Annotated in this window: 48 protein-coding genes (1 of these 48 running past the window's edge); 28 read left to right on the plus strand and 20 right to left on the minus strand. The window is 42.4% G+C overall.

Going from position 1 to position 57,671, the window contains the following annotated elements; genetic code table 11:
- The 7 genes from LC605_RS07590 to LC605_RS07620 form a co-directional block, all read left to right on the plus strand.
- A partial coding sequence (locus LC605_RS07590; protein WP_229546951.1) for a pentapeptide repeat-containing protein occupies window positions 1–335 on the plus strand: 335 nt, incomplete at its 5' end.
- A 318-nt stretch (window positions 336–653) separates the two neighbouring features.
- The gene (locus LC605_RS07595; RefSeq protein ID WP_229546953.1) at window positions 654–2,129 is read left to right on the plus strand and encodes a pentapeptide repeat-containing protein; all 1,476 of its coding nucleotides are present in this window, start codon (window positions 654–656) and stop codon (window positions 2,127–2,129) included.
- Between the two features lie 153 nt (window positions 2,130–2,282).
- A complete protein-coding gene (locus tag LC605_RS07600; protein WP_229546954.1) occupies window positions 2,283–3,812 on the plus strand; it encodes a YifB family Mg chelatase-like AAA ATPase in 1,530 nt (509 codons plus the stop codon).
- 260 nt (window positions 3,813–4,072) lie between these two features.
- Window positions 4,073–5,089 carry a YihY/virulence factor BrkB family protein gene (locus LC605_RS07605; RefSeq protein ID WP_229546955.1) on the plus strand — a complete coding sequence of 339 codons (1,017 nt, stop codon included), beginning with the start codon at window positions 4,073–4,075 and terminating at the stop codon, window positions 5,087–5,089.
- A 197-nt stretch (window positions 5,090–5,286) separates the two neighbouring features.
- Entirely contained in the window at window positions 5,287–5,844 is a 558-nt protein-coding gene (locus LC605_RS07610) for a DUF421 domain-containing protein (RefSeq protein ID WP_229546956.1), read from the plus strand.
- Between the two features lie 40 nt (window positions 5,845–5,884).
- Window positions 5,885–7,180 carry an adenylosuccinate lyase gene (gene purB, locus LC605_RS07615; RefSeq protein ID WP_229546957.1) on the plus strand — a complete coding sequence of 432 codons (1,296 nt, stop codon included), beginning with the start codon at window positions 5,885–5,887 and terminating at the stop codon, window positions 7,178–7,180.
- A 552-nt stretch (window positions 7,181–7,732) separates the two neighbouring features.
- Window positions 7,733–8,263: a DUF4126 domain-containing protein gene (locus LC605_RS07620; protein WP_229546958.1), complete on the plus strand. Its 531-nt coding sequence runs from the start codon at window positions 7,733–7,735 to the stop codon at window positions 8,261–8,263.
- 722 nt (window positions 8,264–8,985) lie between these two features.
- Here LC605_RS07620 and hemH read toward each other — a convergent pair.
- Window positions 8,986–10,152: a ferrochelatase gene (gene hemH / locus LC605_RS07625; RefSeq protein ID WP_229546960.1), complete on the minus strand. Its 1,167-nt coding sequence runs from the start codon at window positions 10,150–10,152 to the stop codon at window positions 8,986–8,988.
- 93 nt (window positions 10,153–10,245) lie between these two features.
- On the opposite strand from hemH, the gene LC605_RS07630 reads away from it, so the two are divergent.
- The 8 genes from LC605_RS07630 (at window position 10,246) to LC605_RS07665 (ending at window position 14,366) form a co-directional block, all read left to right on the plus strand.
- Entirely contained in the window at window positions 10,246–10,869 is a 624-nt protein-coding gene (locus LC605_RS07630; RefSeq protein WP_229546961.1) for a class I SAM-dependent methyltransferase, read from the plus strand.
- A gap of 232 nt (window positions 10,870–11,101) precedes the next feature.
- Window positions 11,102–11,620, plus strand: a complete 519-nt coding sequence (locus tag LC605_RS07635; RefSeq protein WP_229546962.1) for a DUF29 family protein — start codon at window positions 11,102–11,104, stop codon at window positions 11,618–11,620.
- Window positions 11,621–11,623: 3 nt separating this feature from the next.
- Window positions 11,624–12,166, plus strand: coding sequence for a DUF29 family protein (locus LC605_RS07640; protein WP_229546963.1), 543 nt, complete (start codon window positions 11,624–11,626; stop codon window positions 12,164–12,166).
- A 3-nt stretch (window positions 12,167–12,169) separates the two neighbouring features.
- Entirely contained in the window at window positions 12,170–12,685 is a 516-nt protein-coding gene (locus tag LC605_RS07645) for a DUF29 family protein (RefSeq protein ID WP_229546964.1), read from the plus strand.
- Between the two features lie 83 nt (window positions 12,686–12,768).
- Entirely contained in the window at window positions 12,769–12,960 is a 192-nt protein-coding gene (locus tag LC605_RS07650) for a hypothetical protein (RefSeq protein WP_229546965.1), read from the plus strand.
- Window positions 12,951–13,235, plus strand: coding sequence for a type II toxin-antitoxin system RelE/ParE family toxin (locus LC605_RS07655; RefSeq protein ID WP_229546966.1), 285 nt, complete (start codon window positions 12,951–12,953; stop codon window positions 13,233–13,235). Before LC605_RS07650 ends, LC605_RS07655 begins: the two co-directional genes overlap by 10 nt.
- A gap of 158 nt (window positions 13,236–13,393) precedes the next feature.
- Complete coding sequence (locus tag LC605_RS07660) at window positions 13,394–14,224, plus strand: dienelactone hydrolase family protein (protein ID WP_229547002.1); 831 nt, start codon at window positions 13,394–13,396, stop codon at window positions 14,222–14,224.
- Complete coding sequence (locus LC605_RS07665) at window positions 14,214–14,366, plus strand: hypothetical protein (protein WP_229546967.1); 153 nt, start codon at window positions 14,214–14,216, stop codon at window positions 14,364–14,366. The genes LC605_RS07660 and LC605_RS07665 overlap by 11 nt, the downstream gene beginning before the upstream one ends.
- A 68-nt stretch (window positions 14,367–14,434) precedes the next feature.
- On the opposite strand, the gene LC605_RS07670 is transcribed toward LC605_RS07665, so the two are convergent.
- Window positions 14,435–17,554: an MFS transporter gene (locus LC605_RS07670; protein ID WP_229546968.1), complete on the minus strand. Its 3,120-nt coding sequence runs from the start codon at window positions 17,552–17,554 to the stop codon at window positions 14,435–14,437.
- A gap of 957 nt (window positions 17,555–18,511) precedes the next feature.
- Between LC605_RS07670 and LC605_RS07675 the strand changes: the two genes are divergently transcribed.
- Window positions 18,512–19,141, plus strand: coding sequence for a type I restriction endonuclease (locus tag LC605_RS07675; protein ID WP_229546969.1), 630 nt, complete (start codon window positions 18,512–18,514; stop codon window positions 19,139–19,141).
- 451 nt (window positions 19,142–19,592) lie between these two features.
- On the opposite strand, the gene LC605_RS07680 is transcribed toward LC605_RS07675, so the two are convergent.
- A complete protein-coding gene (locus LC605_RS07680; protein WP_229546971.1) occupies window positions 19,593–20,189 on the minus strand; it encodes a calcium-binding protein in 597 nt (198 codons plus the stop codon).
- A 46-nt stretch (window positions 20,190–20,235) separates the two neighbouring features.
- Between LC605_RS07680 and LC605_RS07685 the strand changes: the two genes are divergently transcribed.
- Window positions 20,236–20,406: a hypothetical protein gene (locus LC605_RS07685; RefSeq protein WP_229546972.1), complete on the plus strand. Its 171-nt coding sequence runs from the start codon at window positions 20,236–20,238 to the stop codon at window positions 20,404–20,406.
- 329 nt (window positions 20,407–20,735) lie between these two features.
- Here the strand turns inward: LC605_RS07685 and LC605_RS07690 are convergent, their stop codons facing one another.
- Complete coding sequence (locus LC605_RS07690; protein ID WP_229546973.1) at window positions 20,736–22,463, minus strand: ShlB/FhaC/HecB family hemolysin secretion/activation protein; 1,728 nt, start codon at window positions 22,461–22,463, stop codon at window positions 20,736–20,738.
- A 433-nt stretch (window positions 22,464–22,896) separates the two neighbouring features.
- Between LC605_RS07690 and LC605_RS07695 the strand changes: the two genes are divergently transcribed.
- Window positions 22,897–25,722 (plus strand): CHAT domain-containing protein, encoded by a 2,826-nt coding sequence (locus tag LC605_RS07695; protein WP_229546974.1) that lies wholly within the window; start codon window positions 22,897–22,899, stop codon window positions 25,720–25,722.
- Window positions 25,723–26,182: 460 nt separating this feature from the next.
- On the opposite strand, the gene LC605_RS07700 is transcribed toward LC605_RS07695, so the two are convergent.
- From LC605_RS07700 to LC605_RS07750, 11 genes are all read right to left on the minus strand, one after another.
- A complete protein-coding gene (locus LC605_RS07700) occupies window positions 26,183–29,557 on the minus strand; it encodes a filamentous hemagglutinin N-terminal domain-containing protein (protein ID WP_229546975.1) in 3,375 nt (1,124 codons plus the stop codon).
- 20 nt (window positions 29,558–29,577) lie between these two features.
- The gene (locus LC605_RS07705) at window positions 29,578–30,309 is read right to left on the minus strand and encodes a DUF928 domain-containing protein (protein ID WP_229546976.1); all 732 of its coding nucleotides are present in this window, start codon (window positions 30,307–30,309) and stop codon (window positions 29,578–29,580) included.
- A gap of 822 nt (window positions 30,310–31,131) precedes the next feature.
- Window positions 31,132–33,033: a CHASE2 domain-containing protein gene (locus LC605_RS07710; protein ID WP_229546977.1), complete on the minus strand. Its 1,902-nt coding sequence runs from the start codon at window positions 33,031–33,033 to the stop codon at window positions 31,132–31,134.
- Window positions 33,034–33,047: 14 nt separating this feature from the next.
- Window positions 33,048–33,749, minus strand: coding sequence for a response regulator transcription factor (locus LC605_RS07715; RefSeq protein ID WP_229547003.1), 702 nt, complete (start codon window positions 33,747–33,749; stop codon window positions 33,048–33,050).
- A gap of 368 nt (window positions 33,750–34,117) precedes the next feature.
- Entirely contained in the window at window positions 34,118–34,942 is an 825-nt protein-coding gene (locus tag LC605_RS07720) for a hypothetical protein (protein WP_229546978.1), read from the minus strand.
- Between the two features lie 12 nt (window positions 34,943–34,954).
- A complete protein-coding gene (locus tag LC605_RS07725; protein ID WP_229546979.1) occupies window positions 34,955–35,875 on the minus strand; it encodes a DUF692 family multinuclear iron-containing protein in 921 nt (306 codons plus the stop codon).
- 116 nt (window positions 35,876–35,991) lie between these two features.
- The gene (locus LC605_RS07730) at window positions 35,992–36,198 is read right to left on the minus strand and encodes a hypothetical protein (protein ID WP_229546980.1); all 207 of its coding nucleotides are present in this window, start codon (window positions 36,196–36,198) and stop codon (window positions 35,992–35,994) included.
- A 111-nt stretch (window positions 36,199–36,309) separates the two neighbouring features.
- Entirely contained in the window at window positions 36,310–36,807 is a 498-nt protein-coding gene (locus tag LC605_RS07735) for a hypothetical protein (RefSeq protein ID WP_229546981.1), read from the minus strand.
- A gap of 496 nt (window positions 36,808–37,303) precedes the next feature.
- Entirely contained in the window at window positions 37,304–38,212 is a 909-nt protein-coding gene (locus tag LC605_RS07740) for a nucleotidyl transferase AbiEii/AbiGii toxin family protein (protein WP_229546982.1), read from the minus strand.
- 232 nt (window positions 38,213–38,444) lie between these two features.
- Window positions 38,445–38,582: a hypothetical protein gene (locus LC605_RS07745; protein ID WP_229546983.1), complete on the minus strand. Its 138-nt coding sequence runs from the start codon at window positions 38,580–38,582 to the stop codon at window positions 38,445–38,447.
- Between the two features lie 85 nt (window positions 38,583–38,667).
- Entirely contained in the window at window positions 38,668–40,527 is a 1,860-nt protein-coding gene (locus LC605_RS07750) for a tetratricopeptide repeat protein (protein WP_229546984.1), read from the minus strand.
- Window positions 40,528–40,642: 115 nt separating this feature from the next.
- Between LC605_RS07750 and LC605_RS07755 the strand changes: the two genes are divergently transcribed.
- The 9 genes from LC605_RS07755 to LC605_RS07795 all read left to right on the plus strand — a co-directional run bounded on the left by LC605_RS07755 (window position 40,643) and on the right by LC605_RS07795 (window position 50,728).
- The gene (locus LC605_RS07755) at window positions 40,643–41,659 is read left to right on the plus strand and encodes a zinc-dependent alcohol dehydrogenase family protein (protein ID WP_229546985.1); all 1,017 of its coding nucleotides are present in this window, start codon (window positions 40,643–40,645) and stop codon (window positions 41,657–41,659) included.
- 242 nt (window positions 41,660–41,901) lie between these two features.
- Window positions 41,902–42,252 (plus strand): histidine triad nucleotide-binding protein, encoded by a 351-nt coding sequence (locus LC605_RS07760; RefSeq protein ID WP_229546986.1) that lies wholly within the window; start codon window positions 41,902–41,904, stop codon window positions 42,250–42,252.
- A 136-nt stretch (window positions 42,253–42,388) separates the two neighbouring features.
- Window positions 42,389–42,898 carry a hypothetical protein gene (locus LC605_RS07765; protein WP_229546987.1) on the plus strand — a complete coding sequence of 170 codons (510 nt, stop codon included), beginning with the start codon at window positions 42,389–42,391 and terminating at the stop codon, window positions 42,896–42,898.
- Between the two features lie 53 nt (window positions 42,899–42,951).
- Window positions 42,952–43,839 (plus strand): hypothetical protein, encoded by an 888-nt coding sequence (locus LC605_RS07770; protein ID WP_229546988.1) that lies wholly within the window; start codon window positions 42,952–42,954, stop codon window positions 43,837–43,839.
- A 625-nt stretch (window positions 43,840–44,464) separates the two neighbouring features.
- Window positions 44,465–45,520 (plus strand): magnesium-protoporphyrin IX monomethyl ester (oxidative) cyclase, encoded by a 1,056-nt coding sequence (gene acsF / locus LC605_RS07775; protein WP_229546989.1) that lies wholly within the window; start codon window positions 44,465–44,467, stop codon window positions 45,518–45,520.
- A gap of 432 nt (window positions 45,521–45,952) precedes the next feature.
- A complete protein-coding gene (locus tag LC605_RS07780; protein WP_229546990.1) occupies window positions 45,953–47,443 on the plus strand; it encodes an ABC transporter permease subunit in 1,491 nt (496 codons plus the stop codon).
- Window positions 47,436–48,170 carry an amino acid ABC transporter ATP-binding protein gene (locus tag LC605_RS07785; protein WP_229546991.1) on the plus strand — a complete coding sequence of 245 codons (735 nt, stop codon included), beginning with the start codon at window positions 47,436–47,438 and terminating at the stop codon, window positions 48,168–48,170. Before LC605_RS07780 ends, LC605_RS07785 begins: the two co-directional genes overlap by 8 nt.
- 495 nt (window positions 48,171–48,665) lie before the next feature.
- Window positions 48,666–49,433, plus strand: a complete 768-nt coding sequence (locus LC605_RS07790; protein WP_229546992.1) for a DUF1350 family protein — start codon at window positions 48,666–48,668, stop codon at window positions 49,431–49,433.
- A 158-nt stretch (window positions 49,434–49,591) separates the two neighbouring features.
- On the plus strand, window positions 49,592–50,728 hold the full coding sequence (locus LC605_RS07795; RefSeq protein ID WP_229546993.1) for a PP2C family protein-serine/threonine phosphatase: 1,137 nt from the start codon (window positions 49,592–49,594) through the stop codon (window positions 50,726–50,728).
- Here the strand turns inward: LC605_RS07795 and LC605_RS07800 are convergent, their stop codons facing one another.
- A complete protein-coding gene (locus tag LC605_RS07800; RefSeq protein WP_229546995.1) occupies window positions 50,729–51,055 on the minus strand; it encodes an STAS domain-containing protein in 327 nt (108 codons plus the stop codon).
- Window positions 51,056–51,864: 809 nt separating this feature from the next.
- Here LC605_RS07800 and LC605_RS07805 point away from each other — a divergent pair.
- Window positions 51,865–53,751, plus strand: coding sequence for an ABC transporter ATP-binding protein (locus LC605_RS07805; protein ID WP_229546997.1), 1,887 nt, complete (start codon window positions 51,865–51,867; stop codon window positions 53,749–53,751).
- A gap of 823 nt (window positions 53,752–54,574) precedes the next feature.
- On the opposite strand, the gene ureG is transcribed toward LC605_RS07805, so the two are convergent.
- The 4 genes from ureG to LC605_RS07825 form a co-directional block, all read right to left on the minus strand.
- A complete protein-coding gene (ureG, locus tag LC605_RS07810; RefSeq protein ID WP_100901384.1) occupies window positions 54,575–55,171 on the minus strand; it encodes an urease accessory protein UreG in 597 nt (198 codons plus the stop codon).
- Window positions 55,172–55,430: 259 nt separating this feature from the next.
- Window positions 55,431–56,123 (minus strand): urease accessory protein UreF, encoded by a 693-nt coding sequence (locus LC605_RS07815; RefSeq protein ID WP_229546998.1) that lies wholly within the window; start codon window positions 56,121–56,123, stop codon window positions 55,431–55,433.
- Window positions 56,098–56,544: an urease accessory protein UreE gene (gene ureE, locus LC605_RS07820; RefSeq protein ID WP_229546999.1), complete on the minus strand. Its 447-nt coding sequence runs from the start codon at window positions 56,542–56,544 to the stop codon at window positions 56,098–56,100. Before ureE ends, LC605_RS07815 begins: the two co-directional genes overlap by 26 nt.
- A 365-nt stretch (window positions 56,545–56,909) precedes the next feature.
- Window positions 56,910–57,671, minus strand: the 3' portion of a protein-coding gene (locus LC605_RS07825) for a ChaB family protein (protein ID WP_229547000.1). The gene runs 6 nt beyond the window's last position; the window shows 762 of its 768 coding nt (coding positions 7–768); the start codon falls outside the window, past its right edge — the gene reads right to left on this strand; it ends in the stop codon at window positions 56,910–56,912.

Raw genomic sequence — 57,671 nt, forward strand, 5'->3', positions numbered from 1 at the left:
AACTTGATTTGAGCTACACGGACATGAGAGGAGTAAACTTGAATGGGGCGAACTTAGAGCAGACAAATTTTTATCAAGCTAATCTTGCTGGGGCAAATCTCAGAGAAGCTAATCTAGCAGGGACAATACTTAGTGCAGTGAACTTAGAAGGAGCTAACTTATATCTAGCCAACCTAGAAGGAGCAATCCTCAGTGCAGCCAACCTAAAAAGAGCTAACCTTTCTGGAGCTAACCTGCGTCGTGCAAGTTTATATCTAGCTGAGTTGCATGGGGCAATTCTCAATGATGCCATACTCGATGGGGCAAACCTCAGAGAAACCAAATTCTCTGAGTAAAGCACTAAGGGACTTCCAAATAAAAAAATACTCAAAAAACTCTCTCCTCCTCATTTCTCTGTGTTCTCTGTGGCTCTGTGGTTCGTTTACTTGGGTAATTTATTTCTTGGAAGTCCCTAATATGATTTGCAATGGGTGGTTTATTTCTGCTATGACATAGGTTCAAGCCCCAGGATTTATCCTGGGGCATTAATTGCGAATGGGCGAAAAAGCGAATTGCGAATTGTGTTGACAACTATTATAATTTTCTGCTAAATGCTATACTACTTTTCCCCAACATCTACGTAATAATTCTAGGTTGTAAGGAAAATCTTTACCATGTCTTCTAAAAAGACAGATGCTGTGTTGAATTGGTTGATAACTATAACAGTTATATTTGGCTTCTCCTTGACTGTAATTTTTTTCGTATTGTCTAGTATAAAACAATTGTCAATTCAGGAAAAAATTCAGTATAGAAACCAAGCATTAACAACTACTGCAATAGTTTTTCTAGCATCGGCTGCAATATTTAATACTTATTATACAGCAAGGCGTGCCCAAGCGATGCAGAAAAATGCGATCGCAGCTGAGAAAAATATCGAAATTGGTCTTCAAAATGCTAAACTCAATCAAGACAGGTTGATTGCAGAGCGCTTTATGGGCGCAATTGGCCAGCTTGGGCATAAAAAAGTTGAAACCCGAACAGGCGCAATTTATGCATTAGAAAGGGTTGCTCAGGATTTTCCTAAAGAACACTGGACAATTATGGAAATTCTCACTGCCTTTGTGCGAGAGAATGCACCTATCCAGCAGGTAAAACGGGAACAACAAAAGCCGGAATATCTTGGAGCAATTTCTTCAAGTAGGCGTAGAAGTGAGTCGCGTCGGACACAGCAGTTGGAGCAAAACCTTCATGAAGAATTGCCAAAAATACGCACTGATATTCAAGCAGCTCTAAGTGTTATCGGCAGGCGTAATTTACTCGAAGACCCAAAAGATCAAAAACTTGATTTACGTAACACTGATATTAGACTAGCAGATCTGCTAAAAGCTAACCTGCAACAAGCTGACCTACGTGGGGCTGACTTGAGTGGGGCTGACTTACGTGGGGCTGACTTGAGCGAAGCAGACCTTAGTGGCGCTAAACTCATTAGGTCTATTCTCTATGAAACCAAATTAGAAAAAGCTAGCTTGTGTGGAGCGAACCTTTGTTGGGCTAACCTCAATCGTACCAACTTCTCTGGGGCAAACCTGCGGTCAGCCAACCTATCTGGAGCAAGTCTGCGTGCAGCTAATCTCCAAGGGGCGAACCTCTATAAAGCTAACTTGCAACAAGCAACCTTAAAAGTTGCCAACCTCTCAGGGGCAAAATTGTTTTTAGCTAACTTGCAAGGAGCAAAATTGGGTAAAGCCAACCTGCAACAAACGGGTTTGATTGGTGCTAATCTGTGCGGGGCTAACTTAAATGGTGCTAATCTTTCAGGGGCTAACTTGAACGCAGCCAAACTTCATCAAACAGAAGTCTATTTTGCCAACCTTTCAGAAGCCAGCTTAACGGAAGCTGACCTGTATCAGGCGAACCTGATCGGAGCAAACTTACATCGGGCAACTTTTTATCAAGCTAACCTGACTCAGGCGAACCTGATGGGAGCTAACTTTTGCGAGACTAACCTCAATGATGTCAAACTAGAAGGGACAATTTTGACAGGAGCGAAAAACTTAGAGTTGCAGCAGATTAAAGAGGCACTTGGCGATCGCACCACTCGTCTACCTGATTATATCGAAGCACCGATAGATTGGCGTCAGTCTGGTTAAGTTATCGCAGCATCATTAGTTATTTGGGCGTATTCTACCGTTTTCACATTGTTCACTAGCCTTAATTCCAAAAAATTGTCTATGTAGTTTTACTAATGCCAATCTACCAATTCATCTGCTAGAGATATCTATTGGAATACTCTTATAGAAGCAATGCTTGCCAGAGTCTGGAGTGCATCAATTGTAGGCATCGATGCCGTCAAAGTAGGCGTAGAAGTCGATGTGTCAGGGGGATTACCGGGAATTGTTGTCTTAGGACTACCAGATTCAGCGATTCAAGAATCCAGAGAAAGAGTCAAAGCAACGCTAAAAAATGCAGGTTTCGCCTTTCCCATGCGGAAAATTGTGATCAATTTAACTCCGGCAGATTTACGCAAAGAAGGCCCCTGTTTCGATTTGCCGATTAGTGTGGGAATTTTGGCGGCTTCTGAGCAAGTTAGCGCTGATTTGTTGGGAGATTATCTATTTTTGGGCGAAGTCTCTTTAGATGGCAGTTTGCGCCCCGTGGCTGGTGTATTACCCATTGCAGCAGCAGCCCAAAACATGGGAATTGCAGGTTTAGTTCTCCCTGCTGATAATGCTCAAGAAGCAGCAGTGGTTGAAGATTTAGCTGTTTACGGCTGCAAACATCTATCTGAGGTGGTGGATTTTTTAAATAATCCGGGACGTTACAAACCTGTGCAGATAGATGGCACAACGGAGATCGCAACAGTATCTTACCCTGGCGCAGATTTGCATGAGGTGAAAGGACAAGCTCATGGGCGTCGTGCTTTAGAAATTGCGGCGGCTGGTGGGCATAATCTCATTTTTGTTGGGCCGCCTGGTAGTGGGAAGACCATGTTAGCACGGCGCTTGCCGGGAATTTTACCGCCCCTGAGTTTTGCCGAATCTTTGGAAGTGACTCGCATTCATTCGGTAGCTGGTTTATTGAAAAATCGTGGTTCATTAGTACGCGATCGCCCTTTTCGCAGTCCCCACCACTCTGCATCGGGGCCTTCTCTGGTGGGTGGTGGTAGCTTCCCTCGTCCTGGAGAGATATCATTATCTCACAGAGGTGTGCTTTTCTTGGATGAATTAACAGAATTTAAACGAGATGTTTTAGAATTTCTGCGCCAACCTTTAGAAGATGGTTACGTGACAATTTCCCGCACCAAACTATCGGTAACGTTTCCCGCGCAGTTTACTTTGGTAGCGAGTACCAATCCCTGTCCATGCGGTTACTATGGCGATACCATCCAACAATGTACCTGTTCTCCCCGCCAACGTGAACAATATTGGTCAAAACTTTCTGGGCCGTTGATGGATCGAATTGATTTACAAGTTGCAGTGAATCGCTTGAAACCAGAAGAAATTACCCAACAACCTACAGGAGAAGCATCAACATCAGTACGCCAACGAGTTCAACAAGCAAGCGATCGCGCAATTACCCGCTTCCAACAAGAAGCAAATCTGCGTTGCAATGCCCATATGCAAAGTCGTCATCTCCAGAAATGGTGCAAGTTAGATGATCCTAGTCGCAATTTATTAGAAGCAGCCATTAGAAAATTAGGTTTATCGGCAAGAGCAAGCGATCGCATTCTCAAAGTAGCACGGACTATTGCAGATTTAGCCGCAGAAGATGAGCTAAAGACCAATCATGTAGCAGAAGCGATTCAGTATCGCACAATCGATAGAATGCAGTGAAAGGGCGGTTATTTTTTTCTTAGTCCATGCAGGTGGACTTCGTTAGGCAAAGAAAGGGTCGAAAGGCTTTAGTTTTGCTCCCCAACGCTACAAGGGAAGGGGTTGGGGGTTAGGTTTGAGACAAAGTTGCACACCGCGTTAAAATTCTAAATTCCTCCTCAAGAACACTGCACGAACACCCTTGGGAGGATGCCTCTACTTATGAAATAAGTATCCAATATATCAGGAAGTAAGCGCCATCCCTTAAGGAGACTGATTGGATGAATTTGCAGGCGATTTGGAAATTATTACAAGAGACATTCAAAGAATGGAATGAGGATAAAGCCTCAAGGTTAGCGGCAGCGTTAGCTTATTACACGATTTTTTCGATTGCACCATTGCTAATTATTGTAATTGCGATCGCAGGCGCAGTATTTGGAGAAGAAGCGGCAAGGGGTCAAATCGTCGGACAAATTCAAGGCTTAGTCGGTAAAGATGGCGCCCAATTCATCCAAACAGCGATCACAAATGCTAATAAACCACAAACAGGAGCGATCGCTTCTATAGTTAGCGTTGTAGTTCTGCTATTGGGTGCTACAGGCTTATTTACTGAGTTGCAAGATGCGATGAACACGATTTGGGAAGTTAAACCCAAACCTGGACGTGGCATAAATAACGTGATTCGCCTACGCTTTTTGTCCTTTGCAATGGTGATCGGGATTGGCTTTCTACTTTTAGTCTCTTTGGTAATTAGTACGGCATTAACAACATTAGTAACATACTTTAGCAACTTGTTACCAGGGGTCGATTTCATCTGGCAGATTCTCAATTTCATCCTCTCTTTTACCATCACTACATTCCTGTTCGGACTAATTTTTAAAGTTCTACCAGATGTCAAAATTGCTTGGAGTGATGTCTTAATTGGAGCGGCTCTCACCTCAGTTTTGTTTTCTATTGGTAGATTTTTATTAGGACAATATCTAGGTAATGGCAGTTTTGGATCAACCTATGGTGCTGCTGGGTCGTTGGTGGTAATTTTGGCTTGGGTTAACTATGCTGCACAGATTCTTTTCTTTGGTGCTGAATTTACCCAAGTTTATTCTCGAAGATATGGAAGCGGGATAGTCCCAACCAAAAATGCCATACCTTTATCTAAAAATACAAATGATAATGACAAAGCCCCAACAGGACAAATATCCACTAACAAAAAGCCATATTCTCGCTTTATTAATCGCTTCTTTCAGTATTTTAGAAAGCCCAAACGCTTAAAAAAAAGAAGAAAAAATCAGCGATTTTAATCCTTGATTGCTGGAAATTTATTGTTTATGTCATTTGTCATTTGTCATTTGTCATTTGTTACGAACTTGTGCCGAGCGACTTGTACTGAGCGTAGTCGAAGTAAGTCGAGGTATTACGAATTATTTTAACGGGGTGGGGTTCTTCGGGTTTTATACTGGATTTTTTCCAGAATTCTATTCAAAAAGGAAGAAAATCAGTGTTAGTAGAAAAATGGTTTTTTATCGATTGGCGAGCAATTTTTGTTCCTAGTATTAGCATCTTTGAGTTGATTATTCGCGGGTCGCTAGTCTACTTAGCGCTGTTCTCAGTCTTACGCCTGCTTCCTAGCCGACAATTAGGAACACTAGGAATTACTGATTTACTTGTAGTTGTGCTATTTGCTGAAGCTGCTCAAAATGCTATGGCAAGTAATTACACATCGATTACTGAAGGCGCTATCCTGGTCGGAACAGTGATTTTTTGGAGTTACTTACTGAACTGGTTGGGCTACAAACTTCCCCAGTTCCAACGTTTCCTGAATCCGCCACCCTTGCTACTGGTAAAAAATGGTCAGATGATTCAGCGCCATCTGCAACGAGAGTTAATTACAGATGATGAGTTGATGAGCAAGTTACGTCAGCAAGGTGTGGAATTTTTGGCTGATGTGAAGTTGGCATATATGGAGGCTGACGGGACGATTAGCATCATCACGTCGGATTCAAAAACTGCTTCCGTCCCTGAGCAAAAAGTTGTGTTAAAAAGCGATCCACATTAATTAAACTGTAAAATATGACGGTTGTATTCTGTGCCAAACTGTGATTGAGCGTTATACTTTGCCCGAAATGGCTAATCTGTGGAGTGAAGCCTATAAACTAAAAACTTGGCTGCAAGTCGAAATTGCTGTTTGTGAGGCTCAAGCTGAACTTGGTTACATTCCATCTCAGGCGGTTGAGGAAATTAAAGCCAAGGCAGATTTTGACCCCGATAGGGTACTGGAAATTGAAGCTGTAGTTCGCCACGATGTTATCGCTTTTTTGACAAATGTCAACGAATATGTGGGTGATGCTGGACGCTATATTCACCTGGGTTTAACTAGTTCAGATATTTTGGATACAGCTTTAGCACTGCAATTGGTTACCAGCCTTGATATATTATTGCAACGTCTGGAAAATTTGATTGAGGTAATTCGCCAAAAAGCACGAGAACATCGTCATACAGTGATGGCTGGCCGATCGCATGGTATTCACGCTGAACCAATTACTTTTGGTTTCAAACTAGCTGGTTGGTTAGCAGAAGTGTTGCGACACCAAGAACGTTTGAGAATACTCCGCAAAACCATCGCCGTAGGTAAGATTTCCGGTGCAGTGGGAACCTATGCCAATGTTGAACCGCGTGTAGAAGCGATCGCCTGCCAAAAACTCGGACTCCAACCCGATACGGCATCAACCCAAGTTATTTCCCGCGATCGCCACGCCGACTACGTGCAACAATTAGCTTTGGTAGCGGCATCCATCGAACGCTTTGCTGTAGAAATTCGCAATCTGCAAAAAACAGACGTTTTGGAAGTTGAAGAATTCTTTTCCAAAGGTCAAAAAGGTTCCTCAGCAATGCCACACAAGCGCAATCCCATCCGTTCGGAACGGCTGACAGGAATGGCACGACTGGTCAGAAGTCATGCTGGTGCAGCTTTAGAAAACGTTGCCCTATGGCATGAGCGGGACATTTCCCACAGTTCTGTAGAACGGGTAATTTTGCCAGATGCTTGCACTTTGACGCATTTTATGCTAATAGAAATAACCGACTTGGTGAAAAACCTGTTGGTCTATCCTGATAACATGAAACGGAATCTCAATTGTTATGGCGGCGTTGTGTTCAGCCAAAAAGTGCTACTGGCTTTGATAGACAAGGGAAGTAACCGAGAAGAGGCTTATGCGATCGTTCAAGAAAGCGCTCACACCGCTTGGAACAAGCCAGAAGGCAACTTTCAAAACTTGATTAGCAAAGACCCGCGCGTTAGCCAAAAGTTGTCTCCAGCAGAACTAGAAGTGTGTTTCGACCCCCAGCAACATCTGCGGCATTTAGAAGAAGTTTACCAACGATTGGGTATTTAGGATTAATTTACTTGTAGTGAGCGCTTAAGCGCTTACTACAAGTAAATTACTTGTTATATGATTTTTGCCAAATCACCCATAATAAACAGTTTGTAGTGGGGACTTCAGTCCCCAAAGCCAGGACTAAAGTCGTGACTACGAAAATTTTTTATTCAGCTTGATTAACCGGACATGATATTACCCAAAAAATACGCAGATATTATCGAAAAAGATATATAAAGATACCAACAACATCTAGCATTGCAATAGACATAGGAGTGAAAAAGAATTGTATAGAAGTAGCACTGCTACGTCTATAAGTAAGTCGGCAAAAATAAACCAAACTATATTACGAAACGTAAATACACCTTAAACCCTTATATAATGACGAAGGACAAATGACAAATGACAGCCTTAGCTAGTTAGCTTTATTTGCGTCGCTCTACTTACAAGGGTTCTGGATAACGCATATTTAATTTCACCAGATGTCTAATCTGTTTGATGCTGGAATTCTTGCCCACACTGGGTAGTATATACAACAAATACTTACTTATTAGTGCGACCAGTGCCTTAATGATTGAAATCCTAGCCACACTTTCTGCATCTGCGGCAGCAGGAATGAGAATAGGTACACCTCTGCTGATTATTGGATTGTTGCAGGGTACTAACCTATGGTCACAAGTTCCAATTTTATCTTACATTTATCCACCAATATTATTCGGCTGCCTCACCAGTTGGTCATTAATTGAGTTATTAGCCCCAAAAAAAGTATGGGGGCAAAGATTGCTCCAACTAGTTCAGTTATTCATGTCTCCCTTGGTGGGCGCAATTATGGGGTTAGGAGTAGCTACCCCAACGCTAACGCCAAACTGGCTAATTGCTTTAATTGGAGGTTTATTAGCTTTGGTACTCCAGCTAGTTCAAGTTGGTTGGTTCTATCGGTTACGTGGCTTACCATTGTGGGCAGTCTTTCTTCAAGATACCTTATGTATTGCTCTAGTACTTTTTGCCTTTGATGCCCCCTGGCAAGGAGGATTAATTGCTTTAATACTGCTTTGGTTTGCAATTCATAGTGCGAAACAATGGTATGACTGGTATCACTAACTAGGGAATAGGGAATAGGGCAAAAAGTGCTGAATTAATAGTTAGGAATGCAGATTAAATAAAGTGCAAAACTAAGTAAGTCGGTGAAAATAAATCAAACTATGTGACTGACGAAACGTAAACAGGCTTGAAACCCTTACCAAGGACGAATGACAAAGGACAAATGACAGCCATCACCAGTTATCTTTAATTGCGCCGACCTACTTAGTGAGATGGTAAAATATAGCAGTTCTCGTTGACGTCAGGTACACCCATAGTCAACTTAACGCGAAACGGGCGGTTAGAAACCGCGTCTACACAAACTCTCACCCACCGACCTGGGTTTCAAAACCTTGATTTGACCTTAGTCCGCGCAGGCGGACGAAAGCCTGTGTAGCCGCGAATGACCTTCGCCCTGGCTCTAAGTTCACTCCACATTCCTTAAGAGTGAGGAGTTTTGTTTATCTTCTTGTCCCCTTGTCTCCTCATCCATAGGTGTCAACTTAACGTAAAACCTATGTCCCGCAAGGAACTGAAGTTCCTTGCTAATAGCGAAAGTCATCTCAGAGATGACTAAAATATAGCCAAAAATCTTTGGTCTACTTCAGTAGACTTTAGCTAAAAGCCAAAGAACTTTAGTTCGAGGCGTGTGAGTTAAGCTACTTTTAGCTTAAGTTGACACTAATGCTCCCCCATCTCCCTCATCTCCCTCATCTCCCTCATCCCCCCCTACCCAACGCCCTTTACTGCAAAATTCCAATCATATGTAACAAGCCGTGACCAGTAATCAGCTCTATGATTAAGGCAATAAAACCGAGCATGGCAATCCGACCATTCCAGACTTCAGCACTAGTGGTCAGACCCCACTCCCAACGCTCTTGAGGATACATTTTTACCATTTTTTTGATTTGGGCAGCTTGGGAAAGCTTGAAACTGGGGTTTCTCAGCGCATCAATCACTAATTCGGCTAGTGCATTAATAAATACTGGATGGGTATTAGGGGCAGGTACGCGGCGGAAGTTGTGAATTCCTGATTTTTCGGCTACTTCCCGATACTCAATATCTATTTCTTGTAGTGTCTCAATATGCTCTGAGACAAAACTGATTGGCACAACAACCAAATTTTTCACGCCTTGTGCGCCTAGTTCTTTGAGGGCATCTTCAGTATAGGGTTGGAGCCATTCTACTGGGCCGACACGACTTTGGTAAGCTAAAGTGTGGGAATTAGGTCGATTGAGAGTCTGCATAATTAGAGCAGTACATTCCTGAATTTCTTGCTGGTAAGGGTCGCCTGCTTCTTCAACATAGCTTTTAGGAACGCCGTGAGCGCTAAAGAATATATGAACCTCATTCGGGTTAGGAAACTGCTCAAGTTCCTGGGCTACGAGTTGTGCCATTGCTTGGAGATAGCCTGGTTGTTTGTACCAAGAAGGAATGACAGTGTAATCAATGGGTTGAAGTTTTGGGTCTTCTTGCCAAAGCTTTTCTAAAAGCCGGAAGCTAGAACCACTAGTACTGATAGAAAACTGGGGATATAGTGGTAATATTACCAGGTGTTCTATATGATCTTGGGTAACCTGGGCGATCGCCTCTTCTGTATAGGGATGCCAATAACGCATTCCCACGTAGATATTAGCTTCTTGCCCCAAATAACCCAACTGTTCTTTTAAAGCTTCCCCTTGGGCTTCTGTAATCCGCCGCAGTGGGGAACCACCACCAATTTGCTTATAATTTTCTTGAGATGTTCTGGTTCGGCGCGTGGCAATAAACCAGGCTAGGGGCTTTTGCAACCAGCGAAACGGTAGGCGAATAATTTCCGGATCGGAAAATAGGTTGTACAAAAACGGCCCGACATCCTCTAGCTTATCGGGGCCACCGAGATTGAGTAATAAGACGCCTACACGACCCATAGCAGTTACTTTCCCCCAATCTGTTCAGGTTTTTTACTAATGTTAACAATATATCTTTATTAAATATAAAGCTTAATCGCAAGGAAATATGCAATGGCAACAATTTTAAGGGATTGGAGTTACCGCTATCAGTGGCTGTATGATGGGATTTCGCGTTTAGCAGCCTTAACTGTAGGTGGTGAAGCCCGTTTTCGGCAACTTGCTTTACAAGGCTTAACAATTCACTCAGATAGTCAGGTCTTAGATTTATGTTGCGGCAGTGGTCAAACGACGGAATTTTTGGTAAGATTATCGCAAAATGTAACAGGGCTGGACGCTTCACCCAAGTCTTTGCAACGGGCGCGGCAAAATGTACCATTAGCTTCCTATGTGGAAGCTTTTGCTGAGGAAATGCCATTTGCAGATCATGTGTTTGATTTAGTGCATACCAGCGTTGCATTACACGAGATGCAGCCTCAGCAATTACGAAAAATTATTAATGAAGTTTATCGGGTACTGAAGCCGGGAGGAGTGTTTACGCTAGTGGATTTTCACGCTCCGACAAATCCGATATTTTGGCCTGGGGTATCTGTGTTTTTGCTGTTGTTTGAGACCGAAACAGCTTGGGAATTGTTGAAAACTGATTTGGCTGGATTGTTAACTGAAACTGGCTTTGAAGTGGGTGAGCCAAGTTTATATGCAGGTGGTAGTTTGCAAGTGATACAGGCAAAGAAGTAAGTAGGTTGGCGCAATTAAAGTTAACTGGCTAAGGCTGTCATTTGTCATTGGTCATTTGTCATTAGTAAGGATTTTAAGCTTATTTACGTTTCGTAACATACTTGAGTCTTTTCGCAGCAACGTACTTAAACAATATTGCTTTATTAATGGTAGGTAAGATACCCTGCCATTAATGAAGTATAAATGATTGTTATATTGAAATTAGCATGATGAAATTTTGAGGTTAATAAAAATGACACAGGAATTAATCGACCTCAGAACTTGTATTCAGGAAGGACGTTACGCAGATGCCTTGGCAATTTTAGATGAATTAGAAGGCATGAGTAAACAAGCTATTCTGCGGAATATCCAAGCTTATTTAAAGATTCTACTGATTCATTTGATTAAGAACCAACTAGAGCAGCGATTAACAAATTCTTGGGTTGCTTCTATTCGGAATTCACTGATAGAACTTAAGAAACTCAATCTGAAAGATAATAAAAAATCCTGTTATATTAATTTAAACGAATGGGATACTTATATTGAAGATGAAATAGAAGTAGCAGTGCGTGATGCCAGTGTGGAAGTTTTGAATGGAATACACAATGAATTTAAACTGGCTGAAATGGTGGATAAAAACCAAATTATTCAGACTGGTTTGAAGTTTTTGGCGCTAACTTATTCTTATTCAGTTAAGGAGTTACCCGCAGTTGTGGCTGAAAATTTAATTCAGCTACCCGGTGGAGAAGATTGGAAATCAGGTAGGCGGTGAAAAATGACACAGGAATTAATCGACCTGAAAAATAGTATTTTGGAAGGACGTTATGCAGATGCCTTGGCAATTGTTGATGAATTAGAAGGCATGAGTAAACAAGCTATTCTGCGAAATATCCAAGCTTATTTAAACATTTTGCTGATTCATTTGATTAAGAACCAAGTAGAACAACGATTAACTGGTTCCTGGGTAAATTCTATTCGGAATTCAATCCGAGAAATTAAAAAGCTGAATATTAAAGATAATAAAACATCTTACTACATTAACTTAGATGAATTGGATAATTTTATAGAAGAGGAAGTGATTGAAGATGCGATGCCTGCGGCGGGCTACGCCAACGCTGATGCTAGCGATGAAGTAATGAATGGAGTATATAATCAATTCCAACTGGCTGAAATGTTAGATAGAAACCAGATAATTCAGACTGCTTTCAAGTTTTTAGCGCTAACTTATTCTTATTCAGCGAAGGAGTTACCCGCAGTTGTGGCTGAAAATTTAACTCAGTTACCCGGTGGAGAAGATTGGAAATCAGGTAGGCGGTGAAAAATGACACAGGAATTAACCGACCTCAAAAAGAGTATTTTAGAAGGACGTTATGCAGATGCCTTGGCAATTGTAGATGAATTAGAGGGAATGAGTAAAAAGGCAATTCTGCGGCAGATTAAATCGTTTTTAAGAATTTTGCTGATTCATCTGATTAAAAATCAAGTAGAAAAACGATTAACAAATTCTTGGGTTGCTTCGATTCGTAACGCCATCCGTGAAATTAAAGAAGTGAACCTCAAAGACAATCAAACATCTTATTATGTCAATTCCAATGAATGGGAAAATTTCATAGAAGAGGAAGTGATTGAAGATGCGATCGCTGATGCCAGTGAGGAAGTGATGAATGGCAAATTTACTCGCTCTCAGTTGTCAGCAATGCTAGATAAAAACCAGATTTTAACTACAGCCACCAGTTTACTGGCTTTAACATATACTTATTCACCAAAAGAATTACCAGCGATTATGGACGATTATCTCAGCCAGTTAGCTGGTGGAGAAGATTGGATATCTCGGTAAAAATAAGGCGATCGCTCTTTATTCAGCAGTGATACCAAGTGTTAAATTAAAATTAGCACCGTCAACTCTTGAAGGGAATAAAAATGACAGCAGATACTACTGTAAAATATCAAGTTCTCAAGGCAGTAGAGGAAATGCCCCAAAACGTTACTTTTGAGGAAGTGATGGAACGTCTTTATTTCTTGTACAAAGTTGATCAAGGTTTAAAGGAAGTTGAGACTGGTAATACCATCTCACATACAGAAGCTAAAAAGCAGATCAAGACATGGCATTAGTAAGCTGGACGAGTCAAGCCTTAACTGATGTAGAAGCAATTGGCGATTTTATTGCACGGGATGCACCAAGTTTTGCCCAGGTATTTGTAGACAGGGTATTTCAGTCCGTAGAACGTCTACAACAGTTTCCGCTATCAGGGCGTGTAGTACCAGAAATCGCTCAAGAGGATATTCGAGAGATTATTTTTGGTAGTTACCGAATCGTCTATTTAGTCAGCGATGATCAGGTAAACATCTTAACCGTGTTTCATTCTTCAAGGCAGCTTAAGCTTTAATTAATGATTATGTTTTGTTCGCGATCGCTCTTTGTCTACAGGCGAAAAGGTAGCAAAGGCAGCCAGTATTGCAGTAAACTGATTAGTAAACCGTAGTATCTATATAGTACTGTACGGTTAACCAACAATCAAGTTTTCGCCAATTCAAGGTAGAAATGATGCAAGAAATAACACGCCGCAAATTTATTGCAACAGCGACCTTAGCGACGGGTTTTGCCCTCGCAGTACAACCAATTTCTGCCGGAGTCATCACCACTGATGCTAAGGGATTGGTGGCTGGTGCAGTGAAAATTCCCGTCAAAGATGGCGAAATTCCTGCTTATAGAGCAGCACCCGCTACTGGTAGCAATTTCCCAATTGTTCTGGTAATCCAAGAAATCTTTGGCGTACACGAGCATATTCAGGATATCACTCGTCGTTTTGCCAAGTTGGGGTATTTAGCGATCGCACCCGAATTATTCGTGCGTCAAGGCGATGTCTCGAAATTAAGCACCATAGACCAAATTCTCCCAATTGTCGCCAAAGTCCCAGATACCCAAGTATTGTCCGATCTTGATGCTACGGTAGACTGGGCAGTGAAATCAGCTAAGGGTAATGCCGACAAATTGGCAATTACAGGCTTCTGCTGGGGCGGCCGCATTACCTGGTTATACGCAGCACACAATCCGAAGGTGAAGGCAGGTGTGGCATGGTACGGGCGACTCGTGGGCGATTCTACCGACCTAACACCCAAGCACCCTATTGATATTGCATCGGCGCTGAAAGTCCCCGTTCTCGGACTTTATGGTGGCAAGGATACAGGTATTCCCCTTGATACAGTAAATCAGATGCGCGATCGGCTCAAGTCAGGTAAGAGCAAATCTCAAATCATCGTCTACCCCGATGCCCCCCACGCATTTTTTGCCGATTATCGCCCCTCCTACCGTGAGAAAGAAGCTAAGGAGGGTTGGAAACGCCTTTTGGCATGGTTTAAGAAGTATGGCGTGTAGTGAGGATGAGGGGGATGAGGGGGATGAGGGGGATGAGGGGGATGAGGGGGATGAGGGGGATGAGGGGGATGAGGGGGATGAGGGGGATGAGGGGGATGAGGAAGCAATTTTTCTCCCCCATCTCCCCCATCTCCCCCATTAATATCTGCAAAACATAGAAAAGCCTCCCATACCGGGAGGCTTAAAAGTTAGCGGAGAAAACTTGTTCAACTACTGCGCAACTACAGCGATCGCTCCTCCTAATGCAGAGAAAATGGCGGAGACGAATGCTGTAGCAAACAACCACCAAGCTGCTGTAGCTGCGGCTTTGCGGGTTTCTTCTGCTTGTCTCTGGGCTTGATGCTTCACCTCTTCTAGGCGGCGTTGGGCTTCATGCTGTAGGCGTTCTGCACGTTGTAATACTGTATTGCGTGCGCGTTCAATTTGGTCGATGATTCGGTTAGCATCTTCCTCGGAGATGTCCTCACGAGAACTCATGATTGCCACTAGGGTATCACGGTCGAAGGAGGAGAGGCGATCGCGCAGGGCATCAAACCCCGCCTGGGGATCGTCAAAAAATGTGCGGACATCGCGCTTAATACTATCATAGTTAAGCTCTGGGCGATCCAGGGAGTTGAGATAGTTACGAATGCGGGCAAAAACCCCGTCAATTGCATCTTGAATGCCCCGTTGGATGTTCCGCACTTGTTCGACCAATTGATCCCTTACGGACACCATATTATCGGCAATCCGCGCCGCCTCTTCATCGGAAATATCTTCCCGAATTTTCAGCAGGGCGATGATGGTATCACGGTCAAAGTGGGAAAGGCGATCGCTAAAACTTTCCACCCCAACTCGCGGATCGTGCAGCAGGAGTTGCAGGTCGCGTTTGATACCTTCAGGATTCAGTTCTTCCTTACCAGTTTGGCGTAGATACTCTTCCAGATAACCTTTGAATGTTTCCATTCTTTGCTGTGTACGGGTAGCTAGGCGACGAGGCGCACGCACAAAGTTGCGAATCGAAGTTTGAGTGGAATCAATGATTTCATTGACTTGTTCTTCACTCAAGTCTTGACGTTGACTGAGCAACTTCACCAGTGTATCCCGGTCTACCTGGGACAACCGACGGCGCAGGGCGACAGTTCCCTCTTTGGGATTTTCAAACAATCTGGTCAAATCTCGTTGAATACCTTCCGGGTTCAATTCTTGTTTACCAGTATTCCGTAGGTAATCTGCGATCGTCGTAGTCACAGAGTCGTATTGCTCTTTCGCTTTATCCACCACAGCTTGAGGTGTGTGGCGAATATTATGCCACGACTCCTCAGCAGCATTGATGATTTGATTAACTTGATCTTCACTCAAATCTTGCCGTTGACTCAACAATTGCACCAAGGTATCGCGGTCAAAGCGAGACAAGCGTGCCCGAATTGAGGTAATTCCAGCTTGAGGATCTTCCAGTAGCTTTTTGAACTCGGCGCGGATGGCATCAGGATTCAGTTCTGATTTTCCAGTGTTACGCAGATATGATTCTACATTCAGCCACAGGGTTTCTGCTTGATATTGTGCCTGTTCTGCTAATCCTTTGGATTCTACCAAGACGCGATCGCGCTGTTTTTCCAACTCATCGAGAATGCTGTCTACTTCATATAACTGGACATCATTACGTTGTAGCAATATCTCCCGAATTTCCTGCCGTTCAAGGTGCGCTAATCGCAATGTCAGGGTTTCATAATCTGCCTCTGAGTCTTGCAACAGTGGTTTGAAATTCTTCTCAATGCCTTCGGATGTCAAATCTGCTTTCGGAGTAACCAGCAGATAACTTTCGACTGCGCGTTGCAAGTCTTGGACTATCTCTCTTTCTTCGACAGATTTCACTGTCACTAAAACTTCTTGGCGAACAGCTTCTAACTGATTTGCAATGCGCTGAATTTGACCTTGAGTAAGCAATCCCCGTTGTTGCAAAACATTGATGAAATCGTTGCGTGATAGTCGTTCTAGTTCCCTGCGAACGATTCCAGGGTCAGCTGCTGGGTCGTAGATCACATCATGAAATTCCTGAGCAATTTTTTCTGTACTCAGTTGCCAAGCATAAGTATTGTACAGGTAGTTTTCGACATCAGCCCGAATTGGGCTATAGGGTTGTGATGGTGTTGGCAACCCTAGTTTATCTGCTTGTTCGGTGACTTGATCTTTGGCAGTGGTGAGGCTACGTAAGATTTTTTCTACATCCAAATCAGGCAAATCTGTCCGTCCCAAAACAATGCCGGTTAAGGCAGATAGTCCTTGCTGGAGTGTACTTTGAATTGGCCCTGGAGTTGCCTTTTGGTGAGTTTCTTTGGCATCACGAGTTTCAGCGACTAACCGATCCAGCTTGGCGTTGAGTTCATCTGTCTTGCTTTGTCCTGGTGGGAGTGATTTCAGATAATCCATTAACTCACCCAAACGGTCTTCGGTGGGTGGTTGTTGACTTACCACTTGCTGCCAAACTTTATACAACGTATCAGCAATGCGGCTAACATCTTTTTTGGAAAGATCGGTGCGGCTGCTGACTAACTCGATGAACTTTTGGCGGTCGATGTTGCGAATATCTGGAGTTCCCGCGATCGCTTTTAATTGCGGGTCGTTGAGTAAGTTTTCAAAGTCACTGCGAATCTTTGACACATCTAGCTCTGGAGGACGTATCTTTTCTAAGTAATCCTCTATATTCTCCCGGATACTCACAGGGTCGATGGCACTTCCTAGTTCTCGACGTATAGCGGCGGCTGCGGCTTCAGCCGTCGCTACCACTTGATTATTCACAGCCTTTGCGCCTAGTGCGGCCGTGGCTGTCCCCATAATCGCCTGAAACCCAGAAGTTGCTGTATGGACGACTGAGCCAATTAAGGAACCTACGGTGGTGGAACTTACCCAAACTAAAAGCAAAAAGTAAGCACCCCAAATCACCAAACCGAGAATTGCTCCCAATCCTGGGTCTAAGATCACAAGGCTCAATTTAACTGCCAGAAAAGAAGCAATTAATAAGGCGATCGTCACAGTGACTAATGTCCAAATCCCTACTGCTGTGCCGATTTTGCGAATGCTACCGCCCAGACTTCCCACTTCCCCATTATCTGAATCCGAGTCAGATGAGTGCCCCAGGTAGGAAATACCGGCTGCAAGGGAGAGATTAGTTAGAACTAATTGGAAAGCAAAGGCTAGAATCACGCCGGAGATTAAAGCCACAAAAAACCGCGGCCCGGAAGTGAGAACCGATGCCTGTGCTGGCGTGATGTTTGAGGCATCTCCTGAAGTCTGTGCTAGCCACAACAGTGGTTTGTAGAGTCCCACCATGATTTCCGTACTTTGGAACATTGTATTTCCTTCTACTAAGTTTAAATTTTGGGAATTAAGATTTTCTTGAGAAGCAACTCTTAGTATTTATGTCTGTACCTATGGCAATACCCAACTCTCTTTAGCTCAGAATCGTAGAATTTAGCTATTTAAAGCATCTCTCCAAAGATTGAAAAGTGTATCCAACGGAAGATATAAGTTTTACAATCCCTCGGTGGAAATCTTCATTAAATTGCCACCTTATATTAAAGATATACACCTAATTTTTAATTTTTTATTGCTGATTTGTAGCGATTTATTCTGTTTAAATTATAGTTGAATTGGGGATGGGTTACACTTATTTATATATCGATTTTTGCTCACCCTCTAATAGGACGTTTGAAAAGTCCTATTTTAGGTATCAAAACGTTCCAGATCCCCCTAAATCCTCGGATAAATTGGGGGACTTTAATTCCGGTTCCCCCTTTTTAAGCTACGGTGTATGCACAAGTGAATTATTTTGCTCAAACCGGTCTCAGACCTAACAAGAACAGCCCCTTCCCTACGAGGGAAGGGGAGCCAATCTTCAAAGCCCCTCTCCGCCTCGGAGAGGGGTTTGGGGAGAGGTCTACCGACTTACGTGTACACGGTAGCCAATTTATCGGGGGGTTAGGGGGGATCAACAAGTGTCTAAAATCACAGTCAAATACTTTTCAAACAACCTCTAAAGGTGGATTTGTTTAGAAGAATAGGTTTGTGAGAATCGTCCAGAAGAAGTGCTTGTGATTTTGCAATAAAAATGCCCCTCTGAAAGGGGCTTTTGATGTGGTTGATGTTCTAGAACAGACCTTTGTAAATGCGGGTGCAAACCTGCTTGAGCAAGTTATGTCGAAGAAACAAGAATCGAGGGTGTCTTTAGACCTGAGAGTGTCAATCTCACCCCTAATGCTAGCCAACAAAAACCTACAATAGAGCTATTCTCCATCCTTGAGAAAGATTATGAGGACTGCGATCGCAGCAAGAAATATTAAATTCCATGATTTGAAGGTCAAGTTTGGGCTACAAGCGGTGGAGGATGACTTATTTTTCATAGAGTGGTTGAATGATCTGCCAGAACTCACCGCCTCAGAACAGCAAATGCTTGATCGGGTAAAGCGCAATTACCTCTACTTGCTGGACTATCCAGTGATGGAGAGTATTGTCAAAATGGTGGTGTTATCGCCGCTTTTAGATTTAGCAGGATTTTACCAACCTCCATTTCGCATTGATGGCGAGGTCAATATCAGGGTTTCGGCAGAGGATGAGGGGGAAGTGATTCAGGGAAGTATCGATGTATTGGTGATTCAGGAAGGGTTGTGGGTAGCAGTGATTGAGGCAAAAAATTCGGAGTTTTCATTGACGAAGGCAATTCCGCAGGCCCTTGCTTATATGTTGGCATCACCTAACCGGGATCGACCTTTGTTTGGGATGGTTTTAAATGGAAGTGAGTTTTTGTTTATTAAGCTGATGTTTCGTGATGGAGCAAAGTATGGGTTGTCAGATGTGTTTTCATTGCTAAATCGGGGCAATGACTTGTATTCAGTGTTGCAGATTTTGAAACGATTTGGCATCTGGATGACGATTACCTAAAACCACAATAGACATAGGAGTGAAAATGAATGTAGAGACGTAGCAGTGCTACGTCTCTACAAGGGTTCTGGGTAACGCATATTTAATTTCACCAGATGTCTAATGACTAATGACAACCTCACTTTTATTTCTCTCTTCCTTTAAGAGGATGTTTGAAAAGTATTTTTGCTAACATCTAAGCCTCAGAAACCTAACCCCCCCAGCCCCCCTTCCCTACAAGGGAATGGGGGTTTCAAAGCCTCTTGACCTTTCGGGGAGAGGAATGGAAGCGGGGTTTCTACTATACTTTACGACTTTTCAAACATCCTTTAAAGAGAGATACTTTGAATTTCCCCCTTCCCGATGCGGGAAGGGGGTTAGGGGGTTAGGTTTTTGGTGGACTTTTCCACATAACCTGAATTGTCAGAAATAAATTGGGTAATTTATTTTCTGGAAGTCCCTAAAGTGCTGACTAGGCAAAGATGAAGTCTAGCGAGACAATGACATTGGTAGTGTCTTGAACGTTAGCAATCAAGTCAAGGCCATAGTAAATTTGTGTGTCTAGAGCCGAACCGCCACTCAAGTCTGAATACACTAAAGAGTATTGACTAGAGTTACCAACGGTTTTAATTAAATCAGAAAGGGGGTTCCAGTCAGTAATGGTAGCGAAACCAAAATCTTGGTATGAAACACCCCAGAAACCGCCAAGAACGAAAGTATCAGAACCAGAACCACCAACTAGGGTGTCGTACTCTATACCAGTGAATCCATAGCCGTCAAGGAGGTCGTTGCCACTACCGCCATAGAGAATGTCGCTGCCAGTACCGCCATACAGAATGTCCTTGCCACCCTGACCATAGAGGTTGTCCTGGCCACTACCGCCATACAGAATGTCATCCTGATTGCCACCGTACAATGCATCGTTACCAGCATAGCCATACAACGTATCAAAGCCGTCGTAATCATTGCCGCCAGAGCCATAGCCAAAAGCGGGATAGCCGTAGATAATGTCGTTAACGTTAGTGCCATCGATTACATCACTTAACGCGGTGCCGTAAATAATAGCCATTTGAGTGTCTCCTTGATCTAAATTGAGTTCAGGCAAAGGTATTTGGTTGAAGAAGAATACATTCGTCAGAATTCACTCTGCTCCCGCCAAAGATGCTCCAGATGGCTTAGAATCACTCTTTGTGGGGAATTCAGCCGCCACTGATGCGGGAGTACGCGGACTCGCTCTTTGTGGCGCTATCCGCTTTTTCGGTCAAAGTAGACAGATTGTATTCTGACCTCTGACCCACATATCCTGTTTGGATAAATATTCCATCACCTGATTGGTACAGGTTCAGTAACATTACTGTTGGCGATGAGTTATAGATTAAATTAAAAGTTAATGCCACACATCGACCTTTTCTGCGTGTTTGGGTGCAGTTTTCATCCCTGGAGAATAGACTAATGCGATCGCCTGATTGCAGAAAACTGCATAATTAAGTTGGTGCGAAAAAACTTAAGTATGCTACGAAACATAAATAAGCTTAAAACCCTTACTAATGACAAAGGACAAATGACAAAGGACAGCTTTAGCCAGTTAGCTTTAATCGTGCCCACCGACTTAATATCAAAACGGCTGATAACGGACTGAAAAACTAAAGCCATTATCTTGCAGTGAACTACCGCGATCGCTTGTTAAGAGCAATGGTACACCGTAGTCTGCACGCAATACCAAACCTGCATAAGGTTGCCAGTTCAAGCTTAAACCCAGACTAGCAATGGTTTGTGGGTCGGCATTAATACCGCGATTATTCCAAGCTGTACCGATGTCAAAAAATGGTATTAGCTGTAGAATTTCTAAATTCGATGCCAGAGGAATACGAACTTCCACACCTCCAACTACCCCATTGTCAGCAACAAGTTGATTTGGAGCGTAACCGCGCACTGTATCAACTCCCCCAATGGTAATTTTTTCCAGCGAAAGCAAGGAATCACCTGTGAGTTGAGTGTTAACTTTCGCCAGCATTAAGATGCGAGGAGATAGGCGTTGTACCCATTGAAATTGTCCCACCCAGCTAAAAAAGCGCCCATCAGTACCACTGTCGTTGACAGTTGCATCAATTGCATCAATCCCAAAACTAAATTGCGATCGCGCTGCTAGGACACTGTTAGCATTACGTTGTAACCAATCTTGAGAAAAGCGGATTACCCTAACTTTTGATTCCCCATCTTCAGGGCCTTCAGTAAAGGAGAAGGGAATATCATTGAGTATAAAGGTTTGACTGCGGCGTAAATCGAATCCTAACGAGAGAGCAAACTCACTGTTTGGGTTGTGGATTAGCGGTTGACGGACATTAAAAGCAAGAGTTTCGGCTTCGCTGCGGATATCCAAGTCACGAAATTGGCTTTCAATAATGCGGCTACCACTGTTACTGTAGCGGACACCAATAGTTCCATCTAGGGCGTTAAAGGGAATAGAATAACTGATATTGTAAATATCTAAGCCTTGGGTGATGCCATATTCGGCATTGAATTGATCCCCAAACCCGAATAAATTATCGTGAGCAACAAAAACACTCTCTTGTTCTGAACCAACGCTAGCTGATTGGTTATTTGCAAAGATAAAGCCAGCGTGGAATGCTGGCGACTCGGTAATTGTAATCTGTAAAATATTACTTCCGGGAGTGCTACCTGCGGTTAACTCAGCATTAACTCGTTCAATCACTGGGTCAAGTTGTAATAATTGCAGCGCTTGTTCGAGGCTTTTTTGGTTTAAAGGCTTACCTGCAAACCTTTGAATCCGGGAACGCACGTATGCAGTTTGCAATCTTTGTAACCCTAAAATGGAAATTCCTTCGAGTTCGCCTTCCACAACTTGGATTTGCACCACACCGCTAGTGACATTTTGATTGTTGGAAATAAATGCACCACTGGTGATGTAACCCTTTTTAACATAGAGTTCAGTGATTTGCGATCGCAGTTGCAATAACTGCTCAAATGTGATTTTTTTATTTTCTAAGGGCTGTTTTAACTTAATTATTTCATCTTCTAAGACAGAATAGCCTCTGACTTGGATTTCTTTGACAAAAAAACTTTCACCACTAGGAAAGATTGCTTCGGGTAGATTTTCCTGTGGGGGTGATGGGAGTATGGGAACAGTTGGTGTTGGTGGTGTGGGAGGAAGTGTTGGTGATGGAGATGGTTGGGGTAGAGTTTCTTCCACTTTCCCTGGTGTATCGGGGGGAATTGTCACTCCCGATGGAGGTGTCGATTGTGCAAATACTGGGAGTGGACTGATGCTGATGGAGGTAAGTAATGCGAAAACAAGCTTTTGAAACCGAAAGTAGGAACCCATTGTTTATATATGATATGTAGGTTGGCGCAATTAAAGTTAACTGGCTAAGGCTGTCATTTGTCATTAGTAAAGGTTTTAAGCTTATTTACGTTTCGTAATATACTTGACTTTTTTCGCACCAACGTACTTATGTAAAATTTGTCGGGGTTCTCAATTAGACATCTGGTAGAAATTAAATATGCGTTACCCAGAACCCTTGTAGAGACGTAGCAGTGCTACGTCTCTACATTGTTGTCTATTGCATGGAATCTTGACCGTTCCTTCAAGGTCAGATTAAGGGAAACGACGAGGTAATAGATTGACAAATTATGTAAATATAGTTGCATGATTTGGATCGGGCGATCGCACTATTGTGCGTCCCATTTTGCAGAAAACTGCACATAGGGTTTCTCCATGTGAGCAATATTTCTTAATAAAAGTTAAATAATTATAGATGAAAATTAAAAATAAATATTTTCAAATATTACTTTCTGTGCTTTGGTGGTTCCAGATGTTGCTGAAAGTTGTAAATCTTGGCAAAAGGATAACTTATGTCTCTACTCAGCAACACCAAAAACTAAATCGAGATCAATTTTTCAAAGTCTTGTTTTTGATAACCTTCTTAATATGTTTTCTGTTTGAACAAGTCGTAACTGCACAAACTCCAAATGTAACAGCACTAGTTGAGCAAGGAATTAAAGACTATAATGCCGGAAATTTTTTTCATGCGATCAAAAATTGGCAAGAGGCACTAAATCAGGATAAAAATAATCCATCAGGTGCGGCGGTTATAAATGAAAATTTGGCGCGTGCTTACCAACAAGTAGGACAAAACAAAGAAGCTATTGAGTCGTTATCAGCAGCCATTCGTGACTATGGGGCGGTGGAAAATATCCAGCAAGTGGGACGAATGCAGTCAGAACTTGCTCAAGTTTACAGCAATTTGGGACAACCTCGCAAAGCGATCGCACTTTTATGTGGTAAGCTGGTAGATAAATCGAAAATTTCAGAAACTCAAGGGAGTCAGAAAATAGAATGCACTCCTGATAGTGCCGAGCAAATTGCCACTAAACACAACGACAAACGCGGTAAGATTGCGGCTTTGGGAATTCTCGGTGAGGCATATCGGTTAATCGGAAATTATGACCAAGCAATTAAATATTTACACGCCGCACAACAAGTTTCTCCCGAATCTGACTTTTTGCTGTTAAATAGTTTGGGTAATGCTTACAGAAGTCGCGCTCAATTGCATGAGTTACAAGCTAATTCTGCAAAGCAAGCTGGTATTTTCAGTAAAGAAAAGGAATTTACCAACAAATCTACAGCAGATTACAACCAAGCCCGCGAATATTTTCACAATAGCATAAAACTTGCCCAAAGCCAAGAACAACCTTTAGCAGAGATGCGGGGATTATTAAATTTAATTCAGTTGGGTTCCCAGACAAATCAGACCAAGGTTATCACCGATGAAACCTTTAATAATGCCCATGAGGATGCTTTGAAGGTTCTCGTAGATTTACCCGATTCCGCGACAAAAGTGTACGGATCAATTGACATAGCATACTTGCAGCGCCATTCTCAACGAACTTCGCCCTTTACCCACTGTCCAACTCAGATGCTTTCATCGGACAATGAAGCATTAAATTTGCTGAAAAGCTCCGTATTAACTAGTAATAACTTACAAGACAATCGCCTACAATCATATGCTAATGGGGCTTTAGGACATTTTTGGGAATGCCGTCAAGATAGTAAACAAGCATTAAAATATACTCAATCTGCAATTATTGCCGCAGACAAAAACTTGAGTGCGAAAGATAGCTTGTATTTGTGGGAGTGGCAAGCGGGACGGATTTTAGAGCAACAGAATCGCAAAGAAGAAGCGATCGCATCCTATCAAAGAGCATTTGAAATCTTGGAAGATATCCGCCAGGATATTTTAACCACAGAACGGGATGTCCAGTTTGACTTCCGGGATGTGGTTCGACCATTGTACCGCACATTGGCGCGATCGCGCCTTGAACTGTTGGAAGTTGGTGCAATTGCAGACAAACAACGTGCCAAGGAATTATCGCAAGTGGTCGAAACCATCGATGCGTTGAAACTGGCAGAATTACAGAATTATTTTGGCAATGATTGTATTTTGAGTGCGTTGAATCCCCAACCTGTGGGTGAACTTCTGGAAAATAATAGTGCAACCTTTAAAAATACGGGGTTTTTGAGTTCGATAATTTTAGATCACAAAACCGGGATATTATTGCAATTACCCAATCAGACAACCAAATTTAAGTGGATTGAAGACCCCAATCAAGAAGGTACAAGTAAGATAGTTAGCAGCGATCGGTTACAGAAAAAAATTGCCGAGTTTCGTACCGGACTAATTAAAGGTGAAGAAGAAGTTAACTACGATACAACAATTGCGGCAGAGCTTTATGATTGGATAATTCGCCCCTTTGCTGAAGATATTAAACCTGAGACAGTCAAAACCCTTGTGTTTATTCAGGATGGGTTTTTGCGTAGTGTGCCAATGGCAGCACTTTACGATCGCCAACAAAAGAAATACTTAGTAGAAACCTACGCAGTTGCCACAACTCCTAGTTTACGAATTACTACACCCAAAATACGCGATCGCAGTACGCAAAAGGTGTTAATTTTGGGTTTGATACAAAAAGCCACAATCGACGGGAAGGTTTTTGATGCGCTTTTTTCGGTTCCCGAAGAAGTCAGTGCAGTTAAAAGTCTATTTACCGATTATACCGACCTGATGGACGATAACTTTGTCCCCGAAAGTTTTAAACAAAAACTGGAGAAAACAACATACCCCATCGTCCATATAGCTAGTCACGCGCAATTTGGTATCATTCCCGAAGACACCTTCATTGTTACAGGTAGAAACCAAAAACTCACCATTAGTCAATTAGAAAACTCACTGCGAAACCTCAACAGCGAATTAGATAGTGTCGAACTTCTGGTACTTACGGCGTGTGAAACCGCAGTTGGCGACGATCGGTCTACACTAGGATTAGCTGGAGTTGCATTGCAAGTTGGAGTTAAAAGTGCGATCGCATCTTTGTGGAGTGTCACAGATGCATCGACAGCCGAACTAGTCAAAGCATTTTACACCAATTACCGCAACGCTGGCATGAGTATTGCAGAAGCACTGCAAAAAGCCCAAATTAGAATGATTAATGCCAAAAAATTACCGTCATCTCAAGGTATAAATATCAAATATGATAACCCCGTATATTGGGCCCCAATGATTGCGATCGGTAATTGGCTTTGAAACCCACATCTGAACAAAACTCAGTACACCTTTTTCCCAATTCTCAATTAAACATCTGGTGAAAAAGAATTGTTTTGACGTAGCACTGCTACGTCAAAACAAGGGTTCTGGGTAACGCATATTTAATTTCACTCCTATGTCTATTCCCTATTAAGTAAGTCGGCAAAAATAAACCAAACTATATTACGAAACGTAAATACACCTTAAACCCTTATATAATGACGAAGGACAAATGACAAATGACAGCCTTAGAGGCTGTTTGAAAAGTATTTGACTGTGATTTTAGGCACTTCTAGATCCCCCCTAACCCCCCTTAAAAGGGGGGAAGAATCAAAGCCCCTCTCCGCATCGGAGAGGGGTTTGGGGAGAGGTCTTACCGACTTGTGTATACACGGTAGCCTCGCTCTTCGGGAGGGGTGCAATGACTGTGAGAATCATAACTAATTATGGGGACATGATATTACAACTGACATTCTCGACTGAGTACCAAGCGTCCATCAGTAAGTCGATAAACCCCTTGTGGTTCAACTATTGCATCGCCTTTTTTCCAAGTTCCCGATCTTGGTTCAACACTTCGCACCTCACCAGTCGAATAGATTGAGGTAGAAACATCGTTACGGCTGTTACGTAAAGCACCAGAACCCGTGATGAAGAATGTACCCTGCTGCTTGGAACTACGTGAAATGCAACTATTGGCGATCAGTGCATTGGTATCGATAACCTTTGGGGATAATTCTGTGAAGCTGTTTTGGATAGAACTGGTATCGGGTGCATTAATTTTAATTACACCTGATACACCTAATTCGGAACTTGCAGTAATATCGCTTTTTTCGGTTAGCTTTGTCCGCGACTCGATACCGAAAATACCTTGCGAGTTGATTTGGACGTTTCCACCTGTGCCAGTGTATGTATTCGCCTTGATATCGCTGTTTTCTTCGGGGATGGCGACAATAAATTTAGAGTTGATATTGATATTACCGCCATCGCCACCAGCTTGGCTTCTACCTGCGGAGGTTGAAATGAAAGCGCCACCGCGCAACAGTAAGAAATCAGCGATATCAAGGGTGATGTCACCACCATTACCTGCATTGGTTGAAGAAACGATCGCACCGCGTTTTCCCGAAATTTCGATAAAATTAGCATGAATTCTAATATCTCCAGCGTCACCCCTATCTGTACTACCAGAGGCAATTTGAGCATTATCACGTATATGAAGATTATTGGTAGTAATATCTATATCACCACCTTTACCGTTAGCCCCTTTCTGAACTGATGATGTTAGACCAGTTAATAACCCAAACTCACTGTCTGAACCAGTCAGGATAATCTTATCAGCTTGTACTGTTAAATTACCCCCGTTTCCATTTCCAAAAGTTGCTGATGATATCTGCGATTCTTCTTGTACATTTAATAGTTGAGTTTTGATGCTGATATTGCCTGCGTTACCTGTAGTTTCATCGTCAACCTGAGTTCTGATACCACCATTTTTTCCACCACGTAAATCAATTTGACTAGCATTAATCGTAATATTCCCAGCATTACCTTGATTGAATGTGCCGGCAGAGATTAGTCCGCCATTGCTGAGGTTTAAGCGTCCTGTTGTAACGTCAATGCTTCCCCCAGAACCAATTCCGCCATTTTGTAATTCTGCAAATAAACCTGATGGCTCAAGTGAACCATCTAGTCGTTCTCTACCAACCCCAGTAATATCAATAGAATCAGTGGCACGAACCACCAAATTACCCCCTTGTCCCCGCCCCTGTACCACTGAGCTTGAGATGTTTCCACCATTACTCAACCGTAACCGTTCTGTATAAATTTTTATCGTGCCACCTTGCACATCGGCATTACTTGCATACACGCTCGAGGTTATGTCAGTGATCTTTGGTGGAGTCAACCCATCCAATTCTACATCTTTGGCGTGGATAGTAATATTCCCGGCATTACCACTGCTTTGAGTGGATGTGGCGTTTATACTTCCTCCTTGAGTTAGGGAGAGTCGAGGTGTTTTAATTGTTACATTACTCCCATTTCCCGTTGCCATGTAAGTTCTACTTGATATGTTACCTTCGCTGCTAATCTCTACGTATTCACTAGCTTTAATAAAAATGTTACCTGCATTTGCATTTGTATTAAATGTATCGCTCAAAATATCACCGTCATCTTTGAGATTGAGTCGCTGGGTTTCAATGATGATATCCCCTCCTATTACTCGATTTTGAGTTGCAACTGGTACACCAGAAAAGAATGTTGATATATTACCTTGAGCCACCTCAACCGCATTCCGAGCTTGATTTGGACTTGGAAGTGGTTCATCAAAAAAGAATGTTGATATACGACTGTGAGTCACCTCAACCGCATTCCGAGCCTGAATGGAAATAGAACCGACACTTCCACTACCAGATGCAATTGCTGCCACTCCAGAATCGAAAGATGGGTTTTGAACTCGCAAAGTGCCTGTTTCAATCCGCAAATTACCTGTTGAACCAGAGCCATCGCTGTCTAACATTAAAAAGCCATCATCAGTGATATTAACAGCATCTGTTGCTCGCACAGTTAAGCTTCCTCCATTGCCTACACCATCAGTGTCAACAGAGATAAAAGCACCATTGATGTTAACCGACTCTCTAGCATTGAAGGTGAGGTTCCCTCCATTACCTTTGCCATAGGTCGATGTAGAGATAATACTTGTATTTTCTGCTGTTCCATTTCCGGTAATTGTGATTTTTCCCGCATTGATAGTAACATCACCACCCGCACCCGTAGCATCAGCATCGCTGTCGGAATAAATCATACTCCTGTTACCGAGAGTTACTACATCGCGGGCTTGAATTTGAATATCACCACCCTTCGCCGCACCAGATGTAACGCTCCGAACGACAGAACGATTGTCTAAATTAAATTGAGTCGCATCAACAATAATTGAGCCGCCATTGAAACTATATATATCCAAACGGTTTCCGTTTAGCCCAATTTTTCCACCAAATAGCTCAATTGCACTATTTTCACCTCTAGCGAAAATCCTTCCATTCGTTAAGTTGATGGGTGCCCGTCGGAAATTTTCTCTTAACTTAAAACCCAATGAGGAGCCATTGACATTCAGATCAAGGGTTGTATCTCCACCCACTGCTCCCAATTTCACTTGTCCGTTTTTAGTAAACAACAAACTACCATCCAAGGCAATTTCACCACCCATAAGTGCTAAAGTACTGCCAGTACCAACGCCCAAACCACCAACAGCATCTCCCTGAGAATTCCGAATCACTGCTTGGCTACTAATACTTCCTGGTTGCGAACCAAACTGCAACCCAATTGGTACATTGATAGCCAACAACGGCACCGCTTGGGAATTTGTAGCGCTAAACTCTACACCATTGGGAAAGACTAAGCTATTTGCTGTCGTCCCCAGAAATGATCCCTGTATATCTAACTGGGCATTTTTCCCAAACACAATCCCATTAGGATTTAGCAAAAACAAATTCGCATTACCCAATACCCCCAAAGTCCCGAAAATATTCGATGAGTTCCCACCAGTAACGCGAGAAAAGATATTTGTTATCCCCTGTGGATTGGCGAAATAAACGCCTCGGCCAACACCGACGTTAAAATCTTGAAAACTGTGAAATAGGTTAGTGCCACGAGTCGCACCGCCCTCGATGCGGTCATCATCTTTATTAATCGGAATGACTTGCGATCGCTCTATCCCAAGAGTGTTATCGGGAGTTAATTGAGCAAAAGTAGGGTGAATCGAAACTGCGATACCTAGGGTAAGCTCCGCTAACGCTCCCACCCACCCTATCAATCCTGCTACACCAAACCGCAAAATTTTCACCATTTCTATTCTCCCTACTCCCTCTATATTTTTTCGTTTATAATTCTCTGGATATCTTCGATGCGTTGTTTGATAATTTTGAGATCAACTTCGCTTCCTGTGGCAATTTCAGACTGTGCGAGTTCTTGAACTAAACTTGATCCAGTTTCATCCAATTTACCATTATTGGTTGCTTTCAATGCTTCTTCAAATGCTTCATACCACAGTTCATTCTCAGCATAATAATTTATCCTTTCTCGAATGTTAGAAAATTCCTTCTTTACTAGTGATTGACGATTGATGACAGTAAATTCTGCATTGCTAACAATTGGACGCGTTTCACAGTCAATTGCGATTTGCCAAAAATAGGTTTTACCTACAGTCAATTCCGGATAATCTAGAGGAAGTTTGAGTTTGTTAATCCCGACTGTTGTTGGTATTTCTTTAACTTTGCCGATTTGTTTAACGTTTGTCGCGGAATCGAATTCAAAGAGTCTCAATCGCACGGTTTGGGAACTTGACATATACCAAGCAAGCATTGGACGTGTGGAAGCGGTTTTACCGATAAATGTCACAGGTGCAAGCTGTGTCATCGAGATACCGCTACTCGAACATCCACGCGAACCACCCGCACGGGAATATCCACTGGCAGGTTTGCGATCGCGTGGTTTAAACTCAGCATATGCAGGGACGGCGCTAATTAAAAAAACCACTCCCACAACCAAACTTGTAACTCTGCGGCTATATAGCCAAAATCCCAAATATTGATGACTCATGGTAAATGCTAGTAATTGTATAAGTAACGCAATGTGCGACTTATTCTTGGAACCCCGCTTCCATTCCTCTCCCCCACAGTCCGAGAGGCTTTGATTTTTGCTCCCCTTCCCTCGTAGGGAAGGGGTTGGGGGTTAGGTTTGAGAGAAAGTCGCACATAGCGTTAAGTAAGTCGGTGAGAAGAAATCAAACTAGGTTAAGTAATGTAAAAAATTTTGACATTAGTTTGTAGTGAGGGCTTCAGCCCTCACTACAAACCTTTAATTATTGGCGCCCCTCTACTTAGTTATCTACTAAAATCTTGACCTCTCTGTTTGCAGACTATAGGGCAATACGGTTCACTTAAGGCTAAAACTCTGAGTAAAAGTCAGTTTTTTTAACGAACCGCCATCGCGTAGCGTCTCCCCTTGGGAGAAGGGCGCCAAGGACGCAAAGAGAAGAAAGAAATGCTTAACTGAACTGTATTGGACTATAGGGTACACACAAGTCCTAAAAATCTAGTTTTATCGGTAGGACTTACGCAAAATATCTCTCAAACTCTCATTCCTCCGTTTACTCTGTGCCTCTGCGGTTCGTTATTCCGTAACTCGTGCGTAAGTCCTAATCGGATATGTTATGCCGTAGGCTAACGCACCATCCCAGATTAAATTTGTTTTAAAATCTAAGAGGATGTTTTAAAAGTCCTCTTGTTGGTAACAAAACGTTTTAGATCCCCCTAAATCCCCCGATAAATTGGGGGACTTTAATTCTTCCCCCTTTTTTAGGGGGGTTAGGGGGGATCAACAAGTACCTAAAATCACACTCAAATACTTTTTAAACATCCTCTAAAAGTCCTTCGGAGATTTCCAACTAAGTTCGCATATTGTTCCGCGAGGGGAAAGGGATTCCCGTCGAAACTCTCCTCCTAATTGTCTGGCGAGTAGTTTAGAATGTTTTGTGCCTCTATTTTCGAGTTTTGATTTAATCCCACAACCGTTATCTTTGACACATAAATTGTATTCACTTGCACTACAAACACCTGTTGCTTGAACACGTTTTACTCCTTGGGCATGTTTGCCAACATTACACAAAGCTTCTTCCAGAAAAAGACAGATTTCACGTTTGTGTTCCATGCTTAAATATTTATCATCAATCGGGTCAAAATTGCGAATTTTGACTTTTAACGTTTTAAAATATTCAAAATCGTGACGATCTAATGTACTTGAATAAACTTCATATAACAAATCATGAAGCGGTCGGTTCAATTCGAGGATCAATCCGCTTCCTAAACGCAAACTCTCTTCTGTGGTTAATGTTTCGAGTTTGAGAAATTCGCCAATTTCCCGAATTTCTCGATCAAGCTTTTCAAATTGTCTCAGGAGTTCTTCTTCGGGTAAATCTTTAGCACGCATATGCTTTAATCCATAGGCGAGAGTTTGTAGAGGCCCATTATGAATTACGGTAAAAGTGTGTTGAATTGTGCTTTGACGTTCGTTAATTTGCGATCGCAAGAATTTGTCGTGCTGGTAAAATGCAAAAGCACTCAAGCCAACCCCATTCACAGCTAATATAATCAAACTGGGTGCTACAGGAATCCATATACCCCACAACCACAGCATCACATAGCCGTAGCTAAATAGACAAACTCCCGCTACAACAACACTAAATAGATTTTTCCAGACAGATTGGGTAAGTCGTCCAACAATAATCGGCAGAAAACCCCAAATAACTATCCATGTGTATTCTCCCATATCTGCCCAACTGTGCAACATTGGGCGACCATCAATTACAGTACTGAGAATTTGACTGATGACGTGAGCATGATAGTCAACACCGTAAATTTGACCTTTTAATTCTAATGTTGGCAAAGCCGACGTATAAAAAATATCACCACCACTCAGATTTCGGTTGCCAATTAACACAATGCGATCGCGCAACAATTTTGTATAAATATTCTGATTTTTCTCATTCAGGATATCGCGCAGCGACACAACATGAAAAGGCTGATAATTGTTGCGGAAGTTCATCAAAATTGACAATCCTCCATCCTCATGATTAAGGCTCACATATCCACCAAAATTATCAGTTACCCGGGTAAACTCCGTTCCCTGAATCATGATTGTATTCTGGTCATTTTTCCCCGTTTTTAACTCAATTTTTTTCGTTTTTAAGTACCTACTAACTAACTGTAGCACCAGAGAATATTTATCTTCTTTGTCATTTTTCGGGTTCGTTGTATATAACAAATAGCGTCGATTTTTACTATCTGCATCAGTAAATAAATCAACAAATCCAATTTGTTCGGGTGGCAAAGTTCGGGGTGGAGAAATCTGCCCTGGTGGTAAGATTTTTTCAATACCAATAATATTAGTATGTTGCCGCCACACCTTGGCGAGTTCTTCGCCACCAGGTTCAACGGGAACATTTTTGAATATATCTAGCCCAATTGCTAGCGGTTTATAGGTTTCCAGCTTGGTGAGTAACTCTGCAATCTTCCCATCTGGAACCGGATATTGCTTAACCCATTCAATATCTTTTTCGTCGATCCCCACAATGACTACACGCTCATCGAGTTTTTCTGCGGGACGCAGACGTAACATGGTATCGAGGAACATCCACTCTAAAGATTGCATTCCTCCAAGCATACGGATCAAGATCACTAACACCAACACCAATATTCCCGGAGGTGCAGCAAGAGACCATAATCCCAATTCTTGGTAAATGCAATTCCAGATTCTCTTTCTCATGTAGTTTGTCTGGTTTAATCAATTAAACCTTCTTCACGGGAACGAACTTCGGTTTGGATTCGCATATTCTTACCACCTTGTTTGCACTCTTCAGGATATACTCCCAAAACATCCTGAATCTTCGTCCAGTAAGTGCGCACTGCTCGTTCTGATTTATACATTCTCTCCGCGATCGCCTTATCTGTCAAACTCTCTTCAAAAGCCAACCGCAACACCTCTGACCATTCTGGTTTGAGTTCGATCCCGGTTTTGATGTCTTTGGTGTGAGTTGCACCATGAAGTGCCAAATTAACCCGCATTAGCATTTCTGATTCGGGTAATCCTTTGTTTGCGATCGCAAACCCACCTTGATGATTATCAATCTCGTGTTTGATCCGGATTAACGCTTTCACATAACTAGTTTGCACCATGAAATTTTGATGGGGATCTTCTTGGAGCAAAGTTTGCAACAGCTTAATTCCGGTATCAATTTCTGCTGTCTCCCCTTGCTGATTGGGAATTGATAAATCCATCACAATCAGGTCAAACTGGTGAAATTGAAGTTTAGAAAGTGTCTCTTTTGCTGTCTGAGCTTTAATAATAGAAGCTTCAGCATACTCTCTACTTAATACATCCAGAGTCCCAGTCAAAATTAATTGATGGTCATCGACAACAAGAATACCCAGCTTTTTTTCCACTGGTAAATCTCCATAAACTTGATGTTTTTTAATACTTATCTATACCATATTTCCACCAGTTGTTTCGGAGCCAACTGTATAAGGGTTTCACGGTCTACTTCAAGAGGTAGGCTTTTTTCCATAATTGTGATACTCCGCCTCGGATGTCACACTTGTCAATACCCCCTTAGCCTGAATCCTTACGCAATGATTAGCTGTTTCTCCCAAGTGGTAATTTCTAACTTCAACTGGGAGCGATCGCCAATCCGTCTCTAGACTAGGACTTACACAAAAACCCTCTTAAACTCTCATTCCTCCGTGACGCGCCAGTTGCTTCTTCCTTCTCCCTTGGCGCTAGCCTCTCCCTTTGGGAGAAGGGGAGACGCTAACGCGATTGCGGTAGCCTGCGGCAAGCCGAAGCGTCTACGTTAAAAAAATTGACTTTGGCAAAGAGTTTTAGCCTTAACTGAACTGTATTGGCTTATAAAGCCTTTTTTAGCTAATATCTCCAGGTCTTCAAGGTTTAGAGACAATTGTGTACATAGATCCTCCCCGCTACGCTGACCATTACAAGCCAATAAGACCTCACCCATTCGAGATCCTATTGGCTTGATCTGCAACTGATTTGTCGAAGACATGGTTAAAAGTAGATAGTACTCACCTTGAAGCCCAGCTTCAGGCATTCGGCTCTCACTCAAGGTTGTGAGCAGACTATTAGGCTGATGCCGAAAAAAGACAATGCGATATTTAGGATTCAAATCAGGAAAGAAATCTTTCAGATCCCCAATTTGGAAGCTGTTATTGCCAGCTCCCTGTTCGGGAATAAACTTCGTCAGAAAAAGTACACACAGTTCAAAACGCAAAATTTCTTCTAGAAATTCGTTTTGGAGCAAGCCTTGTTCAAGTTGTGCCAGCAAGAACTCTCCAAAGCGAACGGCTTCCTGCTCGTAATAAAAATTGCGCGGCGGCTGTATCTGCCAGTAAATATCAAATACCTGGTTAAGATTCTGAAAATTTAAGAGTGTACAGGTTTTTGGCAAGATATTTACCAACATACTAAGACGAAATGAACGATGGAGCATTCTCCCAATACCAATGCCAGGCAACTGAGCCAAAAATACCAGGCGCTGATATTCCCGAGAAGTTAAATCAAATACCCTCAGAGCCTGCTCAGGACTGGTTAAAACTTGGAAGCAAAACTCTGGAGACATGACTAACTCAGATAAAGCCTGTTGAAACCCTAAAAGCGCCATGAAGTTATTCCTTTATCGGCTGGCTTTCCAAATCGCTCTCGCCTGACTAAGTTCTTGTTTGAGCAGTTCAGGCCCCATTTGATAGTAATATGTGCCAAAAACTTCAAAAACAATACCTGCGACATTTGGAGCTTGAGGCAGAAGTTCCTCGAGTAATTGCCAAACCGCCTGTGGACAAACTCCGGAGTGAGCGTCTAGATAAAAACCTTCCATCACCATTCCACCTGCCACATGGATTTCTACCACCTGAGTTAAGTCAAGGTTGTTAAGGAAATCCCAAGGATCAAAATGATGGTTGTAGGCATTAACATAAAGGTTATGAAGGTCGAGCAAAAGCCCACAGCCAGTTCGAGCAGTGAGTTGATTGAGGAAGTCTGCCTCACTCATCTCTTGATTAGGAATCTCAAAATAATAAACATTGTTCTCCAGCAAAAAAGGTACTGAGACTTCTCTATGCACATAGTTCACCCTATCTACAAGCAGATCTAGGACTTCTGCATCATAGGGGACTGGCATGGTAAGACCGACATCAATAAGATGACCAAATGTTTGCGTTAACCGACTAAAGGATAAATGATCACTATGCCAAGGAAAGTGATACTGTCGCTGCCATTTGGCAATTTGGGCTACATGGAGACTATCAAACCAATCGGCACTGCCAATGGACAGCCCAATACTATGAGCAATAATCGGCTTGTGCTTTGCAAGAAATTCCATATACCCCTGAATATTTCGATTCTCTTGGTAGCGAGGAGTTGCACTAGCTCCCAGATCATTCCAAAAAGTATCTGGAATGATCTCCAGAAAATCAAAGCTGTCCCAGTAACTTTCGACAAAACTTTGCAGGGGAGCTTGAAATGAAAGACCAACGCCAAGTTTGGGAAGACTAGACAAGGTGTTAGTAGAATTTTTAAAAGGAAAAAACTGAGCCAAGAAAATCCTCCCTGGTTTTTGTACAAGCAATTGATACCGTCCTGTCCGCCTGCGCAGGAGTTTGACATCTGCCTAACAATCTTTCCCGCCCTTGTCTTGATCTATTTCGACAAAAGTTAGACTCTCTCTGTTTTTAGCAAAGGTATTATATTGTCATATTTTTGAATTAGTAAGGGATCAAACCCGGAACGACAGGCAGGACAAGCACCAACATTCAGATATTTCAAATCGGCATAGCTTTTACCAGCGTTCACTGTTTCAGATTCTTCTTCAGATAATTCTTGAAACTGCTCTATATTTTCCCACAAAGATTGATCACTCATAATTTTTCTCTACCTGTACACTTCAAGAAGATGACATAATTCAAGTATATAGTTAATTTCGCCAGAATTGAATTCTGTACGACTGCCGGACTTGGGGCTGACTTGACTTTTTTAATTTTGACTAACAACGATTTGAGCAATGTAGTTTTGCTTCACGAGCGTCTGTCCGCTCTTTGGGTAAGGAAAAACATTTTTCAATGTCACCCTATATCCGTCAACTGATTGAGTTGCTGAACCATCATTACCGGGTGAAAGGGTTAGGACTAATGTTGAAAGCTTCTGACCATTTTTGATGATGTCTAATCCAACAGTCACTCGTCCTGCCCAAATACAAGTTACATTAATTGGGCATCTAGAGTCCTCCAACACTTGTGAAAATTTGATTCCAATACCTTTATTAGGTAGGTAAGCTATCTGTCCGTACTTCAAATTAAATTGACTATTTAAAGTAGTTCCGACTCTAGCCATCAACTGTTGATGATTAGTTGGAGTAATTGATTGGGCTTCTATTGGTGAAGGCTTGATATTTGATAATAGTCCTAAGCTTGGAGGACAATTGACTACACCAATCCATGTTAATATAACTGCTGCGCTCGTCAGACAATTCATTTTTTCTACTCCTTAGCTCCAAGGGCAATACACACCTGATATGACAAGTGGGCTATATACCGCAATCTCCAGTTTTTTTATACAAGAACATGAAACATTGTTTGATTATTGTAGTATGCTTAATACTAAGTCTACAACACGAACTACAGCAATGTTGCACAAATAATACAAAAGTATTTAAACGCTCAAACACTCAGGGTACCAAGGTTAATGTCAAACCTCGCTCTTGACAGAGTGTTAGAGGTTGTTTGAAAAGTGTTTCGCTGTAACTTTAGGCACTTTTAGATCCCCCCTGACCCCCCTTAAAAAGCTACCGTGTATACACAAGTCGGCAGACCTCTCCCCAAACCCCTCTCCGACGCGGAGAGGGGTTTTGAAAATTGGCTCCCCAAGTGAAGCAAGTGGCGTGGATTTAGGGGGATCTAAAAGGATTCGATACATCACTAAGAACTTTTGAAACAGCCTCTTAGGTGTAATGATTGTATTTTAAATTACTTTAATTCATAGATTCAAAGTCAACAAGAAGCCAATTTATTCCATCCATTATTATTGGAAATTTTTCTTCAGGTATGTTTAACTCCTGAAAACATTTATCTCTATATCTCTCTTTCTCAGTAAAATTAGTGATGGCTTTAACTAATGGCTTTTTTACTTCGTAGCTTTCTTGAGCTTTAGCGATTGCACGTGGGGGTATTTCGTTATTTACACGCAATATTGCTAAGTCAATCAAATCTCTAGATTGTGTACTGGAATCGTTCCATCGGTCAGCATTAGCCATTAGTTTTGATGTAAATCTATCGCTTATACTCAGACAAGGAATTTTTGTCCATTCCAGATAAACAGGAGGGTCTAAAGTAAAAATACCATTGGCTACAATTTCTACTTTAATAGTTGTTTCATTGACGACAACAGCGAAACGAATACCATATTGATTTATTGTAGTGTCACCTAATTCGATATCTGTTGTACTTTGAAATAATGCTACAATTCCTTCGTCGTCAATCAAATTTCTTAAGTACCTGTAATTTTCAGTTCCATAAGGGAAGAGAAAATCAATATCTTTACTAAGCCTGTATTCATCATACTCTAACGCTAAGAGTGTACCACCGCCAAAGTATGCAGAAGCTTTTTTGAAAACTTCTGGATTGAAAGCATTAAGGATTTTAAGTATATTATTGTGATGAACGAGATGAAACATTTCAAAATCCGGTAATATCCAAGAGTTATATTTTTTGGCTAAATAATGAACAAAATCCTTTTCTTCTTGTTTTAAATTGTTGAAGGTAGTTTGATAATGCCAATTGCGTTGATACAATTGAACAATTTCTTTTTCACTCATTTGATATACATTTTTTAGCTGCCAACCAATAGACTCTAGAAATGGTAGCTTTTGTGGATTGATCATAAAATTAATTTTTAAATTTTCTCTTAACATCATACTCCTACCATAAACAATGAAGCGATGCCTTCTCTACGAGACGCTACGCCTAGGCTAATCACTTAAAAGCTCTATTAGCCAAGCACAATTTTTGCTCAACAAAAACACTATAAGAGGCTGTTTAAAAAGTCTAATTTATTACTAGCCCTGGCGCAGGTGCGGCTACACAAACAAAACCTGCCTACGCAGGTTAAAAACCTTAATTTTTCGTTATTCCGGTTTTCTGTTCCATTGCTAAGTAGGTCGGCACAATTAAAGCTAACTGGCTATGGCTGTCATTTGTCATTTGTCCTTCGTCATTTACAAGGGTTTTAAGCCTATTTACGTTTCGTAACATATTTAGGTTTTTTCGCGCCAACTTACTTACTCACGCCCCATTTAAATGAAATAGCCCTGCCCTAATACCGATTACTTTCTTACATTTATCGTTGATATTCCTCTAACAATTGCGGAATGTGATCATACCCATCTACACCGATAACCGCAATGATTTTCGGGCGATGTTGCTGTAAGAACTTTTGGAAAGCTTCTGCTCCTATTTGTCCTTGTAAAATTGTCAGTAACCCTGCTGGTTGTCGCCACTCACGAGAAGCAATTTGCTCTAACAGATACATTCCCAAGCAGCCTGTGTAAACAGTTTTTTCGGAATTTTGCAGATGGTAATAAGCTTCTGCCAAATAAGCTAAGTTACGCCCTTGCAGATACAAATCACCGGAAACTTGCGCTGTTTTAAAACCATCTTCGAGATATTTAATTGCCCTTTGGTGTTGTCCAATTACTAAATAGGCAATTCCTAAACTGCTGACACATAAGGCTTTACTTTGAATGTCGCCTAACTTTTCTGATAATTTTAAACCTTGTTCCAAATAGTTAATTGCGGCTTCATAGGTTTCTGGTTCTAGATTTTCTAGTTCCTGAGCTTGCATGACTTCGCTGTAACCTAAATTTACCAGGGCATTGGCTTCTCCTGTGCGTTGGCTTTGCCCGCCGTAGACATCGCCTGCTTGCCGACTTAGGATTAATGCCCGTTGACTGTAGTTAATTGCCTCAGTATAATTTTGCTGTTGCACGTAGGTGCGGCTGAGGTGGTTGAGATTGGCAATTTCACAGGCGCGATCGCCTGCATTTCTGGCTATGTCCAGCGCCTGATGATGAAAATCAAGTGAGCGCTGGTATTGTCCCAAAGCACGCTGAGAATAGCCTAAAAGTGTCAAAATTCGCGCCTTTTCTTGGGTTCCCTCGCTTCGTCGCAGAGGTTCATCCAAATAATCTAAGGCATCTCGTAAATAAGTGCCAGTAAAAGAGGCAAAAATCCCGCCGTAAAAGGGAAAATAAGGACGTTGAGCAAAGGTTCGCAAAATCTGGAGCATGATTTGAGAACAGGCGTCGCTGTATACGGGAGCAATGCTCCTAAAACCACTTGCTAGCTGACTCCAAATCACTGCAAAGGTCAAGAAAGTGGAAATAGACAACTTTGGCCCTGCCTTAACATCGTAAGCTTGTTGGTCAAACCAGTTAATTAGTCCCCGTTGCAAATACTGTAAAATCAATGCCATTTCCACCCAATCTCTGAGGGTGATTCCTCGTTGTCGCTGGGCAAACTCAATTGCCGATTCTTCTCTAGCTAAGGTGCGAAGCAGTGCTTGGGGTAACTCACTATTGAGTTGTTTAGCCCAACTTGCCCAAGGGCCACGTTCTCCGGGTACGCCGCCAAATCCTAGAGATTCTTTTTGGTCGTACATCCAACTGAGCAAGTTGTCTTGCAATCGCTGCCAAGAAACTAAACCACGGGTAATTCCTTCCGAAAATTGTTCCAAATCAGAATCTACCTGAGCAAATTGCTGTAATGCTTTTGACAACTGCTGTAGTTGTTGCAAATTTAGCGGATACTTCTGATTGGGGTCAGTAACCCGGATAAATACCGCCAAACGTTCGTCAGCAGTAGCTCTGGTAATTTCTGAAACTGCGGAGGCGATCGCAACTGTTGCTTTGTTTTGCTCTGAAAAGCGTTGCCATTGACTTTGAATAGTTTTAATGGCTCTCAAACTGCGAGTAGCTTTAGCTTTCTTTAATTCGTCTTTTTCGCTATCGACTTGGCTTTGGAGGGCATTCAGGCGATCGCTCAAAGCTAGCTCAAACACTTCCCCTGTACCGGAAGTGATTCCTTTAAGCAGCAGTTGATACACCTGTTCTACAGAGTTAATTTTGCCCTTGAGGGTGGTTTCGACAATTTCATCGATTAAAGCAAGATAGCGATCGCTTAATGGCAGAGAGTCTGGCACTTTGGCTACTAAAAGAATGTGACGTCAATTCTAATTCTAGTCTTGGCAACAGTCGTTAACGCTCTTGCGCTAAAGTTGCAAATAAACGTGCATCTAAAGCCAGGAGGAAAGAGTTGTGAAAGCAGTCTTGATGACAGCAGCTGGCAGCCCCGAAGTTCTGCAAGTACAGGAAGTGCCAAACCCTGGTATTTATGTAGAGAATACTAAACTTTTAGTCCGTTTGGTGGCGGCTGGCATTAACCCCATCGACACGAAACTTCGTAACCGAGGCACTTTCTACCCCGATCGCACCCCAACAATTTTAGGATGTGATGGTGCTGGGATCGTGGAAGCGGTAGGTGCTAAAGTTCAGCGTTTTCGCCCAGGTGACCAGGTATATTTTTGTTCTGGTGGGTTAGGCGCACACCAAGGCAACTATGCTGAATATACCGTTGTGGATGAACGATTTGTAGCACGTAAATCCGCCTCTATCTCCTTTGCCGAAGCAGCAGCAGCCCCTTTAGCGTTAATCACTGCCTGGGAAGCTTTATATGAACGGGGACGATTGGAAACTGGGGAACGGGTTTTGATTCATGGTGGTGCTGGTGGTGTTGGTCATGTAGCAATTCAATTAGCAAAACTCAAAGGTGCTACTGTTTCTACCACAGTAAGTTCTGAGAAAAAAGCTAATTTCGTCAAAGCACTCGGTGCTGACCATGTAATTTTTTACAAACAAACAGACTTTGTGCAAGCGGTATTAGATTGGACTGGTGGCGAAGGCGTAGACCTAGCTTTTGATACCGTAGGTGGCGAAACCTTTCACAAAACCTTCCCCGCAGTGCGAGTGTATGGAGATATCGTGACGATTCTGGAACCGGATGCCAATACTATTTGGAAAACTGCTAGAACTCGTAACCTCCGCATCAGTTTAGAATTAATGCTGACACCAGCACTGCTAGGATTAGAAGAGAGACTCCAGCATCATGCAGAAATTCTCAAACAATGTGCCACCTGGTTCGACGAAGACAAGTTAAAAATCCAAGTTAATCACAAGTTTCCCTTAGAGGAAGCGGCTAAAGCCCACCAACTAATTGAAACCGGGTCTGTGGCAGGTAAAATTGTTCTGCTAATTAGTGACACATTAAACCCATAGCCACGCAAACGTACACAGAAGTCCTTCTCTGCGTTCCTCTGCGTTTTCCTCTGCGTTCCTTTGCGTTTTAATTCTTCTCCTCTTCCTCCCCCTACCTACTCACTCAATTAAAGAAATCAGACACTTCGGGAGCGATATATGCCCCTCCAAAGCGATCGCCGTAACTGGCTCAACTAGGATGATTTTAGTCTTAACAACCTCGTCTAATATAAAATCTCTAAGAGATGAGTAAGCAGATTAGCATGAGTGAAACTACAGAAACGATTTTTAGCAAAATCATTCGTCGGGAAATTCCAGCTGATATTATTTATGAGGATAATTTGGCCCTGGCATTCAAAGACATCCATCCCCAAGCGCCCGTTCACATCCTCGTCATTCCCAAAAAACCCATTACTACACTAGCTGATGCTGAATCTGAGGATCATGCTCTGTTGGGGCATCTTTTATTAACCGTCAAACGTATTGCCAAAGAAGCTGGACTGAAAAATGGTTATCGAGTTGTCATCAACACTGGTGATGATGGCGGTCAAACAGTCCATCACCTACATCTGCATATTTTGGGAGGACGACAGTTGAGCTGGCCCCCTGGTTGATCAAACCAGAATTGTGGTGCTGAACACGACCAAGACGAAAATGCAGGAAAAAATCTAAACAAAGTCGGGATGGTCATTGCCACGACTTTAAACGGACGCAGAGACAGAGTAGCTCAAGTATAAGGAGAAGCCAAGAATGATTTTACACCGTGGACGTAGGGTCTTAGCGGCCTTGTTACTGTCAATAATACTACTAGTAACTGCTTGTAGTCCCAAAACACCTGGACGTTTTGACCAGGCTCAACAAGAAAGCACTCAGCAAAAAAGCGGACAATCGGTGGCTAAAACCGCAACTCAGGGTAGCGAATTTAATAAACTTTTCCCTGATGCGGGTGATGGCTACCAGCGCGTCTATACCCAAGAGAAAAAAGGCTTTGCGGAAGCGAAGTTGAAAAAAGATGGTAAAGATATAGCATTGCTGTCTATTTCTGATACCACCAGCACACCTAAGGCAGCAGAAAAATTCTCCAATAGTACCAAAAAAATTGGCGGTTATCCCGCAGTAGAAATTGGTAAGACACAAACTGCAATTTTGGTAGGTAAATACCAAGTAAAAGCACTTTCTCGCGATCCGTCATTTACAGCTAGCGATCGCGCAGATTGGCTAGAGAAGTTTGATCTTGATGATCTGGCTGAACTGAAATGAGCCGCATTACGGAGATTAAAGATAGATAACAAAAGCTAAATAAGGAGATTTTTGTGAGCAAATCGATTTTTGAGTTAGTTGATGAATTACCAACTAGCGGCTTGACTGTTTCTCTGTTAAGGTCTCTCGATTTTGTTGCCCCTGGTGAGTGGCAAAATACCGTCGGCTTTGTCAACACTATTAAGACTGTCACTGGCGAAGACGACGAAGATTTAATTCAGCAAATTGGCGAAAGAGCGATTTATTTATTCAACGACAAATCCCAAGGATACCAAAGAGCCTTGTGGTTATATCAAACCGTTGATGGTACAGATAAAGCCCTTGGTGCAGCCGCTTTAGCTAACAAAGTCGGTGAGAAAATTCCTCTGTTGGGTTTTTTAAACTCTGTCACCCCCAAACCTGATAAAGCCCAAACTATCGATCTGACATTAAAATTAGTGGCTGAGTTGGTAGCCTTCTGCCAAATTAACGGCATTCCTGGAGACAGTATCGGCGATTTTGTCGCCTCTTTAGGAGAGTATAGTGGTGAATCGCTCATGCGCATGGTGGCATTAGTTTGCGTTGATGGTTTGATACCTCTAGGCCCAGACTTCATCAGCAAAGCGATATCTGGAATTAATCACACAAATCCACAGGAGTTAGAACAAAACTCGACTTTCCAAAACATCAAAGATGTGATTCCAGGGAACAATGCTGGTAGTAAACTCAACTTTATCGGTGAAAGCTTTGACTCAGTTAAAGGTTGGATGAGTGGGCTAGTTACTGCCAATAATTTAACCCCACAAAAGGTAGTTGGCAACTTACAAAATTTTGTCGATATTGCCGATGACAAGTTAGACTATCTCGCGGCGTTCCTAGATGTAGCAACAAATTATTATGAACACACTGGTACGCAAACTTTAGCACGTCGCTTGATTGAACGAGCGGTGGCTGAGATTTAGGTTGATTGGGAGTCAATACTGGGCAGGTTTTGGCAAAAAAATCAAAAATGTGTAGCGACTGTCTTAAAAGTCAAGCGATCGTTAACAAAAAACCGGGACTGGGAATATTGACGCAACTGGGGAACGCGGCGCTAGATTCGGTGGTGTCTGGTACGGGCATGAAGATTATGCATTGGCAGCAGAGACAGTCGCATACGTTAAGTTGACACCAATGGAATTATGTCTCCCCTCTCCCAAAAATGCGAAAGGGGCTGCGGGTCAGGGAAAAGATTTAAGCTTGCATTGGGATGCTCTCCGTAGTCAAGACTGAAGTCCTTATTTCCTAAGCACACTTTGCGCTGACTACAAACCCTCAAAACTAACTTAGACATCGTACTAAGTAGGTTGGCGCAAATAAAGCTAACTGGCTAAGGCTGTCATTTGTCCTTTGTCATTGGTCATTAGTAAAGGTTTTAAGCTTATTTACGTTTCGTAACATACTTGACTTTTTTCGCCCCAACGTACTTACTACAGCACGGCGGAAATAAGCCAAGTAACTGAAGGATTGTAAAGAGGTCTAGCCAAATAATCATATTTATCATAGCTTGATAGCTATAGAACTATTGACTGTATCGCCTCACTAATCATGGTTAATACCCTACCCAAGCCAGAAATTAAAACTCCCAGCGAAGAAACTGTACTCACCCCCCGGTTTTATACTACAGATTTTGAAACCGCAGCCAAGCTGGATTTGTCTGCTCAGGAAACGGAGTTGCAGGCGATGTTGACAGAAATGCGGACAGACTACAACCGCCACCATTTTGTTCGTGATCAAGCTTTTGAGCAGTCTTGGGAACACATTAGCGGTGAAGCAAGGGAGGCGTTTATTGAGTATTTGGAACGGTCTTGCATTTCTGAGTTTTCTGGCTTCTTGCTATTCAAGGAATTATCCCGCAAGCTGAAAAATCCCAGTCCACTACTAGCAGAAATATTTCAACTGATGGCGCGTGATGAAGCCCGCCACGCCGGATTTCTCAACAAAGCAATGGGCGATTTTAAACTCTCCCTGGATTTAGCCACTGTTACTAAAACCCGTACCTATACGTTTTTCCCGATTGAATGGGTACTTTACACCGTTTACCTCTCAGAAAAAATCGGTTACTGGCGTTACATTATTATTTTCAGGCATCTAGAAAAGCACCCGGAAAACGAGTTTTACCCTATCTTCCGCTACTTTGAGAGCTGGTGTCAGGACGAAAACCGCCACGGGGATATATTCAAAGCATTATTGCGATCGCAACCGCAACTGTGGAACAACTGGAAAGCTAGGCTGTGGAGTCGCTTTTTCTTGCTATCAGTATTTGCTACCCATACGTTGACAGTTCATGAACGTTCCGGGTTCTACAAATCACTGGGACTTGATGCGACGGAATTTGATCTCGAAGTTGTCCGCAACACTAATGAAACTGCGGGACGGGCTTTTCCTGTGATGTTGAATACGGAACATCCCAACTTTTTTCCACGTCTGCAACGCTGTGCAGCTTACAACTTGAAAATTGCAGAGATTGAGCGCAGTTCTGTGCCTAAAGTTGTTAAGCTGATTGGCAAACTACCTTTGATTGCAGCAATTGTTTGGAATCTGCTGTTAGTTTACCAGATCAAACCAATTGATACTGAAGCCCTGCGGGGAACAGTTCGTTAGTTATCGGACATATAGGATAATACAGTTGAGTTAAGCATTTCTCTGACAATTCCGGTCATGTGCAAAAGCTAAGGATTAACCTAACCGCCTAACCTCCTTCCCGCATCGGGAAGGGGGAAAATTCAAACTCTCTCCTTAAGAGGATGTTTGAAAAGTCCTCTTGTTGGTAACAAAACGTTTTAGATCCCCCTTTTTAAGGGGGGCTAGGGCGTGTTTTCAAACTCAAAGATCCCCCCTAACCCCCCTTAAGAAGGGGGGAAAAAGAAACTCTAAAAGCCCCCCAATTTATCGGGGGGTTGGGGGGATCTCCAAAGACTGAGGTGCTTAAAGAAAGGTTTGAAAACACGCCCTAGGGGGGATCTAAAAGTGCCTAAAGTCACAGTGAAATACTTTTCAAACATCCTCTAAAGGAAGAGAGAAATTATCAAGTTGATGAATCAAAAAAAAGTATGGTTATTAACGATGCTGTTTGTAACAATGGTTTTAACTAGTATCATCACAGGTTATAGCCATTCTGTAAAAGCAGCTTCATCTTTAGGCAAAGACACGCTGACGATGATTACTTCCCCCGATTATCCACCTTATGAGTTTTATGATACCAAGGGGGGAGACAGGCAAATTGTTGGCTTTGATGTAGATATTGCCAAGACTATTGCTCAAGAACTAGGATTTAAACTCCAGATAATAGAATCAGATTTTAATGGATTAATTCCGGCACTGCAAGCGAAGCGGGCTGATTTTGTGATGGCTGGGATGACTCCCACACCAGAACGTCAGAAAAATGTTGATTTTTCAATTATTTATTACCAAGCAAAAGATACGATTGTCGCTCTCAAAAATCGCAATCTCAAACAGATCCAAGACCTAGCTTTTAAAAAAGTCGGAGTACAACTGGGGACTATCCAAGAGCAAAATGCTCAAAAAATTGCCCAAAAAGTTAGAGGGATTGAGCTAAAACAACTCAATCGAGTCCCAGAAATAATTCAGGAAATCAAGTCGGGGCGAATTGATGCAGCAATTGTTGAAGATACTGTTGCTAGAGGATTTGCCCAAGCCAACACAGATTTAGAGTTTAACGTTATTCCCTCTGACGAGGTGAGTGGCTCGGCGATCGCTTTTCCTAAAGGTTCGCCTTTGGTAGAACCTTTTAATAAAGTCCTGCAACAAATGAAGGAGAAAAAAGAACTAGAAAAATTAGTCACTAAGTGGTTTTCCCAAACTACCTTAACTGCTACCTCTGCTGAATCTCCTGTTAAAGGTGGGCTGAATCTAGACTTTACCAGAATTATCCCAGACATTCCCTTTATGCTCAAAGGCATCCCTTTGACGTTATTGTTTACACTATTGTCCGTATTTCTAGGGTTAATTTGGGGTACAGTTCTTTCTTTGTGCAAAATCACTGGTATCAAACCCCTCACTTGGCTAGCCAACGCCTACACTTCTGTATTTCGAGGCACGCCTCTGCTGTTACAGTTGGCTTTGGTTTACTATGCGACACCCCAGCTTACAGGTTATGATATCTCGGCTTTAGAAGCAGGGGTGCTAACTTTTACCCTCAACTCTGGGGCTTATATGTCAGAAACCATTCGGGGTGGAATTCAAGCAGTAGATAAAGGACAAACTGAGGCGGCGATGTCTATGGGTGTTCCTTATCGCTTGATGATGTGGGATATAATTTTGCCCCAAGCATTGAAGAATATTCTACCTGCATTGGTGAATGAAACTATTGGACTGTTGAAAGACTCAGCTTTGGTATCAACAATTGGTGTAGTGGAAATATTACGCAGTGCCCAAATTGTTGGTGCAAATAAATATATCTATTTTGAACCTCTGCTGTTTGCGGGGTTAATCTACTATATTTTAGTTATGGGTCTGACTAGGAGTGCAGCCGTTTTAGAAAGAAAGTTAAGACAAAGTGAGTAAAGTCGTAATTCGGACAGAATTCTTGTGTAAATCCTTTGGCAAACTCGACGTACTCAAAGATATTTCTACGGAGATTCACCAAGGGGAAGTTGTTGCTATTCTTGGCCCTTCTGGTTCGGGTAAATCTACTTTTCTACGGTGTCTGAACTTGTTAGAACGCCCGACTAAAGGCAGAATTTATTTTCAAGAGCAAGAAATCACTCATCCCAAGGTCAAGATTGCTCAGGTTCGTCAACAGCTGGTGATGGTGTTTCAACACTTTAATCTATTTCCCCACATGACAGTGTTGCAAAATGTCACCTATGCTCCAATTAAGGTGAAAGGAGTAGAGAGGAAGTTAGCCGAAAAGAAAGGGATGGAGTTATTAACAAAGGTGGGCTTGGAAGAAAAAGCAGATGTTTTTCCATCCAAACTATCAGGGGGACAGAAACAAAGGGTAGCTATAGCCCGCACTTTGGCAATGTCACCAGAGATGATTTTATTTGATGAACCCACCTCTGCTTTAGATCCAGAAATGGTCAAAGATGTGCTTCAAGTGATACAAGATTTAGCTCAAACAGGGATAACGATGGCGATTGTCACCCATGAAATGGGATTTGCTAGAGTTGTGGCTAGTCGAATTATGTTTCTTGATCAAGGGACTTTAGCAGAAGATACCACTCCCGACAAGTTTTTTCAAAATCCTCAGTCCCAAAGGGCCAAGCAATTCTTAGAAAAAATGCTTTAGTTGACCGAAACACAAAAGGATGCAGAGCAAATAAATTTATTTTCAGTATGGGGCTGATAGAGGCTTCTGGGTGGGTCAATAGGGTTCGGTTAGTATGTTTGGTTCTCGGAGATCCCCCCTTAAAAAAGCTACCGTGTATACACAAGTCGGTAGACCTCTCCCCAAACCCCTCTCCGAAGCGGAGAGGGGCTTTGAAGATTGACTCCCCAACGCTACAAGGGTTGGGGCTGTTCTTGTTAGGTCTGAGAGCGCTTTGAGCAAAATAAGTCACTTGTGTATACACCGTAGCTTAAAAAAGGGGGGCTTTTCGTCCTATTTATCCCCTTTTTAAGGGGGTCGCTGTAGACGTGGGGATCTTAACCGAACCGTATTGCTTGGTGGGTTGGTTTTTAACCTAGTGACCAGACATCCGCAATGGCTTTTTCCATAATCCTTCCCACGGTTGCGATCCCCGGTCTAACATAAAGAATATCAAGAAAGCGATCGCTCATCTACATGGACTGGAAAGAAGTCAGAGGTAACTGGGTAATCATTCCCCGAAATCCCATCGGTATCATCCATTTTTTAGGAGGTGCATTTGTCGCCACTGCACCCCACATTACTTATCGCTGGTTACTGGAACAACTAGCGAGTAAAGGTTATGTTGTAATTGCTACACCTTTTGTCAATACATTGGATCATACTGCGATCGCAAAATCCGTGCTGCTAAACTTTGACCGCACCCTCGAACGCCTACATGACTCTGGCACATTACGCAAGCTTTATTTCCCAATCTACGGCATTGGACACAGCATGGGCTGTAAACTTCACTTGCTGATTGGTAGTCTCTTTGAAGTAGAACGTGCAGGTAATATTTTAATATCCTTCAACAACTACGCCGCTAAAGAAGCTATCCCCCTAGTAGAACAGTTCAATTCTACTTGGAAAATCGAGTTTACCCCCTCCCCGTTGGAAACTAACAAGCTTGTCCAAGAGCGTTACAATATCCGGCGCAATTTATTAATAAAATTTAGTAATGACACCATTGATCAATCGGTAGCTTTAACCAAAATTTTACAAGAACGTTTTGATCAGATGGTGACAGCACAAACTTTACCAGGAACTCATACAACACCTCTAGGTCAAGATATTAAATGGCAAACTGGAACATCTTTCACTCCCTTTGATGCTTTAGGGCAATGGTTCAAACAAGAAGCATACCGCGACTTAAACCAGCTAAAAAGCAACATTCTCTTGTGGCTAAATCCCCTGGCAGCGCCATAATGTTTTATGACTGTTTAACAGTCATAAATTCAACCTAAAAAGAGAAATTAGTCAGTAGAATTATTTAGATAATTTTACTGGCTAATTAGTCCATATCTTATTTTTTTTGATATTTTTACAGAAAATTAATTATTAATGAGTGTTTCCTACAACTTTCTATGTTTCAAATACTAGTAATTGATGATGACTATTCAATAAAAATACTCCTGAAAAGGATGTTGGAAAAACAGGGTTATGAGGTAGTTACTGCCAGTAGCGGCGAAGAAGGAATAGAAAAGGCACTAGCTTACCGTCCAGGACTGATTATTTGTGATTGGATCATGCCAGGTTTGACCGGACTGGAAGTTTGCCATCGCATTAAGGCAAACCCCAAATTTTCTACCACATTCTTTATTTTATTAACATCCTTAGATTCCGTTGCCGATTGCGTCAAAGGTTTAGATGCTGGTGCTGATGATTTTATTTCCAAACCTATTGAACACAATGAATTACAAGCACGAGTAAGGGCGGGATTACGCCTGCATCAGTTGAGTAGAGATTTACAGGCTCAAAAGTTGCTTTTAGAATCAGAAATGTCAGAAGCCGCAGAATATGTGCGATCGCTTCTACCTCTTTCCATGGCCGAACCCTTCAATATAAATTTCCGATTCATTCCCTCGCGACAATTAGGCGGTGACTGTTTTGATTACTATTGGCTCAATGACGATTATCTGGCAATTTACTTACTTGATACTGCCGGACATGGACTCAAAGCTACTCTTCCCTCTGTTTCCGTGCTAAATCTGCTGCGTTCCCGTGCGCTCAAAAGTCTGAATTATTATCAACCTAGTGATGTGTTGAAGGCTTTGAATGATACCTTTCAGATGAATTATCAAAATGATAAATATTTTACGATTTGGTACGGTGTTTACAACCGAACCAACCGCCAGTTAATTTATGCTAGTGCAGGTCATCCGCCAGCAGTTTTAGTAACTGGCACATCTCCAAGGAAGTCTGAAGTTCAACTCTTGAAAACCTCTGGTATGCCGGTTGGAATGTTTCCAGAGGCAAAATATGTTGATGGATTTTGCAATATTGAAAAATTCAGTACACTTTACATTTTTAGTGACGGCGCTTATGAAATCACTAAATCAGATGGCACTCTTTGGAGTTTGGATGCTTTTATTCAGCTACTAGTTAGCTTACAACATCCTGTTGATTGCCAACTTGATCAAGTACTGAGTTATTTAATTGCTCTGAACTCCAAAGATGCTTTTGATGATGACTTATCTATTTTACAAATGAAGTTTGATTAATTACATCTTGGAGACTACAACCTGATTAAATGCATCTTGACTAGGGAATATTTCAAATACTTTATCCATATTAGTCAGTTCAAATAATATCCTGACTTGCTCATTAATTGAGCAGAGAACAAGCTGAGTATCTGCTGCCCGCAAAGTTTTAAAAGCTAAGACTAAAGCTCCCAAACCGGAACTATCCATAAAGGTGACATCTTTAAAATCAACTAATACAATTTTTGCACCACTTTCTAGAAGATCAGTGACATTTTGGCGAAAGTCTTGTGAAGTTGTAGCGTTTAAATTACCGCTAAGTTTAATAACTTCCACTTGTTCTCTCATAATACCTCACTTTGTTTGGTGTAAATGATGCTCTGTTTTCGTTAGTATATCCCAATCATAGGCCATTTAAAAAATGCCTACCAGATAAAGAATAAGCAATTATAGGAATCCGATTTGATTACTCAATGCCTGCCATAGAGAGGGAACTCTTAACAGCGAATGGGAAACAGGCAAAAAGAAATAAAGGTGTGCTGAGTTTTGTCCAAAAATCAAGCAGGAGTCTTATATTAACCTTCAATGCTTTATCAGTCCTTTTGAATAAGGCTGTGTAAATTATCAAATAATTAATTTTTTTTGAACAAAAACTAATTATTAACTTATGATTATAGTCTGACTGCGAAGAAGTCACTGAGAGCAAATAAGTATGATGATTGTCATCAGTGAAGGTTGAAAATTAGTTGTATCAAGTAAATTAAGTTGAAATTTAAACGCATAGGCGCAACTCTTGGAGACGCACTCGCGAACGCCTTCCCGCAGGGTAGGGGCGCAAAGGGAAGCGCATAGGCGCTTCGCCTTCCCGCAGGGTAGGAACGCAAAGAGAATTCGCTACGAATTTATGAAATATTGTACTAAGAGTGGCGATCGCTCCTTAAACCGATAAAAAACACACAAAAAAGCCCGAAATATATTCTGGGTAAGGATTATGAGGAGTGCGATGTCTGCAACGGGTGTAGCCAAAGCAGGACTTTTAAGAGGGAACAGTGAACAGTAAACAGTTATCAGTGATCTATTTATCTCGCTCGTTTAAGTCCCCCACCTACAGTGTTAAAATCCAAATAATTTTAAGTTAAGATTCATACCCAACTCCTATGAGAGAGACTGTCCTAGAGGTTCGCAACCTACAAGTTGAATTTCCCAGTGATGGCAATGTCGTCAGAGCTTTGGATGGTATTTCTTTTAGGCTGCATCGAGGTGAAACTCTGGGAATAGTAGGAGAATCGGGGAGTGGTAAATCAGTGACAGCCTTAGCTGTGATGGGTTTATTGCAGACTCCCGGTATAGTTACTGGCGGTGAAATCTGGTTTCGTCCGCAGGAGAATGGCAACCCCATCGATTTGGTAAAATTGCCTCCTGAGCAAATGCAGTTACACCGGGGTGGCGACATCGCCATGATTTTCCAAGAACCGATGAGTTCGCTTAATCCGGTTTATGACATTGGGTTTCAGCTAACAGAAGCGATTATGCGGCATCAAAAGGTGTCAGCATCCCAAGCACGACAAATTGCGATCGCAGGTCTACAAGAGGTGAAACTTCTACCTAGCGATGAAGAACTCCAGCAGCAGTATACCGAAACTTGGCATCAAACCAACAGCAAGTCACCCAAACCAGATGCACCAAAATTGGCACAGTTGGTTAAAGAACACAAAGAAGCCATGCTGGAACGCTACCCCCATCAACTTTCTGGGGGTCAGTTGCAACGGGTGATGATTGCAATGGCAATTTCTTGCAACCCATTAATCTTAATTGCCGATGAACCAACCACAGCCTTGGATGTGACAGTGCAAGCGACTATTTTGGAGTTAATCCGAGAATTGCAGCAAAGCCGTAATATGGCAATGATTTTCATTACCCACGACTTGGGGCTAATTTCGGAAATTGCTGACCAAGTAGCGGTGATGTATAAAGGCAAAGTTGTCGAGTCTGGTGCTTCTGAGCAAATTTTTAGCAGTCCCCAACATCCCTATACTAAAGGTTTGATAGCTTGTCGCCCCACACTCAACCGCCGCCCCCAAAAATTACTCACCGTTTTCGATTACATGAGTGCAGAAGAGACATCAACGGGACAAATAGTAATTCAGGCGAAAGAACCTGCACAACCCACAGAAGTCACCACTGAAGAGATTGCTGCAAGATTGGCAAACTTCAATGACTTGGAACCCCTGCTGCAAATCCGCAACCTAAAAGTTGGTTTTCCAGTGCCCGGGGTGTTTGGTGGTACAAAACGCTATAATATGGCAGTTAATGGCGTTTCCTTTGATGTCAAACCAGGAGAAACACTAGGTTTAGTGGGAGAATCTGGTTGTGGTAAAACCACCCTTGGCAGAACCTTGCTGCGATTAATTGAACCGATGAGTGGTCAGATTATCTTTGAAAAACAAGATATTACTAGCCTCAAAGGAGAACCGTTGCAAAAATTGCGGCGGGAAATGCAAATAGTCTTCCAAAACCCTTTCAGTTCCCTTGACCCACGGATGAAGGTTGGCGATGCGGTGATGGAACCATTGTTAATTCACGCCGTTGGGAAAACAAAGCAACAACGACGAGTGCGAGTAGCCGAACTTCTAGAACGGGTAGGGTTGAGTGCAGATGCGATTAACCGCTATCCTCATCAGTTTTCTGGCGGTCAACGCCAGCGAATTTGCATAGCCCGTTCTTTGGCATTAAATCCTAAATTTATCATTTGCGATGAATCAGTTTCAGCGCTGGATGTTTCCGTACAGGCGCAGGTATTAAATCTTCTCAAAGAATTACAGTCAGACTTTCAGCTTACTTATATCTTTATTTCTCACGATTTAAGTGTAGTGAAATTTATGAGCGATCGCATTTTAGTCATGAATCGCGGTCAAATTGTTGAAGAAGGGACAGCCGAAAGCATTTACCAAGAACCCAAAGAGGAATACACGCAAAAATTAATTGCTGCGATTCCTACTGGTAGTGCTGAACGGGTGCGAATTCGTCATCTGAAGGCTTTGTAGAAACAGAATTCATGCTGCATTCTCTACAAGTGGCGCATAGCGACTTCGCTAACGTCTGAATAAACGGCGTTTTTGCACTCCCACTAAATATCAATACAGTTCAGTTAAGGCTAAAACTCTTTGTTAAAGTCAATTTTGTTAACGAACAGCATTCGCGCAGCGTCTCGTAAGAGTTGGCCGCAAAGTCCGCAAAGGAAGAGAAGAGAGAAGGAAGAAATGCTTAACCCAACTGTATTGCACTCAATATGCAGATTTAGCTAGAAAAGCAAGAAGCCTCACGCCTACCCGATAGGGAGGCGTTGAGATGAATTGCGAGCGAGTTGACGACAGTCTCCCGACCAATGCGACAGCGAGGGAGGGAGATATGGAGGAAACGAGCAAATCTAAGTTAAGATTAATAACTAGGGGCGGCAGGGCATTCCGTCTCTTTAATAAAGCTCATCGCCTCCTAAGCAGTAGCCGGATTGGGTGAGAAGCCTACACTGTACTGCTTGCAGTCAGTGTAGGAGTATGTCACTTGTCTTGATTCTGATATCATGCTCCGCATAATTAGTTACGATTCCCACAGTCATTGCACCCCACCCCCAACGCCTCCCCGCAAGCGGGGAGGGGAGACAAAGCAAAGCTTTGGCGGGGTGGGGTTCTTCGGGTTTGGGACTTCCAAGAAATAAATTACCCAATCTTGTGGGGTGGGCGTCTCGCCCGCCCTTGTGTATGGGCTCTCGTGTCGCCCACCCCACAATAACTAGTTGAGTATTTTTTTATTTGGAAGTCCTTTTAATAAGCAATTAAGGGGACGTGATATGACTTGGTGAATTCTTTTTCAACAGATATTTGTGCAAACAAAATTAATTACATCTGCAAGTCCAGACTGAGTTTTTAAATTAGTAAAAATAAAAGGTTTATCGCCACGCATTTTTTTTGCATCTCGTTCCATCACACTTAAATCTGCACCAACATAAGGCGCTAGATCAGTTTTATTAATCACTAACAAATCGGATTTAGTAATACCAGGGCCGCCCTTGCGGGGAATTTTATCACCAGCCGCAACATCGATGACGTAAATTGTTAAATCCACCAATTCGGGACTAAAGGTAGCAGCTAAATTATCACCGCCACTTTCCAAAAATACCAAATCTAAATCGATAAAACGTTCTTCTAACTGTTCAATTGCCGCCAAATTCATCGAAGCATCTTCGCGGATAGCAGTATGGGGACAACCACCAGTTTCTACACCCAAAATGCGATCGCTTGCCAACGCCTGAGAACGCACTAAAAACTGAGCATCCTCCTGAGTATAAATATCATTCGTCACCACCGCAATCTGATACTGCTCACGCAATCCCTTGCACAAAGCATCCACCAAAGCTGTCTTACCTGAACCCACTGGGCCAGCAACTCCTACTCTAAATGCATTTATTGTCATTTGTCATTTGTCCTTTGTCCTTTGTCACTTTTCCTTGGTATAGCCGTTTTCAATCTGGTCAGGTACAGGGGGAGGAAATAGACCTAACGCCCTAACCCCCAACCCGTTGCGGGAAGGGGGAAGAATTTCATTGCCTCTCTCCTTTTAGGAGAGAGGTTTGGAGAGAGGTCAAAATTGTACTTCACGCTTGCCGAGAACCCCTATACATGGTTATTAATTCTTAGTTTTTCACCAGATGAATAATGACCAATGACTAACTCCTAAACAATCTTGTATACTGGGTTTCATGCTGCATACTTGCTAGTGACAAACCCCAACTACAACAGGCGAGTTGATCATCCTCCAGTGCGAGAATTTCTGATGCCGCAGCGCTAAATAATGATTGTAAATCTAGTAATAACTGCTGTCCTGCTGTTTGTCCAAGGGGGATAAGTTTTATGCCCGCAGTAATCAAATTACTTGCCCAACTATGGAGATATCCTAGTAACGCCGCTTTGATACTGATTTGCCAATGGGCAACGGCAATGCCAAAAGCGATCGCATAATTGCAAGGATTACCTACAGCATTAGCAATAGGCATAATCTGCGGTTCTAGTTTACCAAGTAATTGCATGAGCGATCGCCCCATCTGCCAACTAGAGGCGCGTAATTCTTCTGTTTCCCTAGCTGCGGATAACCAGAGATTCCAACGGCATAGGGACTCAACATCACCCATTTTTGCAGCTTGCTGCGATCGTACCATCACCGCCGCCTCTAACCGAATTGCCCCGTAGAGCAACTCTGCTTCTAGCCAATGTTTGAGATGTGACGGGCTAGCGATCGTACCATTTTCCACCAGCATTTCTAAGCCTTCAGAATAACTATATGCTCCCACAGGCAAAGCAGGGCTAGCCAACTGCAAAATACTTAAAAGATGGCGATCAGTGAGCATGATGGTATTGTCCATAAGCTCCTAATTCTGGCTGAAACGGTAAAATTTCCTCTTTAACTTCTAACCCTAGTTGTTCCAACATCGTGCGTAAAACAGAATCTGAGGACAAGCGTAAATAAGTTGAGGTAATTTCTACAGGTACATGGCGATTTCCTAGATGATATGCCGCTCGTAATAATAAAAGTGGTGTTTGGGCAAAAGCAGTCAGCACTACTTCTGGTTTGGCAGTAATTCTGATTAAACTGCTGTGAGTTTCTTCTTGCAAAATATCGCCATCGTGTAAGACAGTTCCTCTGGATAAATGTAAAAACACAACCATACCATCTGCCGTTTCAAAGCGATGACGACTACGGGTACGTTCTTCTGCTGTTAGCGCCAAAGTAAAACTAACTGCGGCATCGCCATTAGGTGGTTTAAGTTGGGTAAATGTCAGCATACAGAGTTTCGCCTGATCTTCCGCTTTTTATTATGGTTATAATTACATATCTTGACAAATTAAATATGCGTTACCCAGAAACGTTGTAGAGACGTAGCACTGCTACGTCTCTACATTCGCACTGCTACGTCTCTACATTCAATGTCACTCCTATGTCTATAGCGGTTCTCAATTGCATGGAATACACACCTAACCCCCAGCCCCTTCCCTACAAGGGAAGGGGAGTAATATTCAAAGCCTCTCTCCTTTTAGGAGAGAGGTTTGGAGAGAGGTCAAACTGTATTGCATCCAAGCGAGAAGCGCTATAATATGATTACTAATTACCAACAGCACCCAAAGATATATAATTGCTGATGCCCAGTAGTTTAAGCTTTAACCTTGGCTTTTGACCAGACACCATTTGCATCTTCATCATACTGCTCATGAACAGTTTCCCAAGCAGCTTGTTCAGCAGTGAACTCGTCACCTCTGTCATTGAGTACAGAATTATAGCGCTCAATGAATGTGCGTTGAGCTTCATCAGAAAGATGAGTGCGAACTTCAGGAGATAAGTCTTGTGGACTGTTGCACTGTCCAGGACAAGGACGAGCAAAAGTTTTTTCAATAGTGTTAATTTCTTCAGCACCAGCACTTTCGAGCAGCAATTGAAATTCGCCAGAGCGATCGCCCGGAACTTCTGCCATCAATAAGAACTCGCCAGCTTGTAAGCGGGTTTGGTAGATAGTCGCCTTATCTTCTGGCATCCCTAAAGTAGTTAGAACCGATACTAGACCAGCACCTGCACTACCTGCGATCGCTCCACTAGCAGCCCCCAACAACACCGCACCAATAGGCCCTGCTGCCACAATTGGCCCGACAAAAGGAATAAACAGTACGCCTACACCAGTAAGCAAGCTCAGAAAGGAACCAAACAGGGAACCAAAAACTGCTCCCGTTCTCAAACCTCCCAAAATCACATCTTTTTTACTAATAAAGCCAGCAATTCTAGTTTCTGACTGAAAATTTCTGCCCATGACCGAAATATGATCTCTAGGCACACCCCTGTCTAGTAAACGTCGAATCACATCATCAATTTGCTTCTGGTCTTTAAATACAGCAGATATAGTACGTTCTGCTTTATACACTTC

Origin of the sequence: Nostoc sp. CHAB 5836, assembly GCF_020829445.1 — a bacterium.
GTDB lineage: Bacteria > Cyanobacteriota > Cyanobacteriia > Cyanobacteriales > Nostocaceae > Nostoc.

Bases quoted from the DNA above. Each gene is read 5' to 3' on its own strand.
- LC605_RS07595 (WP_229546953.1), top strand. From the start codon at position 654: ATGTCTTCTAAAAAGACAGATGCTGTGTTGAATTGGTTGATAACTATA.
- LC605_RS07600 (WP_229546954.1), top strand. From the start codon at position 2,283: ATGCTTGCCAGAGTCTGGAGTGCATCAATTGTAGGCATCGATGCCGTC.
- LC605_RS07605 (WP_229546955.1), top strand. From the start codon at position 4,073: ATGAATTTGCAGGCGATTTGGAAATTATTACAAGAGACATTCAAAGAA.
- LC605_RS07620 (WP_229546958.1), top strand. From the start codon at position 7,733: ATGATTGAAATCCTAGCCACACTTTCTGCATCTGCGGCAGCAGGAATG.
- hemH (WP_229546960.1), bottom strand. From the start codon at position 10,152: ATGGGTCGTGTAGGCGTCTTATTACTCAATCTCGGTGGCCCCGATAAG.
- LC605_RS07630 (WP_229546961.1), top strand. From the start codon at position 10,246: ATGGCAACAATTTTAAGGGATTGGAGTTACCGCTATCAGTGGCTGTAT.
- LC605_RS07635 (WP_229546962.1), top strand. From the start codon at position 11,102: ATGACACAGGAATTAATCGACCTCAGAACTTGTATTCAGGAAGGACGT.
- LC605_RS07640 (WP_229546963.1), top strand. From the start codon at position 11,624: ATGACACAGGAATTAATCGACCTGAAAAATAGTATTTTGGAAGGACGT.
- LC605_RS07645 (WP_229546964.1), top strand. From the start codon at position 12,170: ATGACACAGGAATTAACCGACCTCAAAAAGAGTATTTTAGAAGGACGT.
- LC605_RS07650 (WP_229546965.1), top strand. From the start codon at position 12,769: ATGACAGCAGATACTACTGTAAAATATCAAGTTCTCAAGGCAGTAGAG.
- LC605_RS07655 (WP_229546966.1), top strand. From the start codon at position 12,951: ATGGCATTAGTAAGCTGGACGAGTCAAGCCTTAACTGATGTAGAAGCA.
- LC605_RS07660 (WP_229547002.1), top strand. From the start codon at position 13,394: ATGCAAGAAATAACACGCCGCAAATTTATTGCAACAGCGACCTTAGCG.
- LC605_RS07665 (WP_229546967.1), top strand. From the start codon at position 14,214: ATGGCGTGTAGTGAGGATGAGGGGGATGAGGGGGATGAGGGGGATGAG.
- LC605_RS07670 (WP_229546968.1), bottom strand. From the start codon at position 17,554: ATGTTCCAAAGTACGGAAATCATGGTGGGACTCTACAAACCACTGTTG.
- LC605_RS07675 (WP_229546969.1), top strand. From the start codon at position 18,512: ATGAGGACTGCGATCGCAGCAAGAAATATTAAATTCCATGATTTGAAG.
- LC605_RS07680 (WP_229546971.1), bottom strand. From the start codon at position 20,189: ATGGCTATTATTTACGGCACCGCGTTAAGTGATGTAATCGATGGCACT.
- LC605_RS07690 (WP_229546973.1), bottom strand. From the start codon at position 22,463: ATGGGTTCCTACTTTCGGTTTCAAAAGCTTGTTTTCGCATTACTTACC.
- LC605_RS07695 (WP_229546974.1), top strand. From the start codon at position 22,897: ATGAAAATTAAAAATAAATATTTTCAAATATTACTTTCTGTGCTTTGG.
- LC605_RS07700 (WP_229546975.1), bottom strand. From the start codon at position 29,557: ATGGTGAAAATTTTGCGGTTTGGTGTAGCAGGATTGATAGGGTGGGTG.
- LC605_RS07705 (WP_229546976.1), bottom strand. From the start codon at position 30,309: ATGAGTCATCAATATTTGGGATTTTGGCTATATAGCCGCAGAGTTACA.
- LC605_RS07710 (WP_229546977.1), bottom strand. From the start codon at position 33,033: ATGAGAAAGAGAATCTGGAATTGCATTTACCAAGAATTGGGATTATGG.
- LC605_RS07720 (WP_229546978.1), bottom strand. From the start codon at position 34,942: ATGGCGCTTTTAGGGTTTCAACAGGCTTTATCTGAGTTAGTCATGTCT.
- LC605_RS07730 (WP_229546980.1), bottom strand. From the start codon at position 36,198: ATGAGTGATCAATCTTTGTGGGAAAATATAGAGCAGTTTCAAGAATTA.
- LC605_RS07735 (WP_229546981.1), bottom strand. From the start codon at position 36,807: ATGAATTGTCTGACGAGCGCAGCAGTTATATTAACATGGATTGGTGTA.
- LC605_RS07740 (WP_229546982.1), bottom strand. From the start codon at position 38,212: ATGATCAATCCACAAAAGCTACCATTTCTAGAGTCTATTGGTTGGCAG.
- LC605_RS07745 (WP_229546983.1), bottom strand. From the start codon at position 38,582: ATGTTACGAAACGTAAATAGGCTTAAAACCCTTGTAAATGACGAAGGA.
- LC605_RS07760 (WP_229546986.1), top strand. From the start codon at position 41,902: ATGAGTGAAACTACAGAAACGATTTTTAGCAAAATCATTCGTCGGGAA.
- LC605_RS07765 (WP_229546987.1), top strand. From the start codon at position 42,389: ATGATTTTACACCGTGGACGTAGGGTCTTAGCGGCCTTGTTACTGTCA.
- acsF (WP_229546989.1), top strand. From the start codon at position 44,465: ATGGTTAATACCCTACCCAAGCCAGAAATTAAAACTCCCAGCGAAGAA.
- LC605_RS07780 (WP_229546990.1), top strand. From the start codon at position 45,953: ATGAATCAAAAAAAAGTATGGTTATTAACGATGCTGTTTGTAACAATG.
- LC605_RS07790 (WP_229546992.1), top strand. From the start codon at position 48,666: ATGGACTGGAAAGAAGTCAGAGGTAACTGGGTAATCATTCCCCGAAAT.
- LC605_RS07795 (WP_229546993.1), top strand. From the start codon at position 49,592: ATGTTTCAAATACTAGTAATTGATGATGACTATTCAATAAAAATACTC.
- LC605_RS07800 (WP_229546995.1), bottom strand. From the start codon at position 51,055: ATGAGAGAACAAGTGGAAGTTATTAAACTTAGCGGTAATTTAAACGCT.
- LC605_RS07805 (WP_229546997.1), top strand. From the start codon at position 51,865: ATGAGAGAGACTGTCCTAGAGGTTCGCAACCTACAAGTTGAATTTCCC.
- LC605_RS07815 (WP_229546998.1), bottom strand. From the start codon at position 56,123: ATGGACAATACCATCATGCTCACTGATCGCCATCTTTTAAGTATTTTG.
- ureE (WP_229546999.1), bottom strand. From the start codon at position 56,544: ATGCTGACATTTACCCAACTTAAACCACCTAATGGCGATGCCGCAGTT.